Genomic DNA, 57671 nt, shown 5'->3' with positions numbered 1-57671 from the left:
GCAGAAGATGCAGGACGTCCAGATAGAGGATGCAGTCGAATGTCCGCCCCCGAAGCGACTTCTTGGCTTCTTGGAAATCACCGGGCACCATCTTTACGCCTCGCATCTCCGCGGTTCTGGCGATAACGGGATCGAGTGGCAGCGCGGCAACATCCAACCCTCGCTGCACGAGCCAGCCCTCGGTGCCGCCTGCGCCGCATCCAATCGAGAGCACTGAGCGCACGTGAGATGGAATGGCAGAGACGATGGCTTCAGAGACCCCATCGTAGTAGTCTTTCGAGTAAAGCCCGCGCCACATTCTGGTCTCAGTGACGAACAGCGGATGCGCCTTCTTCTCTTCGGCGGACAGGTCCAGCATGACGTCGATCTGCGCCAAGAGCTCCACCCGGTTTACGCCCAACTTCCCGGCGTATCTGTCGGACAAATGATGGATCGTAAAATCATCCAAATGCGAAATCGGGATCAGTTTTGTAAGGCCACACTGCGTGTATGGATCGGTAGCAGCGGAACAGAGCAGGTCGTATTTGCCCTCATGCGGGGTAACCAGAAACCCGCCGGAAGCCAACGCCTTCTGCAACTGATCGCGCGTTAAAACGTAAAATGCTGCGTGCTCGTTCGTGAATTTGGCGAGCGTATAGTTTCCTCTCGACCTTATCGAGGTGGACTCCCAGTGAAAATACCCGTGCACTTCCGGAAAGTTGACTTCGCCTTGCACATCGCGCTCGATCCGAAGAAATCCCGCGACTTCGTCGGCACACAGCACAGAAGACACCTCCAGAAATGCTCGCAAGTTCCTTTCGGTAACGAGCATGTCGTCTTCTGTGTAGATATAAAGATCGTAGTCCTTAGAACGATCTGCAAAGAGCTTTTTGTGCTGGAACGGCAGCGACCAAGGATTGCTGTTGGGCAGCCCTACTATCGTTTCCACGCCGATGTAGGGGCTCTTATCCAAATTTGACACGATGATGAGTTCGACGTCAAATGACATCGAACGATACTCGGCGACCAATCGCCTCAAGTAATTATCGTTGCGTGTTCCATAGCTGGCGATTGCGACCAGAACACGGATCTTCTCTCTGCTATTGGACATATCGACTGCCGATGTGTTTCGTTCAAGCGACTGCCTTGAGGCGTTTCATCGAGGCCGTGCGTTTTAGAAGATCGGCATGCGCTGCCACACACCGCTCCGCGGAAAAGCGCACGGTCGATTCGGCCCGCAGGTCTTCACGGATACTACGCCAGTGCTCCCCTTGAACCACGACGCGTGACATCGCTTCGACCAGCGCGCGACGATTCGCTTGCGGTGCGAAGCGTAGCCGGGACATCATCTCCCAATCCATCCCCTCAGGATCTCCGAGCGGATTTGGAACTACACAGCCACGCTTGTCGTCTTCACCAACTATTTCGACGGCGCCGCCCACTTCGCTCATAACCACCGGAATTCCAGCAAAGAGGGCTTCCATAGGCGCGAGCGGCCACCCCTCAAAGAACGAGTCAAGTGCGAATGCATCCGCCGCAGCCAGAACGTCTGAAGCAGCCATGCAATGATCCCGAAGGTGGATCTGCGCTGCGCATCCTGATTGGTCGCGTAACCTCCGGATTTGCTCGTAATAGGAGACGTCGTGAATCTGGCCAGCTACAAGCAAATGCGCGTTTGGAAACGACCGCGCCACATCCACAAACGCAGAAACAAGCCCGAACGAATTTTTTTGAAGATGATATCGCGCCATCGATACGAACAAAAACTCGTCCTGCAAGCCCAGCCAAGCGCGCGCCCGCGACCTATCGCTGCGGATAATGTATTGTTCATCAATGCCATTGGGAATGACGGCGATTCGATCCACTGGATAATCTGGAATTGCTTGCCGGTATTGCCGCGCCACCATCTTGCTTACGGCGACGATTCCGTCGATGCTTCTGCTTCGCAATCGTTCTGCGGACCACGAGTCCCGTCGAAAAAGCGAGTGCGACCCATGCAACGTCTCTACGATCGGAACACCGGCATTCGAGGCCGCCTCGATCATCCACTTTGGTGCGCCATGAGCGCTGACGACGTTTGGGGGATCCGCAGCAAACCAGTCCCGCACGTCTTCCTCAGAAATCTTGATAACCGTCACGCCCTCTCGTCGTAGCGTGTCCGCCAAGTGCTCTCCCGCTCCGGCGAAATCGATGGATGAAGTCGGATAGAGAATGGTGACATCTACGCCAAACTCCGGAAGCAAGCGGCCAAGAACCGCAACCATTCGATCCAATCCACCGACGTCGAGGGCGCCTGTCGCGATCGCGCACTTCAACCTCGGTTTGGTGTCTCGGTTCTTCTTCTGACCTTCGGGTTCTAAGAGCACGCGGCTTACGAGCCGCCCCGAACCAGCCGACCCCGGTTCAGTTCCGAGGTAGCGTTGCTCAAAGAGGCTCTCTCGCCCGGAAATGAGTGGCACGGACCAGTCTTCCACAAACGCGGCGGATTTAATAGAACGGACCAACAGATGACGCGCCAGCCGACGCAGCGGAGACGGGATCGGCCATCGACGACGTTGGCACCAGAGAATAACCTGTGATGCAGCTCTTCTAACCTTCTGGGGTCCGCCGGACCGTTGGTGTCTCGGCGGCAGTATATTTGCATCGAACTCTAGCACTTGGCCCAATCCTTTACGAAGGCCGCGCGATATCCAATTTGCTGAGTGCAAAGCACGACGAGCCCTTCCATGAAGGATGACCCGGAATGTCGCACCTAAGCGGCCCTTACAGCGGCGCCGATTGGCTCTCCGCGTCAGCAAAGATGGCAACCGAGCATACCGCGGCAATCGGACCTCCCGGATTATCGCCGCCTTATTCACCCGTGATTTAATATTAATTATCTACAACATTCAATCAAATAAAACATTTTTAATATCTTAATTAACGAAACCCAACGCCTCTCTCGGTGGACCAGAGCGTCCCAGCGTGTCTCCGAAGCCCCCTCGAGCAGCCGCGCGTAGTTTTCGCGGAATTTCCGTTGGAAGTGCGCGACCGCAATCGACGCGGCCGAGCGGATAGCACGCTCCAGCGGGAGGCACCTTAGGCTTCGGACAGAGGAAAATGGCTGATCATAAGCATAGAGGTCGACAGTTCCTAAATGCCCATCCAATGGAACCGCCCCCAATATCACCAATGATTTCAACGTGTTTGGCACTCTACTTCGTCGACCGCGGTAAAGTCTCCTTCAAAACAGACTTCGCCCACTCACGGCCTGCAGGCCCGGGAATTTTTAACAAATGCCAAATTGGCGGTAAGTAGCGAAGCCGGCGATCCAGATCTATGGAACCGCGGATCAGCTGGACACCATCCTTGAAATGGCCACGCCGCATCAACCCGATCCCACGACGGAATACTCGCTCGGCCAGTGCATGGTGAGCAACGCGTCGCAAGGCGCTCGAGCTAGCCAGACGATCCTCGTACTCGTCGAAGAACACCTCAAACGCTAGTTGACACTGTCGATAGTCGAGCATTATCTCAGCAAAGTACGGATTCGACATCGCAGTCGAGTGCTTTCGATAGATTGCCTGCACAGCATCGATGCGAGCTATCGAGCTCTTCGCAGCAAAACGAAGCCACATTTCCATGTCGCCCGCATGCGGTAGAGATGTCCGATAGCCACCGACCGCTTTTTGCATGCTGGTCCGAACGATCGCCGTGGGTGTTGGTACCAGATTGGCCGCTTTGGTGCACATCTCAGTGAGGAGATCGTGCAGCGCCCAAGAGTGACTCTCTGGTGCGTCGATGATCGGTTGTGGAAGACCTTCAAGCCAGGGAAGGCAACGGCCATACGTTAGTCCGATAGCCGGATCGGAATCCATCACTGCGGCCGCGCGCTCAAGTGCACCCGGCACCAGCATGTCGTCCGCGGACAGCAAGAGAAAATAGTCGCTGTCTGCCCACTCGATGCCTTCGTTGTACGTTGCAATGTGTCCATGGTTGCGGGCATGCGAAATCACCTCAACACGCCGGTCAGAGGCCGCCAAACGGTTTGCTACCTCCACGGACTCATCCGACGAAGCGTCATCGATCACCAGAACCCGCACGTCACGGACAGACTGATCGAGAACGCTGTGGACACAGTTCGCGAGGTAGCGAGCGTAATTGTAACAGGGTACGAGTACGTCGACCTTCGCCATGGCTTTCTTCCAATCGCTCCCAGGTAAGCCGCACCGAATGGTGCCTCGCATGTTCTCCTCGCCGATTATCCTTCGCGAGCGCTAGCGACGCGCCAGTTCCGCCTTAAGGCACTCTGCGACGCGAAGCTGCTCTGCCTCGCTCATCTGCGCATAGATCGGCAGCAGGATCGAACGGTCCTGCGCCAGCTCTGATTGGCGGAGGTCGTGGCGCTGCTTTGCCTGCGCGTAGGGAGGCTCGCGGTGTGAACACATGATGCCCCGCCGCGTGGCGATACCCTGGTCGAGCAGGTTTTGCATGACTGAGCGCTGATTGATCCAATCGGGCAAGCGCACACAATAGCTCTGCCAATTGGACCGCGCCCAGGCCGGCTCGAAAGGTAGCCGCAATGCCTCGATATTCCCGAGCACCTCGGTGTAACGGGATGCCAACCTCCTCCGGCGAGCGACGAGCTCCGGAAGTCGCTCCAGCTGTTTGCGCCCGATCGCGGCCTGCATGTCGGTCATCCGGTAATTGTAGCCGGAAACAAGGTACTCTTCGAAGATGACCTGGGAAGAGCCATGCCGCACCACGTCGGGAACGCTCATTCCGTGCTGGCGCAGGAGCCTGAACTTGCGGTCAAGCTCGGCATCCGCAGTGGTGAGCATCCCGCCTTCGCCAGTAGTGATCACTTTGCGCGGATGAAAGGAAAAACAGACGATACGTCCGTGCGGCTTGCCGATCCGGTCCCAGCTCTCTTCGATCAGGATCTGGCTGCCGGCAGCGCAGGCTGCATCTTCGATCAGAACGAGGCCATGGCGATCCGCCAGCGCGGTCAGGGCTGCTAGATCGCAGGGCATGCCCATTTGGTGAACCGCGATAATCGCGCGCGTGCGTTCGGTGATGGCTTCGGCCAGCCGGGCGCAATCGAGATTGTACGTCTCGGGATCGATATCGACAAAGACCGGAGTGGCGCCCTGATGCCGGATGACGTTTGCAGTCGCAATGAAGGAGTGGCTGACCGTGATCACCTCGTCGCCGGTGCCGATATCCAAAGCCGCCAAGGCGAGTTGCAGGGCGGTCGTGCAATTGGAGACGGCACAGGCGTATGGCGCACCAACAAGAGCGGCGAACTCGCGCTCGAACGCCGCCACCTGCGGGCCTTGCGATACCCAGCCCGACAACACGACTTCGCGCGCAGCGTCGGCCTCGTCGTCCGCAAGCAGGGGCAAGGCGATCGGAATCACGATGCCGCCGCCTGTCGTTGATGGTCCGAAACGAGCTCGCGTTCGGATCGCCACCATTTCACGAGATCGGCGAGCCCCTGCTCTAGTGAAACCGTGGTGCGGAAACCCAGCAAACGCTCTGCCTTGCCCGTCGATGCCAGCCGCCGCGGTACCGGATTGACCGAGCGTTCCGGCGCGAATTCGGGTGTCAGGCCGCGGCGTCCCATCACAGACGCAAGCACCGTAGCCAGCTCCGTCAGGCTGGTTTCAGTGCCGCTCCCCACATTAAAGACCTCATCCGTGATCTTTGCCCTGGCTGCAAGGATGTTGGCGCGCGCGATGTCGCGGACATGGACGAAATCCATGCTCTGACGGCCGTCACCAAAGATAATGGGAGGCAATCCGGCTTCCAGCCGCTCCATCCAGCGGATCAAGACCTCGGTGTACCGTCCGTGGATGTCCATCCGGCTGCCGTAGACGTTGAAATATCGAAGTGCGACGTAATCGATGCCGTACGCATCGTTGAAGGTACGCAGCAGAGCCTCGTTAAAGGCCTTAGCGGCTCCATAGAGAGTTCGGTTGTTGTACGCATTCTGGCGCTCGGTGGTGGGAAATTCCTCTGCCATGCCGTATACGGATGCCGACGACGCCGCGACGATCTTCTCAACATCGTGCTTGATGCACAACTCCAGCAGGTCGTAGGTGGCGTCCACCATGACCTCCTTGGCAAGGCGTGGTTCGGCCGCACAATGAGTGATTCGGAGCGCCGCCTGGTGAAATACAATATCAGCAGCCTTGAGCAACGCTTCCATCAGCTTGCGATCGCGTATGTCGCCATGAACCACTCTCACCGGGCCACGTCCGAGCGCGCGCCCGAGATTTTCCGGCCGGCCTCTTATCATGTTGTCGATGGCAACGATCTCGATGCAGCCCTCATCGCAGAGCAGATCAATGATGTGGGAGCCGATGAAACCTGCGCCGCCGGTGACCAGAACGCGTTTTCCCTTGAGATCAATCAAGACGCTCTCCTGTTGTGGGACCTTGTCACGAGACTCTCTGGATGCTCTGCTCGGTCGCTTGTCACTTCGCTGGGCCGCAGTGCCGCGTTCCTGAGTGTGGAGGCAACCTCGACCACCTGTTCCGGCAGCAACTCTGGATAAATGGGAAGAGAGAGGAAATCGTTCGCCAGCATCTCGGTGACGGGAAGATCACCGGCACGATAACCGAGTTCTGCATAGGCAGTCTGCAGATGCACCGGAACGGGATAGTGGATCCCGGCGCCGATGCCGGCTTCACGCAATAGCGTCAGCGCTTCGTCGCGCCACGGCAATCTGACCGCATAGACGTGATACACGTGACGGGCGTACGGGGGCGGCTGGGGACGCGGGCATGAAAGATCAGACAGCAGTGCATTGTATCGCTCAGCGAGCGAACGACGAGCTTCCGTCCAGCGCTCAATGTAGTTCAGCTTGACGTTCAGTATCGCGCTCTGAATTTCGTCCATGCGATAGTTGTATCCGGGAATGACGTGATTGTATTTCGTCTCCTGTCCCCAATCCCGCAACAGTGACACGCGGCGTGCCAATTCAGGCCGATCGGTTACGACGGCCCCGCCCTCGCCAAAGGCTCCAAGATTCTTGCCGGGGTAAAAGCTGAAGCATCCCAGATCGCCAATCGAGCCCGCGCGACGTCCGCGGTATTCCGCGCCATGCGCCTGCGCGGCGTCCTCGATGACGACCAGACCGTGACGACGCGCGATCTCCATAATGGAGTCCATGTCGGCCATCTGCCCGTGGAGATGAACCGGCAGGATCGCCTTCGTTCGCGGTGTTATCGCAGCCTCGATCGAACCGGGATGCATCGTCCATGTTACCGGGTCAACGTCGACAAACACCGGCCTGGCTCCGCTGTAGAGAATCGCTGCGGTTGTCGCGACGAAGGTCATGGATACCGTGATGACTTCGTCACCGGTTCCGACGCCCGCCGCCAGCAAGGCAAGATGAAGTGCCGAGGTTCCGCTGTTCACCGCGCGGCAATGGGCGGTCCGGCAATATTCCGCGAAGCGACCCTCAAAGGCAGTGACCTCTGGGCCGAGCACAAAGTGCCCGCTGCCGACGACTCTCGCGACCGCGGCGTCGATTTCCGGCTTGATCTGGCTATATTGGGCTTTCAGATTCAAGAAGGGTATCAAGATTCAAGTCCTCTATTGGACCAACATTATAATACATTTAACCCGTATTATTATATTTAATCAATCATTAAATCTTGCCGTTTATGTGGGAAATTTAAAATGGTTTACGAAGCGCCTCTGCTGAGCCGCGATCGCCCAAGACCGCCGTTTCAGCCGCAGACAATACCCGAGCGGGCACTCCCGCGACGACAGCGCCAGGCGGAACGTCCCTCGTCACCACCGCACCCGCGCCTACGGAGGCCCCCTCTCCGATCGTCACTCCGCACAGAATCGTGGAGTTCGAGCCGATCGAAGCTCCCCTACCGACGCGGGTGCGCTGCAGCGTCCAGTCCGACGCTTGCTGAGGACGACCATCCGCCGTCGTTGCCTTCGGGTGTTTGTCGTTCGTGAACATCACGCCATGACCGACGAACACTTCGTCCTCGATCGTGACGCCCTCGCAGATGAAGCTGTGCGACGATATCTTGCAACGTGCACCGACCTTCGCCCCCGCCTGGATTTCGACGAAAGTGCCGATTCTAGTCTCGTCGCCGACCGTGCAGCCATAAAGATTGACCAGTTCCGGATGAAAGATCCTGACATGACGGCCAAGCTGTACGTCTTTTGTAATCGGCATCTTCGTCTCCAAAATAGCCGCAAAGCTTTTACAGGGCTGAACGCGGCAGTCGCAGCCTTGGCGCAATGCGAGCAAGATCCGCCACCGCCTGATGAAGCTGATGGAGCAAGGGATGACCAGTCAGTAGCAACCCCAGCCACCAGCAAAGCGCCGCAGCACACGTTGCCAAAGCGAGCCCGGCGATGGGCGTAACCAATCCAGCTTCCATCACCGCCGCACAGCCGGCGACGCCAAATGCAGTCGCCGCCGTCACTAGTACGCTCTTCATCAACGCCTGCACCAGGTCCTTTAGCCCGAAGCGTAGGTGCAGCCCGATAAAATAAATCGTGACCGCGGCTTGAAAAGGCAACGTCAAAAGGGCGGATGCGGCGACAGCCTGCACACCGAAGAAGGATGCGCCTAGAATTACAAGAAGCGACGGCGGTAGCGAGATGAAAGAGGAGATCAACGCATCCCGGACGCTTCCAACGGCTACTAGTACCGGATAACTCAAGCACGCGGCAAAAAGTGCCATGTTCGCGATGCACAGCAGGCGCACGAGCGGCACGATATCCAGCCAAGTCGGACCGAGCCAGATCGCAATGATCGGCCGGGCCATCAACGCCACGAATACCAGGAAAGGCCATTGCGCGGCGGAAAGCAGTTGGATCGCCTCAAGGTAAACGGCCTTCAAGTCGTCACCGGCCTGGCGCCTTGCGACGATCGCCGGCATGATGACGGGGCTCAGCACTTGCGTGACAAGCCTGTCGAAAACCTGCGTCAAATTGATCGCGCGGCTGTACAGACCGACGGACGCAAAGTCGAGAATTCTGGCCAGAAATAGCTGGGGCGCTAAATTGTAGAAGACATTGATGACGCTGACCCCACTGGAATAAAGGCCAAAGCTGACGACGTCGCGGTAGGTGAAAAGCGAAGGACGTAGCGCACTAGGGTCTCGATGGCCCACCAGTAGCGCCATGGTCAGGATCACGTTTCCTGCCAGACCACCCCAGACCGGGGCCATATAGCTCAATCCTGCTATCGCAAGTCCAATGGAAACCAGAGCGACTGCCACACCAGACACTAAGTTGCATATGGCCAATGTTCCGAATTTCATGTCCCTTCGCAGCAAGGCAGAAATCGTTCCGGAGATCGGCAGTAGCAGAAAATTCAGGGCTGAGATCTCGATGGCTCCCTTGAGGCTGTCCTGCGCGAACAACTGCGACAGGCTGTCAGCGAAGACGAACAGAAGAGCCGCAATTGCGCCCGAAATACCGAACGTGATGGTGAAGGCCGAGCGGACGTCTTCGGCCGACAAATCGCGCTTCTGAATCAGATAATTTCCGCCTCCGAACTCTTGAAAGGAGGCAGCAATGACCAGTGCGATGGCGTTGACGACCGCATAGACTCCGAATTCCGGGGGCGACAACAAACGGGAAAGGACCGCAGTAGCCACAAAGAATAGGACAAGGCTGCCATAGCGCTCGGCCGCCGAAAACAAAATGGAACGCCGGACCGAATTCATCGCGAAACAGTCGCCTTTCGGCTGATAGCAGTGCCCGCCGGCATCACGATTTAGGCCGTCGCCCGGGCGCGCTCCCGCACCTGACGCGGTTGCTTGAGGAGGACTGGCTTCCCCTGCGCGGCTATCGAGCGCGACGCCGCCTCCAGCACCTCAATCACCCGCAATGCGGAGATGCCACCGGAAATCGGCTGGCTACCAGTGCGTACGCAATCGACAAAATGCTCCACCTCCGTCTGTAGTGCCTCCGTGGGCGAGATATGCGGCGCCCACATGTCACCGGCGCGATACCCAATCCGCAGTTGCTGTGCATCGACGAGAGGCGGATCGAGCGTAATTCCCCTGTCATAGACCTTGACCTTTTCCGTCGGCTCGAGATCATCGTAGACAATCATCTTCTTGCTGCCGCCGATGAACGTCTGGCGCACCTTGACAGGCGAGAGCCAGTTGACGCTGACGTGGGCCACACATGCTTTGGCAAAGAACAGTGTGATGTGGGCCATGTTTTCCGGCGAACCGACAACATGGCACGACCCCGTTGCCGAAACCGCGATCGGCTCCTCATCGAGGATATGATGGATGATCGAGATGTCGTGCACTGCCAGATCCCAGATCACATTTACGTCTTTTTGAAAGAGCCCGAGGCTCGAGCGCGTACTATCGTAGTAGTAGATGTCTCCGAGCTCTTTCTTCAGCAAGAGCTCACGAATCTTCTGCACCGCCGGCGTATAGAGAAAGGTGTGATCGACCATCAGCGTCAATCCGCGCCGGTCCGATTCGTCGATCAAGCGGGTCACCAGCTCGGCGCTTGGCGCAAGGGGCTTCTCGACCAACACGTGCTTGCCAGCCCTCAACGCCGCAATCGCCAGCTCGTAATGTGTGTGCACCGGCGTAGCGATAACGATTGCATCAATAGAGGTATCCCTCAGCAGATCCTCATAGCGAGTGGTCGTTGTGACCCCGGGGTAGACCTGCCCCATGGCGCCGAGTCTGCCTGGATCAAGGTCGCTCACACTGACAACGCGAGTGGCGGGATTGATCGAGAAATTGCGAACGAGATTGGGGCCCCAATAGCCGTATCCAACGACGCCGATTCCCAGCTGGCTATCTCGCATGCTAACCTCGATTCATTCGGTAGTTACGGCTGTATGCGTTATGTCCGCGCCGGCATATCCTGCCATATGCCTCGCGTATCGATGACGTCGAGGTGCCGTCGCTCTGCCAGCGGCACCATCTTGAATTCATCATGATCGACGAGGAGAAGCGCGATTTCGCAACTGCGCAGGGCTTCCTCGATACTCACGAATGCGACACGATGATCCGCCAGCTGCGGAGGCAGACGGCGCAAGTTCGGCTCGACAACCTTGATCCGTTCGCCGTATTTCGCCGCGAGATGCGTGGCTATCTCCATGGCCGGGCTTTCACGCAAGTCGTCGACATTGGCCTTGAAGGTCAACCCGCAACAGGCAACGCTCGCATACGGATGATCGTCGATCAGCGCCTCTGCGCGCTCGATGATCTTCTGTGTCTTGGCATTGTTCACTTCCCGACTTGTTCGCATCACACGGGCGAGGTCCGGCGCAGAATCAATGATGAACCAAGGGTCTACCGCAATACAGTGCCCGCCAACACCTGGCCCGGGCCGCAATACGTTTACGCGAGGGTGGCGGTTGGCAATGTCAATCACCTCCCAGACGTTGATGTCGAACCTGTCGCAAATCAGCGAGAGTTCATTGGCAAATGCTATGTTGGTATCGCGGAAGGCATTTTCCGTCAGCTTCACCAGCTCGGCCGCGCGCGCCGTTGTGCCGACGCAAGCGCCGCGAACGAACATTTTGTAGAACCGTTGAGCACGCCGCGTACAGGTTGGCGTAATCCCGCCGATGCATCTGTCATTATTGATAAGCTCGGTCAAAATCCGTCCCGGCAACACGCGTTCGGGACAGTAGGCCACGTAAATCGCTCCATCCTCCTTGCCGTTGACGCCTATGTGCAACTCTGGCCTGCGTTCAACGATCCGCTTTGCGATGGCTTCGGTGGTTCCAATGGGCGATGTCGATTCAAGAATGACAAGATTGCCTGGCGCGAGGAGATCTAGGATATTGTCGACGGCCGCATTCACGCTTGACAAGTCCGGACGGTTCTCGCGATCGATCGGCGTCGGTACCGCGATGATGAAAACGTCGGCCGGCTGCGGCCTTTTGGACGTCGTGAGCGCGCCACTCGACACAACCTTGGAGACGAGACCGTCCAGATCGGGCTCGGCGATATGAATTTTGCCGGACGCAACGGTGTCCACGATGCGCTCATTGGTGTCGATGCCAACGACTTGCAGACCTCGACTCGCAATAAGCGCTGCGGTCGGCAGACCGATATAGCCCAGTCCTAGGACATTGATTTTTTGGAATTCATGCATCGAGAAGGACCTTCACGATCCGCTCGCTCGCGTGCCCGTCACCAAACGGATTGTGCGAACGCGACATGGCAGCATAAGTCTCGTCATCGTCGAGCAGGCGAAATGTCTCCGCAACGATCCTCTCGTAGTTCGCACCGACCAGGCGTGCCGTTCCCGCTTCTACCCCCTCAGGACGCTCGGTCGTCTCCCGCATCACCAGGACCGGCTTCCCGAAAGTCGGTGCTTCCTCCTGTACGCCGCCTGAATCTGTCAGGACCAGATAAGATAGCGAGAGCAGGCTCACAAAATCAGTGTATTCCTGGGGAGAAATAAGTACGACGCGCGGGTGGTCCGAAAACCGAGCCGCAAACACGTCACGGACATTCGGATTCGGATGCACGGGGAGCACCACAGCGACATCCTCCCGTTGCAGGATGGTCTCCAGCGCGTTCACGATGTTAAGGACCCCGCCGCCGAAATTTTCCCTGCGATGGCAGGTCACCAGGATGATGCGCCGATTGCCGTGACGCTTTTTGATGCCATCCCAGCGGCACGACAGTCCAGGGTCGGATTCGACCATGGCTTTGGCGAGGATGAGAGCGTCCACCACCGTGTTTCCGGTAACGTGAATGCGGTCATCCGCGACGTTTTCGGAACGTAACGCGCGCGCCGCGCGCTCTGTCGGGGCAAAATGTTGATCGGCGATCGAGCCGACGATCTTGCGGTTTACCTCCTCGGGCCATGGCGCGAAGATGTCACCGCTGCGTAGCCCGGCCTCGATGTGCGAGACCGGTATACGGTGGTAATAGGACGCCAGTGCACCCGTCATGGCAGTCGCCGTGTCGCCCTGGACAATAACCCTGGTGGGCTTCAACTTTTCGAGAAGTTCGCCGATTTGTCCGAGCAGGCGGGCGGTCAGATGATCGAGAGACTGATTGGTCGTCATGACGTTCAGATCAAAATCCGGGACCACTTTGGCCAGCTTGAGGACTTGATCAAGCAGTTGCCGGTGCTGTGCGGTCGCACAGATCGTCACGGAAATGTCCTTGCTCCTCTCGGCCTTGAGCAGATTGATGACTGGAAAAAGCTTGATTGCTTCCGGCCGGGTTCCCAGAAGGATGAAAAAATGCTTGCGCACGCCTTACCCTCCGATCCGGCTGGGACCCGGCGGAACGACGCCGGGCGCACCAAGCCGGTACCGAAGGGCCTGCTTGATGAGGGCCTGCGCCAAGACGCCTGCAAACAGCGTGTTCGTCGTGGCGTATCGCCACCACATCCGTCCAGGCTCCTGATAGATGCGGTACAGCCATTCGAGCCCGAGCCGCTGCATCTGTACCGGCGCGCGCCGAACAATGCCTGCTAGAACATCGAACGCACCACCCACGCCCATGATGAAGGGTACGCCGAGATCATCGCGATGGGCGGCGAGAAAGCGCTCTTTCCGGGGTGTCGGCATGCCGATGAAAAGACAATCAGCCGCGCTGGATTGGATGTCCCGGACGACGTCATTCTCTTGCTCGGGTCTGAAGTAGCCGTCGTGCCAGCCCGCAAAGGCAAGTGAAGGATACCTCCCGCGCGCCACTTGCACAGCTTGTTGTAATACGACGGGAGTGGCTCCCAGGAAATAGGGCTTGAAGCCCTCGTGCGCACATACCGCAAGCAACTCGGCAAGGAGATCCACGCCCGCAACCCGCGACGTCGCCGGAAGCCCGAGCGCTCGGGCGCCCCAGAGAATTCCCATGCCGTCGATGCCAACGACATCGCTGTTGGCGACATCGGCCGCAAGCACGGGATCGGATCGCATATTGACGAATTTGGCGACGTTCAGCGCCACATGTTGCAACCGCTGACGGCTGCGCATGGCCCCGCGCGCCAATTCGACGGTTTCAGCCATTGTCAGGAAGTCGACGGGGCATCCCAGAAATGATGCGCGCATTGGAACCTACTCCCAGAAAATCAGACCCCATTTAAGTTTGCATTTAAGATTATTATAGAGATAATACGCAGCGGATATTTAATTGCAAGGTTTAAATGATCGAATTTGGCCACACACTGCGGAGCATGAAAGCTGCCGGGCAGATGAGGCAGGCGGCGAACGGAACATAAATTAAATAGGGAATTAAACGATGATTTCGGTCATTATTCCCCACCTCAACCAGCCTGACGCGCTGGAATCCTGTTTGCGTAGCCTGGATGCACAGACCCTGAGTCGGCACTCGTTCGAGGTCATCGTGGTGGACAACGGCTCGGCAACGCCCCCAACGGACGTCGTTGCTCGACATCCCGGCGTATCTTTGCTGCATGAGTCGGAGCCTGGCCCCGGCCCAGCGCGCAATGCCGGCGTGACGATTGCGAGAGGTGAGATGCTCGCCTTCATCGATGCGGATTGCAGGGCGCATCCGGATTGGCTTCACACCATAGTGCAATGGTCGCGCTCGTCGCCGCCTGACACGGTCCTCGGGGGAGACGTTCGCATCTGGACGGCGGAGAATGAGAGTCTTAGTGCCGTTGCAGCTTATGAGACCGTCTTCGCTTACCGCTTCCAGCTCTATATCGAGCGCCACGGTTATTCCGGCACAGGAAATATGGCAGTGCTTCGTCGCGATTTCGATCGCGTCGGCCCATTCGCTGGCGTCGATGTTGCGGAAGACATGGAGTGGGGGCAGCGTGCACTACGTGCCGGACTCCGATTTCGGTACATCCCCGACATGGTTGTCTTCCATCCAGCGCGAAGCTCCCTTCGGGAGCTCTATGCAAAATGGGATCGACACATCGCGCACTATCGCAACATGGCTGAAGGTAATCCAGCATGGCAATTGCGCTGGGTTGCGCAGGCTTTGCTAGTCCTGGCATCACTTGCGCCAGGCGCTGTTACGATACTAACCAGCGACCGTCTACATGGCGGCAGCCCCCGTCTCAAGGCTATCGCCGTTCTGTGTGCTGTCCGAGCACATCGTGCCATGACGATGCTTTCGCACCTGGGCGGGCGGCGAGCAATGGCTTGGAACCGTTAGTTCACGCCAGTTCAGCAGGTTCCACGCTAAAGACGTGGTTGTGCGTCAGTTCCGGCAAGCCGGTACGCCGACCGAATGACCACAGAATCCAACCGAGTTCGTAGCTGCGGCACTCAAGCCGAACACCCACGTTCGCGTTGTCGATCAGCGTCCCCCCCTTGTCGCGCCAGACGTTCTTGACCGCGCGCAACACCCGCGGCGCCTTGGTCTTCAATTCATGCTTGCGAACCTGCGAGCGGATGGTCAGGCCCAGTTCAGGCACGAGCATGGTCCGTCCCAGCTGGTTGTGACCAAGTATCCAGTTGAAGCCCTTGATCAGGGCCTCCTGCGCTCCTCGCCGCCCAAAGCGCTCGGCCCATTCCAGCAGCGCCGGGGCCATTCCATACTGATGGACTGAATAGACTTCGTAGAAATCAAGGATGCGGCCGGTTTGCGCGTCGAAAAACCAGGGCCATTCGCCTTGTGCCCCTTGAAGCGCTATCAGATCGCGTACACACGTATCGGCCATGACAAGCGCGGACGCATCGCCAAAGAATTCGCCATATTGGTAACAGGCGATGGAAAGATAGGTTTGGGTCGCAAATGACGCGAAACGGCGTCGAAAGCCATACGGGGCGTCGCAGAACAGTCCTGACTCGCTATGGAAACGCTCTTTCAGGAAACGGAAGAGCGGGGCGGCGAAGCACGTCCACTCCCTGTTACCTGCCCTTGCTTGAGCGACGACTCCCGTCAGCAGCATGCCCAGATCCTGCGCCCGAAACTCACTCCACCGCGACTCATCCGACAGAGTCCGCTTCAGCTCGCGCGTCACCTGCTCCGGAATCGCGAGGTCGAGCTCGGCGGCGGCCCACAAAGCCATGCCAAAGGCATATTTCCGCACCGGAAGTACGTTCAGCTTCATGACATTTCGATAGAATATCTCGGGGATATCGATACCGGTTGGACGTTCCACGACCCGCGACATCCCGAGCAGGACATTGAGGGTATAGAACACGTCACTATGCGGTATCGACTGGTTTGGGGAAGCACGTCCGTCAAGATGATAAATGTGCGACCAACGGCGCTCCTCGGGCAACCAGCAGCGTTCCAGGCCCTTGAGCGCATAGTTTACCAGCGGCGAGTTCGGCGACGGCCTGTTCGCTGCAACGGGCACCGTGAGCTTCACACCAAAATTGGGACCGATCATCATCGCACTACACCATGGTCAATCGGGTCAGTATTCCCGGATGCTTTCATCCAAACCGCGAAGCAAGGGATAGAGGAAGTACGAAATCACCGTGCGCTTTCCGAGCTTCATTTCGGCGGTGACCGCCATGCCTGGCATCAACTGAACGCGTTCCGGCGGCAGCCGAAGATGCGTGTCGCGCAAATCGATCAGTACGCGATAATAGGGAGCTGACGGGCGGCGCGCACCTTCGGCCTTCGCATCCGGCGAGAATGAGTCCTGGCTGATGACCCCAACCTCGCCAGTTGCCGTGCCGTACTTCTGGAACGGAAATGCTTCAAACTTGATTCGTACGGCCTGCCCGACCGTCAGCTGTCCGATATCCCTGCCCTCGACGTTCACCTCCGCCCGAAGCGTCTCGTCGCGTGGGACCAACACAAACAACGTCTCGGCCTCGCGGATTACCGAACCCACCGTCCGATTGGCGATTTCAAGTACCACCGCATCTGCCGGTGCGTGCAGCACGATCAATTGCCGGCGAAGCTCCGCCTTCTTGAGCTCCTCCGCGGCGCTGTTACGCTTGGGCAATGTCTCCACGAGCTCCTGATAGGCAGTACGGCGAAACTCTGCAGCGAAGACCTTTTGGTCTGCACGGGCCTTGTCCAAACGATGCATGTTGTCGACCATGGCGCCTCGAACCCGCGCCAGGTTGCTTTCAACCTCCAGCCGCGCGTCCCGGGACAGCAGGAAGTTCAGTCTTGAACCGACCTCCTTCGCCATCAACACATTTCGCATGGCCTCAATGGACTGCATGGTCTCCAGCCGCTGGGTCAGAACGAATTCCTCATCCTGGGCCGTCTTCAGATTGGCCTGAGCGGACGCAATCTGCGCGTCGTAGTTCTGGATCTGAAGATCGTAAGCCGTCCTTCTCTGGAGAAATACCTTTCGCTGCAGCGCCTGATCGGCATTCGCGGACTCCTCGAGGACGTACTCAACGCCGTCCAATTCCGCCCGGACCCGGTCGATGGAGGCGTCGAAACCCGCCAGGCGGCTGCGCAGTTGATCAAGGTCGGCCTGAGAAAATGTCGGATCGAGGATCGCAAGGACATCGCCGCGATTGACCGGATCGCCGGCCTTAACGCGAATGTCCCGAATGACCGAAGTTTCCAGCGGCTGGACGACCAGGTTGGGACGTGTGGTGATCAGTTTGCCCTGTGCCGTCACAATCATGTCGACACGCGACACGCACGCGAACGCGATCGCGGTCGCGATCAAGGCGACGACACAATAGAGCGTGATTCGTCCTCCGCGCGGTGGCGTTCCCTGCTCGATCTCGGCGGCGTCGGACTGAAATTCCGCAACTACGCGAGATGCCGTCGGCGCCGGCCTCGGCAGCCGTAGCCTTCTCCGCGAAACGGTCGAAGGGCCCGACCTGCCGGACTTCCCTTCCGCCCTGCTTTTCCCGGCGCTGGTCATGCGACCTGTCTCGTCTGCTGATTCCAGAGATGCCTGTAGATGGTGCACTTCGACAGCAGGCCGTCGTGACGATCCACATCGACGATTCGTCCTCGGTCGATGACTAAAATCTGGCTCGCATCCGACAGCATCGAAAGCCGGTGCGATACGATGATGACGGTACGTCCCTCTGCGATACGACGTAGATTGCGCCGGATGATCGCTTCGCTCTCGGAGTCCAGCGCACTGGTCGCTTCATCGAGGATCAGGATGCGCGGGTTGACGATCAAGGCGCGGGCGATCGCAAGCCGCTGCTTTTGCCCGCCCGACAGGTTCGATGCCTGCTCCTCGAGCATGGTATCGAATCCCCTCGGCAGCCGCTCAATGAACTCGTCGGCGCCGGCGAGCTGGGCCGCCTTGACAACTTCTTCGAACGTCGCGTCACGCTTCACACAAGCTATATTTTCCCGCACGGTGCCCCGGAACAGGAAATTGTCCTGGAGCACGACCCCGAGATTCCGCCGCAGGTGGGTAAGATCAATCTCGCGCGAATCATGGCCGTCGATCCGCAGTAATCCCTGCTGCACCGGATACATTCCCGCGATCAGTCGCGTCAGCGTCGTCTTGCCTGAGCCGCTCCGACCGACAATCCCAAAGACCGAACCGGGAGCGATTGAAAACGAGACGTCGTCCAGCGCCGGCGCTCCCTCGCCATAGCGGAAGGTCACGTTTTCAAACTCGATCTGGCCGACCAAATCGGGACGCAGCCCGTCGCGATGACCGTCCCGTTCCGGCTGCTTATTCATGACCTCGCCCAGCATCTTAACCGCCAGCGCGACCTCCTGATACTCGTGAACCATGGTCACCATCTGAACCAGCGGCCCCGAGACGCGTCCCGCCAGCATGTTGAAGGCGACCAGTGCGCCGATCGTCATCTCGCCACCGAAGACGTCCAGCGCGCCCAGGGCCACGATACCGAGCGTCATCATCTTCTCGAGAAAACCGGTCAGTGCCTGGGCGCCCGCCGAGATCTTTTCAACCCCGAAACGCATCGATACCGATTGCGCGCAGCGATCGTCCCATGCCCTGTTCTGGTTGGGCTCCATGGCCAAAGACTTCACCGTGCGCATTCCGTGCACCGTCTCGACCAGAAGAGCCTGGCGGCCGGCTTCGGCTTGGTAGAGCTGGTAGAGCCGTCGTCGGAACGGTCCCATCAAAATCACAATCACGCTGCCGCTGATGGCGGTAAAGGCCAGGACGACGCATGTCAGCTTAACGCTGTAGAGCGCGAGGACAGGCAGGAAGACGAACAGCGAAAGCGCGTCCAATGCGGTCAGGAACAGTCGACCGGTCAGAAACTCGCGAATCCGCCCGGCCTGCTGCATGTGCTTCACCAGCACACCGGCCGAGATATGCTCGAAGAAGGTTACGGGAAGCCCCAAAAGATGCCGGAACGTTTTGGTCGCAACCCGGATGTCGATCTTGTTCGTGGCATAAAGCAACAGGTAGCGACGCAAGAAGCTGAATATGGCATCGAAGGAGAGCGCGATGATCGCGCCAGCCGAAAGTACGTAGAGCGTCGTGAGGCTCTCGTGGACAAGAACCTTGTCGATCACCAGTTGAAAGAAGATCGGAAGCGCGAGGCCGAGCACATACAGGAAGACGGCGGCAATCGCGACGTCAGAGAACAATCGCCATTCCCGGAGCATTTCGGGTACGAACCAGCGCAATCCAAAGGCCCTCTGGCCCTGTGTTGAACGACTCTCGCGCTTGAACAGGATCGCCTTTCCGAGCCATCGGGCACAAAACCGTTCCGCATCGACGAGCAGCGGTTCGTCCCTCCGCTCAGCCAAGGGATCAAAAACGGTTATGGCATCGCGTTCCGGCCCGGCGCCGACCACAAGCACCCAGTTCTGGTTCGAGAGCTGAACAAGAGCCGGATAGGCTTCGCCGAGCCGGCATAGCGCCTTCCAATCGAGCTGCGTCGCCTGGGCGCGAAGCCCGGCCTCATGCGCCATGCGCAGCAAGAGGTCAGTCGAGATGCCGGCATCATCGACGGCATAAGCATGCCGCAGCCGGTCCGAAGGCAGATCGATACCGTGATGGGCGGCGACCCTCGACAGGCATTCAAGCGCGGTTTGAGCGGCCCAACGCGGCTCGTCCTCAGACGAGAGCGGTGCTGGTTCACACCGCCCGATTTCAACGGAAGTTGGCTGAGACATTTGGAGATCGTGAGCTGTCCGAAACAGATGACGCAGGCTCCGCTCGCGCAGTCGCCTGCGGCGCTGCAGTCGGCGGTCTTGGCCGATTGCGCTGGACGACGCCGGCATCCACCAGACCCTGAAGCGCGTTTTGCATCACCTCGACGGAGTTCGCGAACGACTCCGCCGAAAAGATCAACCTTTGGCGAAACACCTTTTTTGGCGCGTTGTTGGCGTCACGTTCCGTGGGGGAGAGACTGACCAAGTCCACCCGTACGATCGCCCCGCCAATTGTGACCTCGTCAATCCCGTCGGTATAGAGCTCCGTATGCATTCCGATTCTCCCTATGCTGCGAGCTGCGGCCTGAAGAGGACGTCAACCGCATAGCTGGTCGCGTTGAAGGTGTTGGTGGGGAAGAGGCTTCCGGATCCGTACGCATAGACGCCGTTCCCCCCGCTGGACGCGGAAGACGGGGCGGTCAATGGTCCGTTGGTTACCGAACTGGCAAACAGATTGGGATCGGCCGAGTAGGTTCCTGCGGTGTGGTAGGAGGCGATATAGGTCGTCCCCGCCGTGATCGTGACTGGTGTCGCGAAATTGACCTGCTGCCAGCCGCTCGCGGTCTCGTTGGAAAAGGTCGCGTTGGCCAGCAAGGTCCCTGTGCTGCTCCAGAGATCCGCGACGTGCGTTCCCGTGTTGGATGGCCCCTTGTAGAAGCGCAGACCGGTGATGTCGCCCGAGGTGGAAGCCTGGAACTTCATGCCGAGCTCCACGGAATTTGGATCGTTCACCGTAATTGCGCTCGGCGTTGGATTCGCGCTGAACAGGCTCACAGTGCTCGCTGACGGCGCATGAACGGTCACGCCCACATTCGCGCTTGCCGTACCGCCCCGACCATCCGAGATAGCGTAGTTGAACGAAGCCGGTCCGGTGTATCCGTTGGCTGGAGTGAATGTCACCGTATTATTCTGAGAGCTGAAACCGACGGTACCATTGACGGCACCACTGACGCCCGTGATCGTTAGAGCGTCCCCGTTCGGATCGGTATCGTTTGCAAGAAGCGCCGCCCCGGGAATGCTGAGCGGAACGTTTTCGGTCGCGTTGAAGCCACTATCGTTATTGGCGATCGGGGGCTGGTTCGTGCCGCCGCTCGAATTGCTGAACACAACGTCGACCCAGTAATTGGTGGCGTTGAACGTGCTGGTCGGAAACAGATTCCCTGTTCCATAGGTGTAGACACCATTGTTGCTCGCGGGAGCCGTGAGCGGGCCGTTTGTGTCAGCAGTGGTGAAGTAGTTGGGCGTATCGGCATAATGGCCGTTGCTGTGGAAGCTCGCGACATAGGTGGTGCCGGCCGTGATCGACACTGGGCTGCTGAACGTCACGGTTTGCCAACCGCTGCCGGTTTCGTTGGAGAAGGTTGCGCTCGCCAGAAGCGTGCCTGTGCTGGTCCACAATGAGCCGGTGTGAGTGCCAGCGTCGTTTACACTCTTGTAATACTTGATGGCGGTAATGGTGCCGGCCGCCGAGGACGTAAACCGTACGCCAAGATTGACTTGCGATGTGTCGGAGTCCGATAGCACCGATGGCGTATCGGAGCTCGAGAACAAGCTGACCGTCGACGGCGCTGTGCTCACCGCAACGTTGAACGTTTCGCTGGCGGCGAGACTGCCGAGATCGGTTGCGGTTGCCTTTACGCTGACCGTAGCGACATCGCCAGACGCCGGTGTGCCGCTGAAGGTCCGGGTGGCGGGGTTGAAACTCAGCCAGCCAGGCAGTGCCGAGCCGTTAGCAGCGGTTGCCGTGTAGGCGAGCGAATCGCCGGAATCGACATCAGTGAAGGTGCCGGCAGGCAGAGTCAGCGAGAAGGCCGAACCAACCGTTGCCGTTTGGTTGCCGGTCTGGATCGCCAGCACCGGCGCGTCATTGGCGCCGTGAACGGTGATCGTGAGTGTCGTCGATGATGTCGCACCGGCGGCGTCCCGCATCGTGTAGCTGAACACGTCGGTCAACGTGTTGGTCGCAAGCCGCAGGGACTGCACGGCCGGATCGGCTTCGTTGACGGTATAGGTGAAGGCTCCCGTGGCATTGAGCACAAGGCTGCCGTGCGCTCCATTCAGAGTCGAGCCCAGCGTGCCGGAGGTCGAGCCGAAGCTGACCGCAGTCACGGTCTTGGTGTCGCCAGCGTCTGGATCGGTGTCGTTGGTCAGTACGTTTCCCGTAGCGGACGAGCCGCCCGTGCTGTTGTTCACGCCGCCCTTCTCGGTAGCATCGCCTGTATCAGCAACCGCCGTCGGCGGCGTGTTCGGCGTCGTCGTCACGGCTATATTGAACGTCTCGCTGGCGGCGAGGCTGCCGAGATCGGTCGCGGTTGCCTTCACACTGACCGTGCCGACATCGGTAGACGTCGGTGTGCCGCTGAAGGTCCGGGTCGATGCGTTGAAGGTCAGCCAGGCAGGAAGCGTCGCGTCGGCGGCGGTGGTTGCCGTGTAGGCGACTGAGTCGCCGGAATCGACGTCAGTGAAGGTGCCGGCCGGCAGCGTCAGCGAGAAGGCCGAACCAACGGTTGCCGTTTGGTTGCCGGTCTGGACCGCCAGCACCGGCGCGTCATTGGCGCCGTGAACGGTGATCGTGAGGGTCGTGGACGAGGTCGCACCGGCGGCGTCGCGCATCGTGTAGCTGAACACGTCCGTCAACGTGTTGGTCGCAAGCCGCAGAGCCTGCACGGCGGGATCGGTTTCGTTGACGGTATAGGTGAAGGCTCCCGCGGCATTGAGCACGAGGCTGCCGTGCGCTCCATTCAGAGCCGAGCCCAGCGTGCCGGAGGTCGAGCCAAAGCTGACCGCAGTGACCGTCTTGGTGTCGCCGGCATCGGGATCGGTATCATTGGTCAGCACGTTGCCCGTGGCGGGCGAGCCGCCCGTGCTGTTGTTGACCCCGCCCTTCTCGGTGGCGTCGGCCGTGTCGGCGATGGCGGTCGGCGGCGTGTTGTTGCTATTGCTCGGCGTGAACACCACGTCGGCCCAGTAGTTGGAAGAAGCGAAAGTGCTTGTCGGAAAGATCCCAGCGGTGCTGGTACCGCCATAGGAATAGACACCGTTGCCGCCGGAAGACGTGGACGATGGCGCCACCAAACTGCCGCTCGTGAAAGCACTGCTGAAGAAATTGCTCGTGGCGACATAAGCGCCGTTGGTATGATACGAGGCGATATAGGTTGTATTGGCGCTGATCGTGACGGCGGTCGCCAAACTGACCGTCTGCCAACCGCTTGCCGTGGCGTTGGTGAAGGTCGCGCTGGCGAGCTTGGTACCGTTGGCGGTCCAGAGGTCGACGAGGTCGGAGCCCGTGTCGCTCGGGCTGCGATAGAATTTCAAGGCGGTGATCTGACCGGCCGCGGAGGAGGTAAACTTCACACCCACCTCAAGCGCCCTGCCATCGTTCAAATTGGTCTGGGCCGGTACGTTGGACGCAGTGAAGAGGCTTCCCCCGCCACTGCCGCCTCCCGTGACGTTGATATTGACCGTGGCAGGGGTCGCCTGCAGGTTGATGCTGTCATCGGTCGCGCGCGCCTCGATGAGATGCGTGCCGACGCCTGAGGCCGTCCACGTATAGCTCCAGCTCGTTGTTCCGCTAGCGGGGTGCCACGTCGTGCCGCCATCGGTTGAAACTTCGATGCCCGCCACGCGTCCACCAGCGTCCGATGCGGTGCCGGTAATCGTGACGGCCTGTCCCTGACTGAAGCTAGTCCCTCCCGCCGGAGAACTGACCACGGCCACCGGCGCAGTGTGGTCCGTGGAGATTTGGGCGGCCACCAAACCCGTCTGCAGCGTTTGCGGCATCACTCCCATGTCGGCGAACAGGTTCACCATCGATTGCTGCACAGCGGTGCTGACTGGTGCAGTGATGCCATGGAATGGAACATACTGGTTCGATAATCCCCACGACCACATGACCGTGCCGGCGCCGAAAACCAAAGCACCGCTGGTGGGATCCCGGTAGAGCGTAAGGCTGTGGGTGGCCGTCCCGGGGCCGGTTGTCAATCCGTTGTCCAGCAGCAGCGTGTTGACGTTCTTCGTCGTCGAGGACATGTCGATCAAGCCGCCCGGACGGAAGCCGTTATCGAGGTCGCTGTCCCATTCGTAGCCAAGCAGGTTGGTCAGCGTTCCTCCGTTACCGCTGGCAATGTTGGTGTTTCTCCAGAAGCGCAGCTGCGACATGCTGGCGGGAATCGTGATATTGCTGAGGGTACCGCTATCGTCGACCGTGAAGATCGTGCCGGATAGCGAATTCTCCGGAGTCCCAGGGCCGTAAACGGGATCGCGAAACAGACCAGCTCCGCCGTTGGCGGTGCCATTCGGATCAAGTTGGGTGCCGCTCCAGATGTCCTTGTATTCAATAATGTTCCGGTTAGCCGTATGGCTGGCGTCGAAACTCGGTGCAAGCTGGGTGTCCCAATAGATCTGGTTGCCGCTAAGGAAAGCGAGGTCGATACCCGCATCGGCCGCCGCCTTGACATTATTGAATTGCGATTGGGACCAATATTCGTCGTGGCCAACATCGATGTAGGCCTTCGTATTCTGCAGCAGTCCAGCATTACTCGAAGCGTCGATACCCGAAATATAGTTGAGATTGTACCCGTTCTGCTCCAACCAATAGATCGCCGCGTATTCCTCGCCAAACACGAAGTCCGTCGGCTGAGCCTCATTGGAATTGACATTCATTGCGATCGGACGGTTGTAGCTGACTTCATACGCGCGATCGCTGGTCGTACCGCTAGGGCCCTGATACAGGTTGTATCCGCCCCAGGAGTTATACGCTTCCCAAGTCGTGTCGCTGGTCTGGAGCAGAACGTCCGAGGTCGTACCGTCGTTCCGAACGATGAAAGGAACCATGTTCTGGAAGTTGCCGGTATCTGATGTCAGCTTCGCGAAGTAGACGCCGGATACGGCTGTGCTCGGGACCGCCCATGAATCTGTCACGGACCAGTTGCCGGCGTCGACAGTGTTGGTCGCAGAATTGAAGATAGGGTTTGGCTGATTGTCCGTTCCAGTGTGATGCATACTGCTGATCAGGCGCGCGCCGTTGCCACCATAGTAGCCAAGTCGGTAGATATCGAGCGTGTAGCCCGTAACCGACGAGGCGGTGTCAATCTTGAACGACACGGTCTGTCCGGCATTGGTGCTGATCTGTGTCGCGAAGCCTTCAATCTGCGAGTCGCCCGCGTTCGCGATCGAGCCGTGGATCGCCCATGTGCTCTTCGGCGTACCCGGCAGTTGATTCTCAGTGACAATTTTGTTGCCCGCGTCGCTGAAGGTCGCCGTCCCCGTTTGGGCGCCGGAGGTCGCGGTGAGTTGCAATGTAGCTCCGGTCGCTCGGCCATCAGCGGGCACCTGCCATTGCGCGACGACTGTCCCATTGGCCGGCCCATCCACGTCGCCGATGCCGCCATCCTTGATCGTGAAAGGCGTATAGACATCAGAAATGCCGTTGGCGCCGGGCGCGCTCAATAGGTCGGCAATATTGAATGTGACCGACGCTCCCGAGCGGATGCCGGCTGCCGTAAACGTTGCCGTACTGCCGGGCGCGTAGTCCGCGCGGTCCGTCATTACGGACAGCGAACTTGTCGGCAGAGAATTGACCGCGGATCCGCCATGTGCGCTCAGATCCACCAATCTCGAGTTAGACGCCGGCTGGCCCGCCATTCCCGCAGCCGCATTGGGCTGGTGCTCTGACCCGCTGACAGGCTCCGCGCGCAGTGGGGTCCAGAGCCCCTCCAATGCGGATGGACCGGAGTCGTCGCTCGAATTGATCCAATGAGTGGCGCCGGCGCTCGATATCGATGATGCCTGCGCCACCTCAGGGCCGGGCAGGATGGATGAGAACGCCGGACTCCCCGCGTTGGGACGAGCCACCAGGCTTGCTGAACTCGAGAGCAGAGCGGCCAACCTCGACTGGAACGGCCGGATACCGAGGCCCAGCGTCCCGCCGAAGCCGCCACGCGACAGCAATGCAGTAGCCGCCTTACCCGCAATTGACCTCGACAGGAGATCCGGCCCGCCGACCGGCTGGTCCGCATTCGGCGAGATCCAAAACTGATTCAATACTGGCGGTGCCCAGGCGCCGGCCACGGGCCCCAACCGGCCGCCTCGCGCGATGACATCTGACCAGCCGGAATCGCCTTCTTCCAACAAGAGCGGCCTGGTTCCTCGATCAAGGACGCTCGCCTTTTGGTTCAGCATGACGGGCCTCTCGAAATCCACAACAGAATGCGTTTCAATTAAGAATTAAATCAACCGCCATTTCAATCTATTTATTTTAACATTTAATTTAACGGTGAAACCGCAAGATTTCGTTGAGATACCTGCCATACCCGCTCTTCTGCAGCGACTCGGCCAGCGCGAGAAGTTGATCACGATTGATGAAGCCGAGTCTGAAGGCGACCTCCTCAAGACAGGCGATCTTCATTCCCTGCCGCTTTTCGAGGGTCTGCACGAACGTCCCAGCATCGATGAGCGACTCGACCGTGCCGGTATCCAGCCAGGCAAACCCCCGCCCCATGCGTTCGACATGGAGCGCGTCGGCTGAAAGGTAGCGCATTTGCAGATCGGTGATCTCAAGCTCGCCGCGCGGCGACGGTTCAACGCGACGAGCGTAGCGGACAACGCGATTATCGAAGAAGTAAAGACCGGTGATCGCCCAACTCGACGCTGGCTTGCTCGGCTTCTCCTCGATCCGTATCGGACGATCCGCCTCGTCAAATGCCACGACGCCATATCGTTCCGGATCGCGCACATGATACGCGAAGACCGTGGCGCCTTCTTCACGTCCCGCCGCCCTGGCCAGCAGTTCACTCAGACCATCGCCGAAGAAGATATTGTCGCCAAGCACCATCGCCACACGATCGCTTCCGATGAAGTCGGCACCAACAATGAAGGCGTCCGCGAGACCGGCGGGACGGGTTTGTTCCGCGTAGCTAAGACGAATGCCCCATTGGCTGCCGTCCCCCAGCAACCGTTCGAACTGACCCCGGTCTGAAGGCGTGGTAATAATCAGAATTTCGCGGATCCCTGCCAACATCAGCGTCGACAGGGGATAATAGATCATCGGCTTGTCATAGATCGGGAGCAACTGCTTGCTGACCACGCGCGTGATCGGATAGAGGCGCGTTCCGCTGCCGCCAGCCAACACGATTCCCTTCAGCATCGGTGTCTCCTTCTCCAACCAGCTGGTTAAGACAGGCTTCGAGTGAATGGCGCCAGGACGCCAGTCGAATTCCGAACACGCGCTCGGCCTTGGATGAATCCAGGCGCGAGTTTCGAGGTCGACGCGCAGCGGTCGGAAACTCTTCAGTCGTGATCGCCTCGAGCACCGGAATCCGCGCTCCACGACGGGAAAGCTCGTCGAAGATTGCCTGCGCAAAGTCGTGCCAGCTTGTCTCGCCTTGACCGGCGAGATGAAAGATGCCGGCCGCGGCCCGGCGATCGACCGTTACTGACCGTTCTGCGATCTGAAGGACGGCCTCCGCGAGGTCGTATGCGTAGGTCGGATTTCCGTGCTGGTCCCGAACAACCCTTACGATGGGCTGCGTCTCGCACAACCGGAGCATCGTTCGAACGAAGTTGCTGCCATAGGGGCTGTAAAGCCACGAGCATCTGATCACGGTCGCGAGCGGATGCGCGGCCAATACAGCAGCTTCGCCGGCAAGCTTGGACGCGCCGTAGACGTTCAACGGCGCGGGAATGTCGCTTTCGTCATACGCATCCGGTTTCGCGCCGTCGAATACATAATCGGTCGAGAGATGGATGAGTGGAATGTTCATTCGCCAAGCGACATTTGCTAGCGTCGCCGCGCCATCGCGGTTGATGCTGAACACCTTCGCTGCTTCAGATTCGGCCTGATCAACCGCCGTATAAGCGGCCGTATTGATCATTGCAGACGGCGCGATCGACGCGATGATCTTGTCGATCCCTTCGCGGTTCTCCAGATCGAGTTCTCGACGCCCGAGAGCCACCGCAGGCAGACCGCGCATTGCAGCGAGATCACGAAGACACTTTGCCAACTGCCCATTCTGCCCGGCAATGAGGATGGGTCGATCTATCATCTTCATCTCAATGTTGGGCAACGAGGAGACCCAGGCGCGAGCCGTCATAGACACCGCAGCGAGCACGCTGCCACCATGCACGATTGTTGAGATACCATCCGACCGTTTCGGCCAAGCCCTGTTCGAAGGTTCTCGTCGGTTCCCAGCCAAGTTCGCGATGCGCCTTCGTCGCGTCGATTGCATAGCGCGCATCATGTCCCGGACGATCCGGCACGAACGTAATGAGAGATCGTCTCGCTCCCGCGCCCGGGGATAACCGATCCACCACGTCACAAATCCGGATGACCACCTCCAGGTTGGATCGCTGGCCATCTCCGCCGAAATTGTACTTCTCGCCCGGTCTTCCTTCGTACAGAAGTCTTATCAAGCCAGCGGCATGATCATCGACATGAAGCCAGTCGCGAATATTTCTGCCGTCGCCATAGACCGGTAGCGGCTTCCGATCGAGCGCATTGAGGATCGTCAGCGGGATGAGCTTTTCCGGGAACTGGTACGGCCCATAATTGTTCGAACAATTCGATACGATGACCGGCAGACCGTAGGTTCGAAACCAAGCGAGGGCGAGGTGGTCCGAGGCCGCCTTGCTGGCCGAATATGGCGAACTAGGCCTGTAGGGCGTGTCCTCGCGAAACAAGTCCTCCGGCCCCAATGACCCGTAGACTTCGTCTGTCGATACGTGGATGAAGCGGAACTGCTTCCGCCGCGGAAGCGGCAGACGTTCGTAGTAGGTCCTGGCCGCCTCCAACAGCGTGTAAGTACCAACTATATTGGTGCTGACGAAGGCCTCGGGCCCGGTGATCGAACGGTCGACGTGGCTTTCGGCGGCCAAATGTATGATCGCATCCGGCTCGTAGTCGGCGAACGCGAGATCCATTGCCTCGCGGTCGCAGATGTCGGACTGCAGGAACGCATACGACCCCAGCCCCTCGATGCTCGCCAGCGAAGTCAGGTCGGCTGCGTATGTCAACTTGTCGATGTTGACCACCGCGGCACCGGTCTGCAGCGCCAAACGGCGACACACAGCAGAACCGATAAAGCCCGCTCCGCCGGTCACCAGGATACGCATTCTGCTCATCTCCACTATTCGAAAACGCAAGCAAGCTGGCTGAGCGCAGGAAGGGCCTGGTCCTTGGGCGATATCTGAGCCTCTGACGGTGTGACGGGCCACTTGATCGCTAATGCGGGATCAGCCCAATAGACGCCACTGTCATGGCTCGGCGCGTAGACTTGGTCGACCTTGTACAAGACGACCGTCTTGGGCTGCAGGGTACAGAAACCATGCGCGAATCCCTTCGGAATGAACAGCTGCTCGCTGCTTTCGCTATCCAACTGGATGGCGATGTGCTTGCCGAAGCTTGGCGATGAACGCCGGAGATCAACAGCAATATCGAGAATGGCCCCGTTCAACACCCGTATGAGCTTCGCCTGGGTGAAGGGCGGTCGCTGGAAATGCAAGCCGCGCACCGTGCCGACCCGATCCGAGCAGGACTGATTATCCTGAACGAAGTCGTGCAGGATTCCTTTCTCAGCAAAAGCCGATCGCTGAAAGGTCTCAGAGAAGTAGCCGCGGGCATCGGAAAACCGATCTGTTCGAAGGACTTTGACATCAGGGATCGCCAAGGATCGCAGTTCCAGCATTGGGCACCTCCTGCCGGCCCTCAATATTTCCCCATCGGGGTTAGTTGCGACGGACCATAAATATCCGACGGAATTTAATTATCCGCCGCCCGACCCGTCTCGAAACAATCACATTATTTTCGATGCAAATACCGGCCCGACCGTAACTCCTAGAATATCCTCTATTTTGCTAACGCCCGACCGAAAACGGCAAAGCCGCCGTCATTTTCAATTTCACTTACATTAATATATGATTTATTTAATTTGGCAAGCGGATTTTTATATGCATATAATCCCCCAGCGCCTGCGCGCCCCTTGGTCTGCGGGCGAACGGCCCCAACGTGACCCACCGTCGGACAGGTACGTGATGCTCCAGAACAATCTTCGACACACGGATAGCGTACGGCTGCCTGTGACCGGGCTGGCCCAACCCATTCAAACGGACAGCGGAGGAATCAGCGACGTCATCAATTTCGGCATCGGGCTTCTACGACGCCAATATCTCATGATCCTTGTCACTGCCGGGCTCGTAACTGCAGCCAGCCTGCTCTATCTCCGGTTAGCGTCTCCAACCTATACCGCGCAGGTTCAGATCCTGTTGGCTACTCCAAGGCCCCAATTTGTCCAACAGCAATCGCTCCTCGCCGAGCCGGCCTTCGATCTCAATCAAATCGAGACCCAGCTTCAACTCCTTCGATCAAAGGCCACTGCGGTTGCGGTCATCGACCAGTTGAAACTGGCGGACGATCCGGACTTCAATGGGTCAAGGGTGTCTCTACAGTCGCTCTGGCAGCGAATTCGGTCATGGGCCTCGACTGGATCGAAGAACGATGGCCCATCCGATACACATGGCGAACCATTAGACGCTATCGTAGACGCATTTCTCAATCGGCTTTCGGCAGGGCGTGTCGGGTACAGCAACGTCATCGAGATCAGCTTTAATTCGAGCACCGCACCCCGGGCCGCGGAGATCGTCAACGCCGTAGCCAACACCTATGTTGCGGACCAGCTCAATGGGAAATTCGATGCCAATCGCAGGGCAACAAGCTGGCTGCAGGAGAGGCTGCGCGATCTCGGCGACCAAGCCCTCGCTGCACAACGTGCCGTCGACGTCTACAAGACCCAGAACAATATCGTTTCTTTGGACGGAAAGCCCATCGACGAGCAGCAGGTCACAGAAATCAACAACCGATTGGCTGCCGCTCGCGCCCAGACCTCTGAAGCCACGGCCAAGTTGGCTCGCTACGAAACCCTCCTTGCCTCCGATCCGACAAAGCCGTCCTCGATGAACAATCTGGATGCAATCGGAGCCGATTCGACAAACAGTCAGATCATCAACGGGCTGCGTCAGCAGTATCTGGAACTCATGAGGCGTGAGGCCGAGTTGTCGGCCAGGGTGGGTCGCGATCACTTGGCAGTCGTCAATATCCGGAACCGCGCGCGGGAATTTCGCGTCTCCATTTTCGACGAAGTCAAAAGACTTGCCGAAGTCAGCCGAAGCGAGTTCGAATTCGCCAAACAGCGGCAACAAGAAATCGAAAAGCAACTGTCCAAGGCCGTTTCGCAGTCCCGTTCAGTCAATTCTGCCGAGCTGACCATCAAGGAGTTGGAAAGCCGGGCAAAGGGTTTGCGTAGCTTGTACGAGACCTTTCTGCAGCGTTACATGGGCTCCGCGCAGCAGGAGACATTTCCCGTCTCGGAAACGCGGGTACTTTTCCCCGCATCGCCGCCGCCGAGCAAGAGCAAGCCAAAGACAACGTTGGTGCTGGCGTTCGGCATCTTCGGCGGTCTCGCGATGGGCGTCGGCTTGGCGCTCCTCAGAGACATCATGGACCGCGTGTTTCGTACCTCTTCACAGGTGGAAACTGTGCTGGAATTGCCTTGCCTGTCTTTAGTCCCATTGTTACCGGCCCGCAAATCCGCGAAGCTACCAGTTCGCTCCCAGCCAACCGATGATGACGTTCAGCAACGGATAGTTCCGTCTCCAATGGCAATTCATCGGACCGTGGTCGGCATGCCGCTATCTCGATATACCGAGGCCATTCGTTCCATCAAGCTAGCCATCGACCACAATCCGGCGAAAATCTCCTCCCAGGTCATCGGCATTACCTCGGCCCTGCCGAATGAGGGGAAGACTACGATTGCAGCCTCGCTCGCGCAATTGATCGGGCACACCGGCAAGAAAGCTATCATCGTCGATTGCGACCTCAGGAATCCCTCACTTTCTGCGATCTTTGCGCCCAGGGCGGTCAACGGAATCATCGAAGTTGCAAACGGCAGCCGATCCCTGGCGGACACGATTTGGCGAGATCCCACGACGAACCTTGCATTTCTACCCGCCGTGCGGCGGGGACCTCTGCTTCACACCAGCGAGATTCTGTGCGCCGACGCAATAAGCAAGTTGTTCGACCGCCTGCGAGCTGACTATGACTACGTCATCGTCGACCTTCCTCCCCTGACCCCGTTAGTTGATGTCCGAGTCACTTCATCTCTAATAGACGGCTATATTCTAATCGTTGAGTGGGGCCGCACCAAAATCGATGTCGTGCAGCACGCACTGCACACGGCACCCAACATTCATGAATCGCTGATTGGGGCAGTTCTCAGCAAGACGGATACCAAGGCAATGGCTCGATATGACGGCCATCGGAGCTATTACTATCATGACAGCCACTATATCCGTTATGGCCTTTCCGGCTCTTGATGCTGTCTCGTAGCGGCCTGCACGTTCTCCGGCCACCGGAGTGGCCGCACCACACCATGGTGTTTACATGATTATCTGGCTTGTCCTGTTAGCCGAGTTTGTGGCGATCACCGCGGCGCTCGCAATGCCGGAAAGCCTGCAAAGCTTGGGATTGGCATCATTCATACTAGCAACAGCCGCGCTGATTGTAGCGCTCTTTCCATCGCCCGCCTCCCTCGGGCTCACCAAGCTGCTCCGGACTGGTCCCGTCGTTGTGCTCGCGGCTCCGGCCCTTTGGATGGCGTTACAGGTGGTGCCGATGCCTATGGACACGCTCGGAAATCCCATCTGGGCAACTGCTTCGGCGGCTTTAAGCGAGCCCCTCGCCGAAAAAATCACACTCGATATGGGGGCGACTATGCGCTCGCTGGCGCAGTATTGCGCTGTGCTCGCCGCGGCCCTCGTCACTGCGGTCATCACGCTTGACCGATATCGCGCAGCGCAAGTCCTGCATATACTACTGTCGATAGCCACGATTGCCACGGCCATGTGGTTCGGCAAGGAAACTGCCGGTGTCGCCGGGCCCGATGGCGCAACCGTCGCAGTGCTCGGCGTCTTGCTCTCCTGCGCCACGGCAATACGCGCGGCCGATCAAATAGCGCGGCACAGTCGGCCAGGAACAGTTGCGCCAGTTCCGTTCCTTGCACTGTCCGCCGCGACCATCGCAATGATTGTCTGCTTGGCCGCGCTGCTCATTCGGACCAACTCCACCGCCGTCGTCGCCGCCCTCCTCGGATCAGCAATCTTGCTCTCGGTTTTCGTTATTCGCAGGTGGTTCTTGGGCTTGTGGGGCACCGCTGGCGTTTTCGCAACCGCCGCAATATTCTTTATTGCCAGCGTAACGGTTATTCCGTTTAGGACGAACACCGATGTGACGATCGCCTTGTCAACGAGCAGTCAGATCGCGACAGAACGGATGCTACAGGAGGTCAGGCCGGCGGGATCCGGTGCCGGCGCTTCGACGGTCCTTTTGCCGCTTTATCGGGACATTGGAATCGGCGCCCCGCGAGAAAGGCCAACGGCTGCCGCCGCAATGGTTATAGACATGGGCTGGGCGTTCCTTTGCGGCCTTGTAGTAATAGCGATGCTCGGCGCTTGTATTTTGATCAGGCGTTCTCTGTCACGAGCTTACGACTACGTGTACCCCGCCTTGGGCGCCGGTGCTTCGATTGCACTGACGATCCTGGCCTTTGCCGACCATGGAATTCTGGGTTTGGGCGCATCGCTTTTGGTCGCTGCGCTTTTTGGGCTGGCGTTCGGTCAAAGCGTCTCCGGTGCGGGCCGTGAGGCCATATCCTTGGAATCGAAAGGGGCTTCGGACTGGATGGCCGGTCCAGCTCCGGCGTCTCGTCCAAGGCTCGCGCCAGCGTTTGCCATCCCATGGCCGCGCGCTGCTCTGGCGGTGCTTGGAATAGCGCTGATCATACAGACGATATGGATGGTCCTCCCTGGCCGGTATCTCGGTTCTTTGTCGGCAGCTGTTTCGGCCGCAGCAGCATGGCCAAACGGGATCTCGAAACCAGTTTCGGCTGCGGCAGCGCATGAAGACCTTTGGATCCGAGGGGAATCACGATCCCGTGGAGATCCGGCTCTCGCCGCGGACGAGCAAAAAACGGAACTTCCGGCAGCGTCGAATGCGTTTGCCCGCGCGCTGCGCTCGTCGCCGCTCCGCGGCGACATTTGGCTCATGCTCGCGGCGGCGCCGAAACAGAATTCAATCCAGACGGCAGCCATGCTTAAGATGTCGTACTATACTGCGCCGAACGATCTGGATCTGCTTCCATTAAGGCTGTCCGTCGCGCTCGCTACAGATGCTGTGGTACGCGAGCTTGAATTTCGGGACTTGATCAAGCGGGACGTCAGCCTCGTCGTTACGCGTCGACCTGCTATCAGACCAGCGCTTCTGGCCGCGTACCGGTCAGCCTCGGCCGAGGGGAAGATCTATCTCGAGAACTTAATTTCGGAGCTCGATCCGACCTACCTCGACAACATGCGCGCGCGGAATTCGCGACAGGGATCTCGATAGGATCCTCTGAGCAGTGCGACATATTTAAATGGCGGAAACCAGGATTTTTCTCTTGATAAATCGGATTAATTAATAATATATTAAATATTAACTCGCGGGTGTCCCGACAATGAATTTCGTGAACCGACATTTCCCCGACCGGGAAGTTACGGATCGTGTCGGTCCCGGGCCGATAGTATCCCGCCAGCACAAATGGCCTCTCCGTTACGACTCGATCGAATACGTGGCGCTCTGTGCGGATATTGCGACCGTTGTTTTTGCGAGCGTCGTTTCGACGTGGCTGAGCCAAGCTCAGAGTGGATGGGCTGCAGGCGACTTAAGCAACGCACTAGGCCTGGCCCTAGTCAGCGCAACATGTCTCGTTTGCCTCTTGAAGACGCACGGCCTTTATCGGCCAGCCGAGCTCCTCGTCCTGCGAAGTCAGATGCGCGCCGTCTGGATTGCATGGGCGTCATTGTTGTTCTTGATATGGGCCGGGTACGGTTTTGCAATTGGTTCGGGCTCTTCTCACCAAGCGGGCACACTTTTCGCTGTCCTGGGCCTGGGCTTGCTTATGGCCGAGCGGTGGGGAGTGAGAGCGCTTCTCGGGAAGGGCCTGAGCGGCAGAAAATTCGCCAGCACAAACATTGTTCTGGTCAGCGACCAGCCGCCATCGAAAAACGCCGGACTGCCTGAAACGCTGGCGATGCATGGTTATTGTGTCCGAGGCCGGTTCAGCTTGCCCCCAATCGGCTTCGGTCCTGCCTGTCGAAGGCGGCTCACGGCTCGCGTGATTGACTACATTCGCAGCTCCGAGCTCGACCAGGTGGTTGTGGAAGCGAACCCGGAACGATGGCCCGAACTTCGGGCCTTCGTTGCCGACTTGCGGGTCTTGCCGCTACCGGTTGTGTTCGTGCCGGTCGGTACGACATCCGAATTGCTTCGACACCCCACGCGAAGCCTTGGAAGTACGGTTTGTGTTGAACTCCAGCGTGGGCCGCTTACGCAGCTGGACTGTGCGACCAAACGAATCATTGATCTTTTCGGCGCCGCGCTCGCCTTGACGATACTTGCTCCGCTGCTTGTGCTGGCCGCACTTGCAATCAAGCTGGACTCGCCCGGCCCCATATTCTTTCGACAGCAACGCTGTGGTTTTAATGGCCGGATCTTCCTGATCCGCAAATTCCGGACGATGCATGTGCTCGAGGACGGGCCCGCGATCCTTCAGGCCCGTCGCCTCGACCGACGGGTGACCCGCGTCGGCAAGTGGCTGCGACGGACAAGCTTCGATGAACTGCCACAGCTGTTAAATGTGCTCGACGGCAGCATGTCGCTGGTCGGTCCGCGTCCTCATGCCTTGGCTCATGACGGAGAATTTGACAAGCTCGTGCGGAACTACGCCCTACGCCGTAGGGTCAGGCCAGGATTGACCGGATGGGCCCAAGTCCATGGCTGCCGCGGTCCAACCCCCACAGCCATCACGGTCGAAACACGCGTACAATACGATCTCTGGTACATCGACAACTGGAGCCTTCGGCTTGATCTCGTAATCCTGCTGCGAACTCCCCTCGAAGTGCTGCGGGGACGCAACGCCTATTAGGCCACAGGATCACGGCACTGCGGCGGCCATTTAACCCCAACCACCCCGTCGAACAGTGCAGATCAGGTTACGCGCGCTGACGAAGCTTCGGACTTGCATCCCCTATGCGAAAGTCCTCAATTCTCCGGCCAGACTTCATGGCAGCAACCAACCACCGCGGCCGCTTGCCGCGCCCCGACCAGGTCTCGGAGGTCTGGGGGTTCCGGTATTTCGGCAGCACACGCGGATATTTGCGTCTCGCCTTGGCAGTCGGAGACACGCCCGGTCCGCTTGAGTCCGCCAAAACAGCCACCCCGCCCCCGAGAACCGCCAAGCGCTTCTCCAGTTCGTGCTTTTCTGCCTTAATTCGGTCCGATAAGATCCCGCTAATTTCCTCATGAAGCGACCAGAGATCGTCAAGGGACATTGATTCTAATTCGAGTTTCTTAGCTGGCATGCTCGCACCCTGTAGTTGCGCCAAACTTAATATGCCCCGCATCGACATTAATCAAGATGGTGAACTAGATTTACCCAACAAAATGTATGGAACCGCACTTAATCCGCATTCCCAGATAACTGCGTCGCAGCAATCAATCAAGCCGAAACAATGGGCTATCCGCATAATCTAATTGCTGAGCGGGTAAATTCACACGTCCAGCGGGCAGCCGTGGAACCATTCAAGCGAACTGATATGATGGGATCACATCGAGCGCCGGTACAAGTCATCCGCGACGCAATATTCTCGATGAATATGGTCGGCGTAGGCTGTCCTTTGTTCTGGGCAATCTCGATATTGCAGCCTTCGGATATGCACGAGCGCCAACGAACTCAATGTCCCTCAGCCCAAACCGCCTGAACTCGATTTGAGCTTCAGGTCCCGAATGTCCGAGGGGCCAGCCGGGGAAGGATGCTCCGACTGTGCCGCCGAGAGGAACTCGATTGAGAGACTCCCCTTTCTTGCTTTGCAGCAAGTCGTTGATCTGCCTACCCCCATTTAATAAAATAACCCTAGTAATAATTATTAAATAATATACTATTTATTTACTGTAGCGTCGATTTGAAGCACTGGCTTTGGTCCATCGTTGATTTGGGCGTTCGGGCAATGATGTGCTCGTAAGCTGAGGATGACAGATGGATCAGGCGTCAGTCAAACGGTGACGAGAATGCTATGCGTCGGCAAGATCTCGAAGCCATGGACTTTGAGGAACTCTGGCTCCTTCACGAAGAGCTGACAAAGATACTTGCCGAAAAGATCACAGTCGAGAAGCGAGAACTCGAAAAACGTCTTGCGCAACTCAACCAGCCGGATCAATTCGGTGAAGCTGAACGCCGGGCCGCCAACGCTGGACCGAGCGAGCCGCCGCGCCGCAAATACCCGAAAGTCGTGCCAAAATATTTCAATCCACTCCGCCCGACGGAGACTTGGTCGGGGCGTGGCAAACAGCCGCGCTGGCTAGTTGCCGCGCTCCAATCGGGCCACACGCTCGAAGAGTTCAGGATTCGCGAAAACGACGAGTCGTCCGATCGGAATGCCGGTGGACAAGGGCATTAACTCCGCGCAACTGCCGACATGTCGTTTGCTAAAATTGTTTGGCCTTGAAGGCGTGCGAGCGTTGCTGGCTTTACACCTTTCCGACACGAACGGCGGTGGCGGCCCTCAACAGGAACTTCAAGGTGTCCGTTCTTGGCACGGACCACAATCCAGGCCGGCGCATGCCGGTTTGCGTGCAACCAGAGGTCGCCTCCCGCCGGTAGTTTCTGAGGTCCAGGACGGTCATTGCGAGGAACGGCACACGTGTGGCCGGAAGGCGCGCTTGCATTAATTGTCGCATGAACTGCAGACGAGGAATCAGCCGGGTGCGCATTGAGCGCGGGATATCGACCCCAAGCAGCGCAGCAAGGGCGAGCAGTTGGGTTTCGACCGCGTTTTTCATCAGTTCGCCCGAGAAATGAGAGGCAAGTTCCTGCCAGTCCAGCCCTTCGGAATCATTCAAGTCGCGCAACTCAACCAGATGCCGCAGATCGAGTTCGCCAAGCCAGTAGCCGTAGTCTTGAAACTGATCGTGGATGATCAACATCAGCGCTCGATAAGTGGGCGTCGGGACGTACACGCGTCCCCGCCCCAGCAGCGCGGGGACGCAATGGTTCAGGGCATGTCCGGGGCCAGCATAGAGGTACGCGGGGCCTGGAGCGGCCCGTTGCAGATCGATGGTTCCGACATCCCGCGGTCGACTTAGCTCGACATACCATCTCCGGCTTTCGGGGCGCGCTTGATCATGAATTTCATAGCCAATTGCGCCCAGAGCGGCGACCGCCCTTTCAGCTTCGTCCGGCACGACCATAATATCCAGATCACACATCAGCCGAACTCCTCGCCGCTCGACAGGTGCTGTGGCTAGCGTTGCCGCACCCTTGAGCAACACCGGCGTAACTCCCTGGCCGTTCATCGCAATGACGGCCTCTTCCAGTTGACCGGCCAACCGATCGTTGCGCAGCACGTTTCGGCGATGGATCTGGCGGACATAGGTGCACACGTCCTCTGGCAACACCGATGCAAATTGATCAACGAAGTCAATGAGCGCAGGCGTCGTCAACGTCTGGTTTGCGAGCCCGATGACGGAGGTCCACTCCACGTCGACGGGCGGCAAGCCTCGCAAGCAGTTGCATAGGCTTGTCAGTGCCGCACTATGCCTTGTCATCGCACAAGTCCATCAGCAGCTGTCGAGCCTGCGCCGATTCCGAATAGATGAGTTGGAAAGATCGTGCGCCCGCAACAATCCGCTTCAAAGCGAAAAAGCCGGACTGCGACAGCTTCCCGTCTGCGGCAAAAGCGCCCTCAATGAGCCGCTTGATCGAATCAAGCTGATCCAGGGGGGTCAGCTCGACGGGGCCGCTTGCGACCCGGTTCAGAAAGATGATCCACTTGGCAGAGAGGCTCCCATTGTGCGCATCCGGAATCGGCAAATACCGCACTTCGGCGCCATCGGACCGGCGGTGCGTCACGTCGTTCCAATCGCCATACAGTCGGGATAGCAACCGCCACGATCCCTGCTTGAGGGTGAGGGCAAATGGGATGCCGCAGATCGTTCCGTCAGCCCCAATCAGCGCAACGTCATCGCCGGCATACTGAAATCCAGCGTCTACCAATTCTAGTGCAAGAGTCGACTTGCCGGCTCCCGGTTGGCCGCACAGCAGTAAGCCCATGCCGCACTTTGCAAGAGAAGCGGCGTGGAGCGCGAAAGCCCACTGATTGCTTCGGATAAGTCGCTCGGTGATGTGAGCTTTGATTGTAGGGGCCAGAGCTGCGGCTTCACATCTATGGATGCTCCCGTCATTCCCGCGGAAGAATACCCGATCGCCGAGCATCATTGTCTCGATCGCAATATCCTCCTCCTCGCCGCTGTCGTCCGTAACACAAAATAGCGAAATCAACTGTTGCGAGAGCTCCCGATTTGCAGCCCGGACGCTGATCCTGCGCTGACCAAGAACCGTTGAGAAGGCACAATCGGCCGACATTCGCCAGTCGAGATCGAGCACCCCTCGATCGATCCAGACGTTCATCGCCTGCCACGTGAACTCGCGCGCTGCGCGCTCGCCAATGCCTAGCTGCCCGAGCTCCTGATGGACGTCTTCCAAAGAAGCACCTTGTGCCAACTTGCACCAAATGAATGCCCCTAGCTGGTCCAACTCATAGAGCTTCTGCCTTGTCTCGCTGAAAAGCACTGATCGACCGTCCACCAGCGCGAAGATTGCACCCGCGGCGGGTCTCAACACCATCTCTGCCGATGTTTTTTCCAGCATGGCTATTCCCGATAGCAACGATATCTGTTTCGCCGCCGTGTCGACGCGGTGGCGACAACATCCGGCAATGTCCTGTCCACGGCGCGTTCAAACGAGCTGCAGTTGCCGAGGAAATTCGGCTTGATTGCCGTGCTGCAGCGGTGCAAATCCACCTTCAGTGCGGATGCACATCGCCTGACTGAGATTCGTTTCGAATGACCATACGGCCCCGGGTCACGCCGCCAGCTGACCACCCTCGTTCACCCCAGATGGAGAAATATTCAACACTTGTCCTCCGAGAAAGGTCGCCGGCGCGGTCAACCGGTGAGAGTCCAGCAGATAGCGGTAAAGTTCGCGAGCAGCACTCCGCTCTCCTAGAACGCGCTCCCTCTCGCTGATGCTCGCTAGGTTCTCGCGCATTTGAGCCAACTGCTTCGCAGCCGAGGTGGAGTTGCGCTTCTTCTGGACTGATTCCCGCATCGTCTCCTCCGACCAAGAAAATGACGAAAACAGCTTACGTCATTGACAACAATTAACAACGATATTTATATGATTTCAATATAATCAATATTTATTTCATGTTTGAACCGGATGCAACCATTCAAATACCAAGAAGCGGGTCCTGCGTAGAAATAACAGCCTACCGAGAACAACATCGCAGAAATCGCCGCGATGATCTTGGCCTCCTGCGTGCAGGACAGCAAAAATAAAACTTGACGAGAGTCGCAAACCAGACCGACAGCGCAAGGCTTAATTTGCAGGATTAAATCCTAACGACGAATATCTCGCTGACGAGAGTGGAGTGAAACCGGTGATCGAATTAGCCAATTTGCCCATCACGGGCGACATGATCGTCTTCGTCGCGAGCGGCATAGCACGCCCAAAACTCACACCCGCTCAGATTGGCCCATTTTCAGTGGCGCCCCAGGAGCTTTCGAGAGACGAATAATCAACGCCCGCGCTGTCGAGCCAAAGAGCGGCGGCGTCCAAGGAATCGCTCAAGCAGCGATCCGGCCGGTTGGAAAAACGTCGTCACGAGCAACCCGCCCTGCTCGAACAAGCACTCCCAGTGTGCGATGCCCCCCAAGTAACCCACACTGAGATGACGACGCGCTCCAGCCGGCCGGTTCTCTTTCGTTCGACAACGAATAATAATTTCCTAGGGAGGCTCGCATGGGAATGATCATGGTCAAATGTCCGCAAACCGGTCGCGCGATTCCTACTGGTATTAGGTCGGACCGTGAGGCTTTCCTGCGGAGCGTTGTGTTTTATGGCAATACTCGTTGCCCGGTCTGTCGCGCCAATCACAACTGGTTCGCTCGCGAGGCCTGGGTCGATGAGCCGGTCGTGCGGCCCGGGGAATTATTCGAGGAAGCGCCGCTGTGCTGATGCGTAGCGGGCTTCGGTACAGACGCGGAGCCGAACTGACTAGCATTACACGAGTTTGGGCCGACCGCCTCATTTGACGCCCCGTGTGCGGAGTTGACCTGTTGCGGCATGGTTGCCGCACCGACTAGTCTTGGTACGGGCTGGATGCGCTCAATCATGGCGCAGCGTTCATCCAGATTCCTGTCTTGGCGGCTATTTCTGCCAGGGCTTACTGGAGGGATGCGAAATATTTTGGCCTATCGCCGTAAAGCGAACTGACGCCCTCATGAACCGTAAGTTAAGCGTCACACCGGCAGGTCGGCGCAAACTAACGCTTCCGATCGCTGATCCTGCAAGGGCCTGTTTGGGGGTATTGTAGTGAGTAGTGGGGTTTGCAGCCGCTTGGCTGTTCTGCGTCAAACGGCGATGGAGCTCGTTAGCCTGCTTGCCCAATTGCACAGGCTACGAGAGCAAGTGCGAAGGGCGGAAGGGCGAAGCCTCGGAGAAAGAGCGAGACTAGGGCCGGCGTCACGGATGCGTAGGCCCCGGTTTGGGACGAGTTGCCGCACGCGGATTCAATGATGGCGAGCGGCGCGCGTAATTTCAGCGAACTCGAAGACGATCGTTTCACGGATCGACCTTGAAGCCTCCGATAACCCTTGCACAGCTCCAAGCCGCCCGATCGCTCCCCAATGAGGCGTGCGCACAGCGGGGTTTCAAGGCAGGCCGATGCGAGTGAAGGCTCTGTGTCGGGAAAAGTGCTGCACTTGGATCCGGCGTCCCTTTCCGGCTCTGACCGAGACCATCCACGAGCGGCATGCTGCGGATCATGTCCCGCACCTGAGTTGGTTTAAGCCTGACTTTTTATCTGTTTTAGTCTTTTGAAGCAGCGCTTCATCTGAAAGACAATTTGAAAGCAAAGCCGAAAGTCGTTCGCGTCAAATCGTTTCGGTAGTCGCGCCACGGAAGGCAAATTTGATTATCCGGTATAATCATAATTAATATGACGCAAAACAGAAAATAAGGTGGGGAAAAATAATGGGAGGAGTGGATGGAGACCGTACGCCGCTTGCGCGCGATGGCGTCGCTGTGCCGACAGACTTCTGCGCATCATCCAGATCGAAGCTGGAAGCTTCTCGCCGAAGCTGAGTTCTGGGAGCACTTGGCTAATGACATGCTTCGCGAGCATTTCGAACAATGCACGGCTGGCTCCTCGCTCCGACCGATCGGACGTGATCCGAATGCCGCGGAATCGAGCGCTCGCATAACCGCGTGAATGCTCTCGCCTAGCCCAAATCCCACTCGGCCGTGTGCCGGGCGTCAGTCCTCTTCAAGGCGCCCCATGGAGAACCAAGCCCTGCCGGCGCCTTCGTCGGGCGGCGCGCAGACCTGAGCAGGGACGCCAAAGCGCGCTCGGCTGCCCGGCTCGGTCCGCTCAGACTACCGAGTTCTGTTTTCTGAGGCGGGAATGCGCTTATGCGAAACTGTCGTTCGCCGTTGGACTTGCACTTTGGCGTCCAGCGGCGTCCAGCACTTTTTCCCCAGTTCGTGCGGCGCGCGGCCGGCTCACTTGGTCCGAAAGGCTGGAGCCCCTACCAACTATTCCAGCGATATTTCCGTCGACCTTCGCTGCCGGTATTTTTCGGTTAGGTGACGGTCCAACGATCATCTGCTCCTCGTTGCTCGTGCCGGTGCCAAAAGCTCCGATCGGCAGACCATTTTGAGCGTGGCCAGCGCAGGCAGTTCTCTTGGCCTCGCCGCCGCCCGCGACTTCGACGTGGTGGGTTGAACGTCCGGGCTGTTGGTTTGACTGGTGCGGTTCAGGTTTGCACCGGTACCAACGTCTCGTGTCCCTATTCCTGGAGGCGCCGATGGACCAGGGTTGGCGCTGCTCGCATTTGTACCCATGCCGGACGGAGCTGACCCACCAGTGTTGGCGCTGCCCGTGCCCGTCCCAGTGCCGGCACCCGCGGAGCCCGCCACTGCGCCGCCTGCTTGGGCCAGGGCCAGTACAGCTACGCTCGTGATAATCGCAATGATCAGCGAGGGGAGTCGGTGCAGCATTGGACGATCTCCTTCTCAAGCGACCGGCAGCATCGGCCGAACATTTAATTGGCGATAAATGATTGAATAAAATAAAATATGGTTTATTTTTGCCTGAGGGTAAATTGAAATTGAGAAACGGATTGACGCATTAATGTCGCGGATGTGGGCACAAGCGTCGATGCAGGCAGGGTCGGGCCTTGGATCGCCCGTTCGCCGCGCAGACGTGTGGATTGCCTCGGATTGTGTTCGTAGCTGTGCGCGCACCTGCGCAACAAGGTCGGCGTGGGTTGCACCGACTGTCCTGACGATAATATCGGTTTTGACCATACCCGTTCTCGCGCAGCAGCCAAATCGGCCGGCGAGCGACGCCCATGTCATGGCGACGCACTTGCGCGGCACGACCGGCTCGGGAGGGTGGCGCGCGGCGCGGCTGAAACCATCTGCCGACACGACACCCCTGAAGCTCGCACAAGCCACAATCAGCAATACCGAGCGATCGCGGCAAGTGCTCGCCACAGAACAGGAGAGGATACGGGCCCTTGCTGCTGACCTTCGAACATGCCGACGGGAGCAGGATACCGTGCTGGGGCTGTTGCAGCATGCACGCGAGCAATGGACCAGCATTGCGGAGGCCACCGAGAATGAAACCGATGAGCTCCAGAAATCGCTCCGGGAGGAGCGCTTGCACACGCAGCGTCTGGAACGGGAACTTGTCAAGGCGCGCAACGATTTCGAAGTGCAGGCACGGCTAAGCCGCGAAATCGGCGCAGAGGGTCGCGAACCCGAACGCCGGGCACAGAGCGATCCGAGAGAGCTGCAACAGGCTGTCGAGCGGGAGAAAGATCGGGCAAACCGGCTGGAGCAGAATCTGACAGCCGCTCATCACGACCTGGAGACCCAGTCCGCAGAGGTAACCAGACAAGCCGCAGAGATCAGTGCAAAAGAGGCAGCGGAGGCTCAGGTACAGGCAAGCCTCCGACAGGAGCACGATCGTACCAAACAGCTGGAGGAGACGCTCGCGACGACGCGAATCGAGCTCGACAACCGATCCCAGCAGATCGCGAAGGCAACCGAAGAAACGGTGCAGACCAAACGAACGGCGGAGAATACCTCGGCTAAACTGAAGCTCTCATTAAAGGAGGAGCACGAAAGAGCAGATGCGCTGGCGCAAGAGCTCTCGTTGGCTCGTTCCACGCTGTTCGCCTATGAAGCGCAAGCCGCGGCAAACGATGATCGAGCCGAACAGTTGAAAAAGCGGCTCCGGCGAGAATGCAACCAATCCGGCCGAGATGAGCAAGAACTTGCCGCAGCGCGCCCGAGTATCGGACCGTGGCTACCCGCCGGGGTGTCGGGCGAAGGCGGAGCCGGCAATTCGCCAACAAGGGAACTGCTCCGAACACTGCTGCTGGGATCGCCGCAGGCGCCGCCCGCGCAATTCGCGCGAGAGCTCGTGGTCACAGCAGCTGAGCCGAAGGCGCCATCCCCGGTTCCCCGGAACGAAAACGCCGCCGAACTCGTGCGATTGATCGCTCGCGCAACCGGATTGCTTCGACAAGGCGATATTGGCGCGGCACGAGTTGTCCTGGAGCGTGCTGCTGAATTAGGGAGCGCACCGGCAAGTTTCGCCCTCGCGGAAACGTATGATCCGAGCCTGCTTGCAAAATGGGGCGCGAGCGGAACGCGCGGCGACACGTCCAAGGCGCGAGAGCTTTACGCCAGAGCAGCAGCCGGAGGGGTCAAGGAGGCAAGGGAGCGATTCGACGCACTTGGTCATTAGCAGCATCGGTGCAGACAAATGGTCGTGCGCTGTATCGACAGATCGAACTTAAACTTACGTGTCGAAGTGAAGAGCGCAGCGGACAAAACAGAGTAGACGTTCCTGGGGAGCCGGATCGATGAAGCAGCTGGTTGGAATACGCTCTTGGTTTCTCCTCATCGTGATAGCCACTCCGCTTTTGATCATGGGCTGTTGCCCAGCAATGGCCCAGCAGACTCCGCGGGCACGTGCGGATCATGCAAGGGCGGAAATTGCGGCCATGAACGATTGGACTGTCGGAATAGCCGGAGGTCTGCTGGAAGGAGCTCCCATTCGGCTTGCCGCGGAAATGGCGCGAGTGGCCGATGATGGAACGGACCTCCACGTGCTGCCCATCGTGACCCGTGGCGCAACCGAAAACGTCAATTCGCTGCTGTATTTGCGGGGCATTGATGCAGCAATCATCAATTCCGACGCACTTGACGAGTACAAGAGCCAAGTGCCGGACATCCAGCGACGGATCACCTATGTGCTCAACCTGTTTCCATCTGAACTGCACGTATTCGTCAGGCCCGAAATTCAGAGCTTGAGTGATCTGGTCGGAAAGAAGGTCAATTTCAACACCCAAGGTACCGCCGCAGCTTATTCGGGCCCGCTGATCTTCAGCCGGCTGGGGATCGAGGTCGATAAGGCATTCATCCCCCATCAGGTTGCGATGGAACAAATGCGCAGGGGTGAGCTGGCCGCCGTCGTTTTCATAACATCGAAGCCGGTGGATGCATTCATACGTGGTCGCTGGGATGCCGGCTTCAAGTTCTTGCCGGTCCCCTACGAGAGCAAGTTCGAAGATTATTATCTGCCATCTTGGCTGGAAGCAGCTGATTATCCAAACTTGATCAGGCAGGGGGAACGCGTGACAACTATTGCCGTTCCAACCGTGCTGGTCGCTTTCAATTGGCCGATCAAATCCAATCGCTTTAATCGTGTGGCGCGCTTTGTTGACCGCCTGTTCTCGCGGATCAACAAACTGCAGGAGCCCGGTTTCGATCCGAAATGGAAGTCGATCAACTTGGCGGCGACGGTCCCTGGCCTGACGCGTTCTCCCGCGGCGCAGGCCTGGCTCGATCGTCTGCCGCGTTCGAGCCAGGCGGCGCAATGACGTTCACCCTGATCGCTCTCGTCGTGACGCTCGCGATCGCAAATGACCTCGCTCGGGCCCGAGGCGCCGAAGACCCTATGGCGCCGGTTCGCGTCTCTGATCGGCCCGCAAATGGAGCCGGGGCGTGGATCGTCAGCGAGACCACCTCGCCAGTTGATTATTCATCGATCATCAAGGCGACACTACCATCTCAAGGGGACGCAGCAATGAGCCTGTCGATACGCTGTCGCGGCGGCCTGACCGAAGTGTTGCTTGATGGAGCCGGCCTGTCGGGCCGTCGCGAGGATTACACCCTATCCCTGCGCATCAATGATGATCCACCTCTTCAGGTCTCAACAATTACGTCGGTACGCGGTGTCGCGCTTGAAGGCGATGTCGTTCGCCTGTTGCAATCGATCCCAGGCCACAGCGAACTTTCCGTGCATGTGTCACGCCGAACGGGGACTAGCGCCGGTGCAGTGTTCGCTCTCGATGGTATCGAGAGCGTACGTGCAAAATTGGCGGCAACATGCAAATGGCCACGCGCGATCGCGAAGCCCAACAATTGATCATGAACCTCAGCTTGCTTGGAGAAACAACATAATGCACAAATTTCCGAAGATTATCACAGCGATGATCGCGACAATCATCTCGCTCCCGGTCGGGCTGTCTAGTTCCGCGGCACAGGAGACTCGCCTGCTCTCGGCACAGCCCAGTTTGCCTGCAGCCTCAACACATGGCGCGGCAAGAACGCACGCGAATTCATCGGCGCGGGCGGCGACGCCAAAACAATTTGAGCTGGCGCGCATCGCGCCATCGTCTGCTGCCAAGAAAGAGCACCGCTTAATCCTTCAGGTCAACACAAGCGACTCCGCGTCAATGAATCTTGCATTGAACAATGCACTCAACGTCGCGCAATACTACAAGGAGGTTGGTGAAGGAGTGAAAGTGGAGGTGATTACCTTCGGCCCCGGCCTCCATATGCTCCGCGATGACACATCGCCGGTGAAAGCGCGAATTGAGGAAATGGCTCTGAGCACGCCGGAAGTATCATTCAAAGCCTGTGGAAACACGCAAGAGAAAATGCAAAAGGCCGAAAATAAAGACATTCCGATCGTTGCCCAAGCCCAAGTGGTGAGGTCGGGCGTCGTTAGGGTGATGCAGTTGCAGGAGCAGGGATGGACCTACGTCAAGCCATGAAATGGCGACCAGACAATGCCTATCGAGCGGCTAGGTGCCGGCCTGCGGTCGCGACACCCCGATCGAGTGGGTCGCCGCAGCCGATGCAAATTGACTGGCCTCGATCGGGACAGATCTATCGCGCGCTATTGACCGGGCAGCGCCAGACCGACTGTCTGATCATGCGCACGAGAGCGACTTCGGGAGCGGGTTGAGCGAACATCGGTTCGTCTCAGTCACTTGCGAGGTCTGGTAGCAATTTTGCGGGGCAGCCCCTGCCCCGCCCATCCTACTCGGCCGCCTGCTAAGGTCGATTGTCCCGTAGCAGCATAGGGTATCGGAGATGCAGGGCGGCGCGAGCTGTGACGCACAGTGCTTCGATTTACGTCAGTTCTGATGACCTCTTTTTCGAGGGCAAGCGATTAAATTACACTGGATTTTATTTTGTTAACGCGTCAGATTTCTAAACTTAAAGTGAGTCGATTTTACGTTGGGGATGTTAAATGGCAAAACCTGCCGTTTCCCGTAATGCCTTTCGAGCGTTATTCGCTCTTTATGCGAAAGCTGATCACAAGCACAATGGCGATTATTGTGTGTTGAAGCTGCCTGGATCCGCTCAAGGCATTCCTGATCGGCTGCTACAGCAGTGGTCGCACCAGGCTGATCTACCCGGCGCTGAAGCCATCGCCAGCACACTGGAGCCGCGCACCCGCGAGATCGTGAATGGTCGTAAACGCTATGACCACGCCAGCGACTTTCTCCACGTGCTGCTGAGAGACCTAGAGCTAAGGGAACACTGAAGAGACGTCGCTGCGTCAGGCTCCGCGAGGTCTTGCAGACCTGAATGATAATGCCTTTTGCCTCCGCGCTCTATATGCACCAGTCTGCTATTCCAATGCCGGGCAGCCGGCCCATTTTGTCGATATGGTGCTCGCATGCCGAGGTCGATTTACCAGCCATTGCATGAAAGGCTGCGAACGGAGAACGGTCAAAGTCTCCGCCTCACCTTTTCAGAAATTGAAGCGATCTTGGGGAAGCCTCTGCCGAGATCGGCCTACACCTTCACTGCGTGGTGGAGCACACTGAAGAGAGCAGGTCCTCAAGCGAGAGCGTGGATATCCGCTGGTTATCGTGTCCGGGTCTCAATGAAGCACCGCATCGTCGAATTCTATCGTTCTGATGTGAACACCAATGATCGTCATGGAACGCCCTGGCTGCATTGAAGCTTCCCATGATGGCGGACCTATCAACCTCGGTGTTCGGGACAAACTGCGAGAACAAGCCGGCGCAGAATCAAGTTGCAACTTCAGGGCCGCAGCGAAAACTGCTGCGGCCCTGTTTTTGAGCGGAAGCCGCGAACCGGATGCTCCGGAACGTGGCGAGAAAACTCTAACGGGAACGCTGCGCGATGGCTTTAAGCCGCATGAGGGTTGACGATGGTGTACCCTCGCAGGGAGCGCGGGTGAATTCGCGTTGCGTGCCCACCTGAGTTGGCATCGTACGCCTTCCAGATGTCACCAGCGATGTGCTGTTCAAGGACGAAGACGTGTCCACGTCGCGCGGCAACCATTCCCGGTGCTGGCGAGGTGCGGGGAAAGCGCAGCCAATTGGCTGCGAGGTTCAGTTCCGGTACTACCCGACCAAACACTCGGATCGCCGCACCACATCCGCAGAACGATCGAGGGCAACCGGCCGGACGACCGCTAACGATCTCACTACTTAAGGCCCCTGAGCTGGCCACAGACATCCGTAGGCTAGCAACGGCACCTCGCTGCAGGCGCGGTGCCGGTCTCGTGTATCTCTGCGCCTGCACCAGCGAAGATGAAAAGTCGCATGGCATAATCACGTTGCATTCAGGTGGCAAAGCGGCGCGCAAGGGGCGCGCTTCAGATGAAATGGATGTCGCAAAAGCGAGCAATAAAGCTACGACTACTCGAGTGAACATGCAGGACTCCGGGTTAATAGCCCTGCCCCGACGCGCAGAAAGCGCCTTTTAATTTGGCGAAATTAAGTTGAAAAACTAGCATTAAATAGGATTTTATGGCCGAGTTAAATCAAGAAAGGAACGTTTCGATTTGCCTCGAGTCCTTGTGCGACCGATCCCTTGTTGTCGTGGATCGATAGATGGAAAAGGCAGTCGCCTACGCAATCTCAGCGGCCCTCGTAGGTATCGGTGTTTTGATACTGGTCGTTGGCCTGTCCTCCAGCTCGCCCGCTTTGTGGGTGATGGTCGCGCTCGTGCCGATCACGATCGGGATCGTGAGCGCTTTTGGCCCCGTGTAAGGATGGGGAAAACGGCCGATGCGTCAGATCGTCTGCATTTTCCGAATCGCGCCTCTGTGCACGCTCTCAACTGGTTTCAGATTTGCGGGTACACGCGCGTGAGCCATTTCGTCTCTATGCTTCTGCTTGCCCTCGCCCTGACGCTGACCTTGTGCTTCGGGGTGGCAGCCTGGCGCGTGTCGGCCGGCAATGACGTCGAGATCACCGCAACGATTCCGCATGGGGAATACGGATGGAGATCGAGGTCGAGGAACTGAATGCCTTGCGCTCACCCTTCGGCTACATCCTGGCGACTATGAACGTGGACCTTGACGACTCGCCATCGAGCGGAGGCTGCCCCGCGTCTCCTACCGTTCCTGCCTCGGGCTCGCCGACGGGCCTTTAGGACCGCAGGTCGTCCGTTCGCAACATAGCGATCAGGTTCGCGACCGCCAGCTCCAGGTGCGGCAGGGCATCACAGGGCTCTGCGGCATCGAGATCGTCTACGTGCCAATTCTGGACCCGGTCCGCGATGGCCAGGAAAGCGGCGTTCGACCATCGATTGATGCTCCGCCTCTTTTAATCCTATGACGATATCTGCTTGCCGGAAGTCAGGTAAGGTGCACGGCAGCGGAAGTTCATCAGCATCGTTGCCGAAAAATCCCCGACACGCGGCGAGGTCATAGCTTACCGTCAACTATTCTGACGAAGGAGGAATGGCATCAGCTTCTCAAAGATTTCTATCCGAAAGCGATCAATCTCCCAACTGAGCGCATCGCTGAATCCCGCGGCATACGCATGGATGATCGCTCGGTCCGCAGTCACTTTGGTCGTCACGCCATTTACGACCACCGAGCCTGTCAGGATCTTTCCGTCCCATTCAACAGCGCGACCATAACCCACCGACATGGCAACTCCAAACACAAGAAGGGTTGGTCTTATGCCGCACCAGGCGGTTATCTCACACCCACGTCGTCGCTTGTTTGTTCGTGCTGCCGCTCATCGTCCTCATCTCGGATAAGTTTGTGAGATTAGCGCAAACCAAAGCAAGGCACGACTGCGCACCACAGTCAGTTCCTTCCGATTCTCTCGATGAATTCCAACGCGGCTGGCGCAATGTCATCGAACTCGACAAAGCAGCGGCGCAGTTCATCTGCGATCTCTACGGTTACATCACGCGACCATCCCTCAACCGTGTTGAAGACCACGATCCGAGCAGGGTGCTTGTATTGACCTTCCATTATTTGGCGCATCAGCGTCGCTCGACCAGTGTCGTCTTCGGAGGTTTCGCTCCAGGCACGGCCGAGCCCACCTCCATAATCCTCGAGCACAAGATAGACGTCACGTGGATATGGATGAGGCACGATGGACGGAGAATGAGGCATGATCCCAAAACTCTGAAAATCGTCATTTAATTTCTATATTAAACTATATTAAATATGGAATTTCAATCTAATTTACAGCCGTCCGGCTGCGCTTTCGATCGGTCGACACTGCCTATCGAGCGACCCACTCGCCGGCACACGCGCTTTTGGAGGCGAGCAAAAAGCGAGCCGTGGGGTAACGGCGGCGGCGATGGCTGTCCCGACGGCAAGGACGACAGGGGCCGCTAACGTTTTTCGGAGGCACGGCGGTTGGTACGGGCTCGCCAATTACCGCGTTTGCCCGATTCCTCTCCCCAACTGGGCGATGCAGTCGGGCCCCAGCTTTCCCCACTGCCCCAAGGCAAGGCTCATTTTGTTCGGCTTGGAACGACTTACTGATTGCCAAGTTTTCCCGTGCCTCCCCAAGGGGCAGCTGCCTTCACCAAGGCGGCTCGATAGCCCCAGCTTCACCGCCCTGAGGCTGGGGTCCTTTTGCTGTCTGGATAGCTGCAGACTCAGGAGGGCGTTGATGCAGGGTTATAGCTCGATCCTTCTTGTCCAACGGTTGAACGACCTCGTTTGTCAACTGTCAGAGCTGGAAGATCTGCGGCTTAAAGTCCAAGAGGCGGAGCGACGCGCCTCGGCTGTACCTGCATTGCAGTCGCCTCCGAGCACTCAATCGCAGCGACGGCGAGCCGCGGGGGAGCGGACCCCCGAGGAGTGACTGGAACCCGATTTATCCTGCGTTAGCGAACGAGCGTAGAGGCTGTGCAGCTCGACTGCCCTGAAGGGAGTGAACTTCACGATCCTCGCGTGGTAGGGCTTGAGCAAGGGGCTTCGCATTCCGCATTTATCTTCGGCTTTCTCGCGCGACAACACGCGCCAGTCAATTATCCGCGCAGAGCGACTGGCCGCCGAACTGATTGAAAATATCGATCGGCTGTTTGCCCCTCTTCCTCTCGATGAGGGAAATAGGGCGCAGCGCGCTCGAGCGGTCGACCAGCGCAAGCGTGTATTGGCGGATTGGCGCAGGCCGCACGCGACAGCAATGGCGATGAGACAGCATGGCGTTCTGAAGCCTTGCCCCACGCTGATGTTCGTCAATGGCGCCAGCGAACTCGACCAAAGCACGACCAGGACTTACGTGATACCTGCGTCATGCTGCTCGATCGGGCTGGCTGCGACTTGCTGATGACCTGCGACATCACTGGGCATTCATACCGAAGCGCGCAGACCATTGTGAAACACTACCGCGCCCGGAAGGCGGCTCAGGCCGAGTCCGGCATCGACTGGCTTGAATTGCAGGTGCGGAAGGAAGGGCTGAACCTGGATCGTCATTCTGTCGGTATTCAGCGGTGCATGGCTCCGGCCAAAGCCTTCGGCTATGCGCGCTCTCGGGCGTGAGAGAGGTGCGCGTGAGCTAGTTCATGTCCGCGCTGCTAGTGGTGACTGCGTTGACGCTGACCCTATGCTTCGGCCTGGCAGCCTCGCGCCAGTCCACCGGCAGGGCAGCCGATTTCACCATTGCCTCCCAAAATTCCAGACTGGGACGCGGATGGGATGCCCCTGAAGACTAATGGCCTCGCCTCGGAAGCAGTAGCATGGCTTCCATTGACGGGGGCTCCCCACCTATCGTGAGCACCGCATCATCAACCGGCAATAAAGGATCTGGAACTATCTTACACGTAGGTTCTTCCGTTCTGATTGGCCACTGGGGGCTAACAGATGACGGATGAACAGCTAGCTCTTCAGGCTGTGAGTGACGCCCAGCGCATTTTGGAAAAATACTTAGAACCGAGGCCCCGGAATAACGAGCGCATCATCTTGGACAAGCTGGTGGAGGTGCTCGAGCGGCCAGATCTTCTGGTCGCTGTTCATCGGATGCAGCGCGGCTCGTAAGCGCGCCGTTGCTGGTCGGCTCGTGCGAATTCGAGCCAGTCCTCAGCAAGCTTTAGCCACGGCTCCGCGTCGACGGGACTGACGGGCTTGCGCCGTCCGTTCCCTGCACACGTCAGCTAACTGGTAGAAGCGAAGTACATCTTCAGACATGCAAAATGACGCGACTAGGCCCATCACCCCGCCTCAAGAGTATCGCCTCTTCCGACACTGCCTGTCGAGTATCTTACATATCATCCTGATTGGGTGACTCCTCGCCCACTGTGCTAACTGGCAACCCCGCCGGCCCGCAGACGCTTTCAAGTGCCGGCTTTGCCGGTTGCCAGCACCATATAGGCAGACGCCGCGTCACAACTCAGCAGGTGGCGTACCAGCCATCAGGAAACGGGAGCGGAGGCCATTCGCCCGCGGTGTCATTCGCGGCCTCCGGCTCGGCGTCGATTGGTCCACCTGCCGAAGGACGCCACGCAGGAGGCGCACCCGGCTCGCGATCATAGGGGTGCTGGTCGGAAGGCGCTGTGCTGCCGAAGTGCATAGACTCTATCGAGGGCATAAGTGCACCCCGCGCTCTTGATATCTCGCAATTAAATAGACAATGCATTTATTAAATATATTAAATGTTTGACTTGTTCAATCGCGAAATGATTGAATAGGTTTGTCCTACGGCGCCCGTGAGCGCGGTATTTTGAGGCCAGCGACCATGTCCTTGGCATTCCCGCACTGGCTGATGATCGCAGGGCGGGGTGACGGCTATATTGGTGTCCTCGTCAGCGGAAAGAAAGCGAACCGGGTTGATCGACCGCCAGGCGAGCCGATCGATGTGCCGGCTTTACCGCTCCTCAACTCGCATGACCCGCAGTAGCTCGCGCGCGTTCCGCTAAGAGCGAAGGTTAGCAATGGCTGTCAGAATTGAATGGGGTCCGCTTGAGGCGATAACGAACGTCCGCAACGAAGCGTGCAAGGCCCGAGACTTCATCATCCAATCCCATGATGGACACGTGCAGGGGCAGATTGTCGTGCCTGACGACGCCGATCAGTTCGTCATGGGGGCATGTGAAATCCGGCTTCTCGAGCTGCTAAAGGACGCCATCAAGGAACTGGAGCGGTGAAAGCGCCGAAGATTGCCGCCAAAGCGAGTACTAAATTCGATACGTGGTCAAAGCGCCCGGCCCGCCTGTGCGAACCGGCGGGCCCTGTCCCAGCCACGCCTACCGTCTCAGATTACCTGCGGACTGCTCGCCCCGATCGCTCACGATCTCGTAGCTCACCTTTGCACCTTCTGCCAAACCACTGAAGCCAGCCTTCTCCACCGCTGAAATGTGGACAAAGACGTCCTTCCCGCCGTCGTCGGGCTGAATGAAGCCATAGCCTTTGGTTGAGCCACTTCACAATACCTGTCGCCACGCACGTCTCTCCTAAATGACCGTCGCCACATGACAGAAGCTGATAAAAACGAAAAGCCCACCAACTTAGGATTTAGTTCAAAATGCGAGTTGGATGAATGACCGCCTGTACTGGGACAGGCGTCATGTTGCCCACATGAGGAAGGCAGCCAACGTGAACCGGCGCCCTCCCGTCAATTTCCCACGGTGGACCAGCAGGGAACGAACACCTCGATAGGGAGCTTGAGAATCTTGCCGGCTCCTCGCGAGCTAACTGAGCGGCCGCGGCCACCCAAAAGTCGGCCTGAAGCCGGAGCAATCTCACTGCTGGCGCCTACACAGCCGGGACGAACTCGTCGGCTTGGAAATGGCCCGCAGTGTGAACCGGCGAATTTTTGTCGCAATCAAATGCGACGCGCTAACGCACTGAGCGCAGATAATGGTCTGGTCGGTTGGCGCGATTCATCTCAGCGAAGGCCTTCCCCAACTCTTCCGCCGTATGCTTCGCCTTGAAATTCTCCCATGCGATCATGAACCGCCCCTTCGCTTCATCGAGTGAGCCAGCTTTCCCGAACGGCGGACCGGGAAGCGTCACGATGCACGTCCACAACCAGAACCCCGGGGAGCATTCGTTGGCGTAGCGGATGCGCCCGACTAGCTGCCGGTCCTCGTGAACCGTGTAATCATCCAGGCCTATCATCCGCAGTGTCAGAGGCATTGTGGCTTGCCGCAGGGTAGAAACGAAGATAAAGCGCGGCGGATTACATTGTGCCAATTAAACCTCGCCTGACCTGCGCGGCGAGGAACCCGTGTCCTCACTGCGCCGTTGCTGTCTCGCTAGCTTGCCCAAGCTGGCGGAGCGGCTCCGGCGTACCTCAAAAGCCAACCCTGAAGCCGGGGCCGTCTCTCCGCCATCGGTCTTTTCGGAGCATATGTTGTTGCGCGGCGCACAACGCAGGTCCTACCGCCATAACCCCAGCTTGAGTCACGACCGCGTGCAGGAAACCGTTTCGAGCCTCACACGCAATGACGCGAAACAACGCCCTCCAAGACTGAACGGCATTGACGTCCTCTCGAGTAGAGTAAGATGAGGAAACTATTTTTCGGTGCGGCCTTACTCGCGATCGCATTCGTGGGGTGTTCAACGATTATCTCGGCCGCTCTTTCTGCAGCCCGGGAGCCAAGGCCGCAACATTCTCCGAACGCTTTGCGCCCGCGCTGAAGTCCGCCTCGAGCGGCTAAATGCACTCATAGCCGTTATGAACCTGATCTGGCGGCGCCTTACTTACATGATACTGGCCGGCATGCGGTCTAAGCTCGTGAGAGCAACGACTAAAACGACCGGTGTGACCGGCGGGTCATTTTTCCACTTTGACAAGATAAATCGACCGCACGATGCGGCGAGCTGACTGAGACGATCATGCGTGATCGCGCGCCGCTTCTCATCGGCTGTTAGTTTCTCGCGTCAGTCAAATCGTGACGAGAACAATAATAATTGCGATTTCAACCAGTAACACCGCTGCTGTCATGGTGGGGACGATAAAAACGTAGCCATGCGGAGGATGATCCGCCTCACCATCGGCCAAGAAACGGCCCCTCACATCTCATGGCGTAAGCAGGGGCGGGATGCGGGAGCCGTTTCTCGGTGGCCAGACGCGTTCGTCCGGCGCCAGGCACTCTCAAATTAATTCTATTTTAAATATCGGTCAACATTTAAATTGGCATTATATTATTTATTTATTTAAAAATGGCCCTGTGCTTTAAAATCGCCCAGCTTGCCTTAGAGCGAGCGCATCCGTCGTTCCCCATCCTTTGCTGCCTCGCAAGAGAGCAGGACGTATCCCCGGACAAACGCGTGCCGGCCGCTATCGCGCATGGCACGGATTGGATCGAGCGTTACCCATGCATTGCCGCGGCCGCTCTGAAGAACCGCCAGAAGCACTTCGTCGTCGAGGGTGAGGAGGTAGTGCTTGGCGTCGATGACGTTTCCGATTTCAACGCCCTGCACTCTCTGCCAGGCAGCTTCAATTTCCCGCGTCTCCGTTGGATTTTTTCAAAGATCCGGTGGCTATGGGCAAGCAGATCCTCGCGCAGTTCGACCCGTCGAAGATACTCCCGAAGGCGCCGAATCTGCCGATGCCTGACCCCGCCCAACCCTACTGAAGCGGGCCGCGACCTGGACCAGGCTCAATTGCGCTTTCAGCACGAGGACGAGAAATTGCTTCCTCGCTTCTAGTCAAGCAAAACGGCCTCGGGACTTAATGGGGCGGTTTCTGCATCCAGGCTCGTTTGTTTTAGGTTACTGACCCCTCGATAAATCCCCGGCTCCATGCCTATGAACTCACTTCGGAGAACGACACGTATGGCGCACGAACTGCAATTTCTCTTTCTCCACGAGATCACGCAGGAGCAGCCCACTGGAGAGGTTCCGAAGCACGACCCAATCCCGCTCCTGATACTCTTTCTTGATCCTCCCAACCGTGTTTGCTGCAAAGTCTTGCGCAACCCGTTGGCTCCTTCGCTTAGGCCGCCCACATACGCCATGATGAGAACTGTCGGAGCGAAGCCCAGCAGGCACGCGACATCTATTGCTTCTGACCCTGTTGATGCTGTCTCGGTTGCCATCACCTTGAAAGCCAAAGAAAGATAACTGTCTCGGTAGCCGTCGCACGTGCCCTTGACGGCGGCGAGAAGAGTCCTCGGCTAGGATTTCTGACGTTCCGATGCTCGCGCACGAAGCTTCGTTTCTCGTGTAGCTGCCCCGCGCACGTTTCTCGTTCACTTGAGCGCGCAACAGCGCCCGCGAGCAAGCATTCGAAATCCATGTGAAGCTTAAACCGAAAGCAGTTCCCGGTCGGCTTACAAATGGAACCAAATTGACCGCCATTAAATGAGAAATTTGATTATGTTATATAATCATGATGACTCCATCGCAAAAACAAAAAATATGTTGGGGGAAAACATGGGAGGAGGTTGAAATGGAAGCTGCCCGCCGCCTGCGTGCAATGGCGCTGCTGTGCCGACAGACTGCCGCACTCCAACCTGAGAGAAGCTGGAAACTGCTTGCAGAGGCAGAGTACTGGGAGCATCTGGCGGCTGCGGCTTCAGTTCATTGAGCTTCGGTGGAGTATTCTTTAGCTTTCGCTTTTCGTCGACTTCTTACTTCAAATCATTTCTGAGGCATGTGATGTCGAGTACGCGTCAGATTTTTTCTAGTGCTGTTCTGAATGAACGGCACCAGGCGCTTCTGGAGGAGCTTAGAGAGGTGGAAAAGCTTCGAAGTAAGCTCCGACATGTAGAAGCAAGAACAAGAAGAAAGCGTACCAAAGCGAGCGGCAGAGCAAGAGCCGTTTAGAGACCGCCGGACCGCAGTAGCGAGCCCCGGTGACGACGTCGCTGCGACATGTCGGCAACCAGCCAGGCCGCGGTGCCTCACAATGCTCGAACTAACTCGGCGGCGAGACCGGCCGTCTATTCAGGATCGCGCGTTAGCTCCGACCTTCATTCGACGTTGCACTTCGGAACACAGCAACGAGTCGATCGCCTTGCCAAAGCTCAA

General features: G+C 58.2%; 48 protein-coding genes and 1 pseudogene (1 of these 49 running past the window's edge). 19 read left to right on the top strand and 30 right to left on the bottom strand.

The genetic code is table 11. The features are described 5' to 3' along the window. The 12 genes from AC0L3B_RS33255 to AC0L3B_RS33200 all read right to left on the bottom strand — a co-directional run. Positions 1–1090 carry the 5' portion of a class I SAM-dependent methyltransferase gene (locus AC0L3B_RS33255; RefSeq protein ID WP_473381753.1) on the bottom strand. Its footprint begins 365 nt before the window's first position, so the window shows 1090 of its 1455 coding nt (coding positions 1–1090); the start codon lies at positions 1088–1090; the stop codon falls past the left edge of the window. 22 nt (positions 1091–1112) lie between these two features. Then, positions 1113–2345, bottom strand: coding sequence for a glycosyltransferase family 4 protein (locus tag AC0L3B_RS33250; protein ID WP_473381761.1), 1233 nt, complete (start codon positions 2343–2345; stop codon positions 1113–1115). An 828-nt stretch (positions 2346–3173) separates the two neighbouring features. Beyond that, a complete protein-coding gene (locus AC0L3B_RS33245; RefSeq protein WP_473381752.1) occupies positions 3174–4154 on the bottom strand; it encodes a glycosyltransferase family 2 protein in 981 nt (326 codons plus the stop codon). 81 nt (positions 4155–4235) lie between these two features. Next, positions 4236–5378, bottom strand: coding sequence for a DegT/DnrJ/EryC1/StrS family aminotransferase (locus tag AC0L3B_RS33240; protein WP_473381751.1), 1143 nt, complete (start codon positions 5376–5378; stop codon positions 4236–4238). Next, entirely contained in the window at positions 5375–6376 is a 1002-nt protein-coding gene (locus AC0L3B_RS33235) for an NAD-dependent epimerase/dehydratase family protein (protein ID WP_473381750.1), read from the bottom strand. The genes AC0L3B_RS33240 and AC0L3B_RS33235 overlap by 4 nt, the downstream gene beginning before the upstream one ends. Continuing rightward, entirely contained in the window at positions 6373–7548 is a 1176-nt protein-coding gene (locus AC0L3B_RS33230) for a DegT/DnrJ/EryC1/StrS family aminotransferase (protein ID WP_473381749.1), read from the bottom strand. Before AC0L3B_RS33230 ends, AC0L3B_RS33235 begins: the two co-directional genes overlap by 4 nt. A 94-nt stretch (positions 7549–7642) precedes the next feature. Next, positions 7643–8164, bottom strand: coding sequence for an acyltransferase (locus AC0L3B_RS33225; RefSeq protein ID WP_473381748.1), 522 nt, complete (start codon positions 8162–8164; stop codon positions 7643–7645). 28 nt (positions 8165–8192) lie between these two features. Next, positions 8193–9668: an oligosaccharide flippase family protein gene (locus tag AC0L3B_RS33220; protein WP_473381747.1), complete on the bottom strand. Its 1476-nt coding sequence runs from the start codon at positions 9666–9668 to the stop codon at positions 8193–8195. Between the two features lie 50 nt (positions 9669–9718). Beyond that, positions 9719–10780 (bottom strand): Gfo/Idh/MocA family protein, encoded by a 1062-nt coding sequence (locus tag AC0L3B_RS33215; protein WP_473381746.1) that lies wholly within the window; start codon positions 10778–10780, stop codon positions 9719–9721. 38 nt (positions 10781–10818) lie between these two features. Continuing rightward, the gene (wecC, locus tag AC0L3B_RS33210) at positions 10819–12081 is read right to left on the bottom strand and encodes a UDP-N-acetyl-D-mannosamine dehydrogenase (RefSeq protein WP_473381745.1); all 1263 of its coding nucleotides are present in this window, start codon (positions 12079–12081) and stop codon (positions 10819–10821) included. Continuing rightward, positions 12074–13198 carry a non-hydrolyzing UDP-N-acetylglucosamine 2-epimerase gene (wecB, locus tag AC0L3B_RS33205; protein ID WP_247457275.1) on the bottom strand — a complete coding sequence of 375 codons (1125 nt, stop codon included), beginning with the start codon at positions 13196–13198 and terminating at the stop codon, positions 12074–12076. The genes wecC and wecB overlap by 8 nt, the downstream gene beginning before the upstream one ends. A 3-nt stretch (positions 13199–13201) precedes the next feature. Beyond that, positions 13202–13996: a WecB/TagA/CpsF family glycosyltransferase gene (locus AC0L3B_RS33200; protein WP_473381744.1), complete on the bottom strand. Its 795-nt coding sequence runs from the start codon at positions 13994–13996 to the stop codon at positions 13202–13204. A 190-nt stretch (positions 13997–14186) separates the two neighbouring features. Here AC0L3B_RS33200 and AC0L3B_RS33195 point away from each other — a divergent pair, with 190 nt between their 5' ends. Further along, positions 14187–15074: a glycosyltransferase family 2 protein gene (locus tag AC0L3B_RS33195; protein WP_473381743.1), complete on the top strand. Its 888-nt coding sequence runs from the start codon at positions 14187–14189 to the stop codon at positions 15072–15074. 1 nt (position 15075) lies between these two features. On the opposite strand, the gene AC0L3B_RS33190 is transcribed toward AC0L3B_RS33195, so the two are convergent. The 9 genes from AC0L3B_RS33190 to rfbC all read right to left on the bottom strand — a co-directional run bounded on the left by AC0L3B_RS33190 (position 15076) and on the right by rfbC (position 29635). After that, the gene (locus tag AC0L3B_RS33190) at positions 15076–16263 is read right to left on the bottom strand and encodes a hypothetical protein (RefSeq protein WP_473381742.1); all 1188 of its coding nucleotides are present in this window, start codon (positions 16261–16263) and stop codon (positions 15076–15078) included. Between the two features lie 24 nt (positions 16264–16287). After that, positions 16288–17715: an HlyD family type I secretion periplasmic adaptor subunit gene (locus AC0L3B_RS33185; protein ID WP_473381741.1), complete on the bottom strand. Its 1428-nt coding sequence runs from the start codon at positions 17713–17715 to the stop codon at positions 16288–16290. Next, the gene (locus tag AC0L3B_RS33180) at positions 17712–19916 is read right to left on the bottom strand and encodes a peptidase domain-containing ABC transporter (protein ID WP_473381740.1); all 2205 of its coding nucleotides are present in this window, start codon (positions 19914–19916) and stop codon (positions 17712–17714) included. The genes AC0L3B_RS33185 and AC0L3B_RS33180 overlap by 4 nt, the downstream gene beginning before the upstream one ends. Next, the gene (locus AC0L3B_RS33175; protein ID WP_473381739.1) at positions 19894–20229 is read right to left on the bottom strand and encodes a hypothetical protein; all 336 of its coding nucleotides are present in this window, start codon (positions 20227–20229) and stop codon (positions 19894–19896) included. The genes AC0L3B_RS33180 and AC0L3B_RS33175 overlap by 23 nt, the downstream gene beginning before the upstream one ends. A gap of 11 nt (positions 20230–20240) precedes the next feature. Beyond that, positions 20241–26135, bottom strand: a complete 5895-nt coding sequence (locus tag AC0L3B_RS33170) for a DUF4082 domain-containing protein (protein WP_473381738.1) — start codon at positions 26133–26135, stop codon at positions 20241–20243. An 88-nt stretch (positions 26136–26223) separates the two neighbouring features. Further along, positions 26224–27099: a glucose-1-phosphate thymidylyltransferase RfbA gene (rfbA, locus tag AC0L3B_RS33165; RefSeq protein ID WP_473381737.1), complete on the bottom strand. Its 876-nt coding sequence runs from the start codon at positions 27097–27099 to the stop codon at positions 26224–26226. Then, positions 27008–27997: a dTDP-4-dehydrorhamnose reductase gene (gene rfbD / locus AC0L3B_RS33160; RefSeq protein ID WP_473381736.1), complete on the bottom strand. Its 990-nt coding sequence runs from the start codon at positions 27995–27997 to the stop codon at positions 27008–27010. Before rfbD ends, rfbA begins: the two co-directional genes overlap by 92 nt. Positions 27998–28004: 7 nt before the next feature. Then, positions 28005–29063 (bottom strand): dTDP-glucose 4,6-dehydratase, encoded by a 1059-nt coding sequence (gene rfbB, locus AC0L3B_RS33155; protein ID WP_473381735.1) that lies wholly within the window; start codon positions 29061–29063, stop codon positions 28005–28007. 14 nt (positions 29064–29077) lie between these two features. Beyond that, positions 29078–29635, bottom strand: a complete 558-nt coding sequence (gene rfbC, locus AC0L3B_RS33150) for a dTDP-4-dehydrorhamnose 3,5-epimerase (RefSeq protein WP_473381734.1) — start codon at positions 29633–29635, stop codon at positions 29078–29080. Between the two features lie 346 nt (positions 29636–29981). Between rfbC and AC0L3B_RS33145 the strand changes: the two genes are divergently transcribed. The 3 genes from AC0L3B_RS33145 (at position 29982) to AC0L3B_RS33135 (ending at position 35962) form a co-directional block, all read left to right on the top strand. Then, positions 29982–32318: an AAA family ATPase gene (locus tag AC0L3B_RS33145; RefSeq protein ID WP_473381760.1), complete on the top strand. Its 2337-nt coding sequence runs from the start codon at positions 29982–29984 to the stop codon at positions 32316–32318. Between the two features lie 67 nt (positions 32319–32385). Next, the gene (locus tag AC0L3B_RS33140; RefSeq protein WP_473381733.1) at positions 32386–34383 is read left to right on the top strand and encodes a hypothetical protein; all 1998 of its coding nucleotides are present in this window, start codon (positions 32386–32388) and stop codon (positions 34381–34383) included. 109 nt (positions 34384–34492) lie between these two features. Beyond that, positions 34493–35962, top strand: coding sequence for an exopolysaccharide biosynthesis polyprenyl glycosylphosphotransferase (locus AC0L3B_RS33135; protein WP_473381732.1), 1470 nt, complete (start codon positions 34493–34495; stop codon positions 35960–35962). A gap of 67 nt (positions 35963–36029) precedes the next feature. On the opposite strand, the gene AC0L3B_RS33130 is transcribed toward AC0L3B_RS33135, so the two are convergent. Then, positions 36030–36398, bottom strand: coding sequence for an H-NS histone family protein (locus AC0L3B_RS33130; RefSeq protein ID WP_085383536.1), 369 nt, complete (start codon positions 36396–36398; stop codon positions 36030–36032). A 711-nt stretch (positions 36399–37109) separates the two neighbouring features. Here AC0L3B_RS33130 and AC0L3B_RS33125 point away from each other — a divergent pair. Beyond that, entirely contained in the window at positions 37110–37493 is a 384-nt protein-coding gene (locus AC0L3B_RS33125) for an H-NS histone family protein (protein WP_007592884.1), read from the top strand. Between the two features lie 70 nt (positions 37494–37563). Here AC0L3B_RS33125 and AC0L3B_RS33120 read toward each other — a convergent pair whose 3' ends face one another. The 3 genes from AC0L3B_RS33120 to AC0L3B_RS33110 all read right to left on the bottom strand — a co-directional run bounded on the left by AC0L3B_RS33120 (position 37564) and on the right by AC0L3B_RS33110 (position 40201). Further along, entirely contained in the window at positions 37564–38589 is a 1026-nt protein-coding gene (locus AC0L3B_RS33120) for a nucleotidyltransferase family protein (protein WP_473381731.1), read from the bottom strand. A 37-nt stretch (positions 38590–38626) separates the two neighbouring features. After that, the gene (locus AC0L3B_RS33115) at positions 38627–39742 is read right to left on the bottom strand and encodes a serine/threonine protein kinase (RefSeq protein WP_247410995.1); all 1116 of its coding nucleotides are present in this window, start codon (positions 39740–39742) and stop codon (positions 38627–38629) included. A gap of 213 nt (positions 39743–39955) precedes the next feature. Then, on the bottom strand, positions 39956–40201 hold the full coding sequence (locus AC0L3B_RS33110) for a hypothetical protein (RefSeq protein WP_085349051.1): 246 nt from the start codon (positions 40199–40201) through the stop codon (positions 39956–39958). A gap of 693 nt (positions 40202–40894) precedes the next feature. On the opposite strand from AC0L3B_RS33110, the gene AC0L3B_RS33105 reads away from it, so the two are divergent. Beyond that, positions 40895–41110, top strand: coding sequence for a hypothetical protein (locus tag AC0L3B_RS33105; RefSeq protein ID WP_473381730.1), 216 nt, complete (start codon positions 40895–40897; stop codon positions 41108–41110). Between the two features lie 2058 nt (positions 41111–43168). Here AC0L3B_RS33105 and AC0L3B_RS33100 read toward each other — a convergent pair. After that, positions 43169–43462, bottom strand: coding sequence for a hypothetical protein (locus AC0L3B_RS33100; RefSeq protein WP_143273084.1), 294 nt, complete (start codon positions 43460–43462; stop codon positions 43169–43171). On the opposite strand from AC0L3B_RS33100, the gene AC0L3B_RS33095 reads away from it, so the two are divergent. The 7 genes from AC0L3B_RS33095 to AC0L3B_RS33065 all read left to right on the top strand — a co-directional run bounded on the left by AC0L3B_RS33095 (position 43455) and on the right by AC0L3B_RS33065 (position 48642). Next, positions 43455–44912 (top strand): coiled-coil domain-containing protein, encoded by a 1458-nt coding sequence (locus AC0L3B_RS33095; protein ID WP_247372050.1) that lies wholly within the window; start codon positions 43455–43457, stop codon positions 44910–44912. The genes AC0L3B_RS33100 and AC0L3B_RS33095 overlap by 8 nt on opposite strands. 118 nt (positions 44913–45030) lie before the next feature. After that, positions 45031–46050 (top strand): TAXI family TRAP transporter solute-binding subunit, encoded by a 1020-nt coding sequence (locus AC0L3B_RS33090; RefSeq protein ID WP_247410991.1) that lies wholly within the window; start codon positions 45031–45033, stop codon positions 46048–46050. Beyond that, positions 46047–46598, top strand: coding sequence for a hypothetical protein (locus AC0L3B_RS33085; RefSeq protein WP_085349056.1), 552 nt, complete (start codon positions 46047–46049; stop codon positions 46596–46598). The genes AC0L3B_RS33090 and AC0L3B_RS33085 overlap by 4 nt, the downstream gene beginning before the upstream one ends. Positions 46599–46632: 34 nt before the next feature. Continuing rightward, positions 46633–47229, top strand: a complete 597-nt coding sequence (locus AC0L3B_RS33080; protein ID WP_085349057.1) for a DsrE family protein — start codon at positions 46633–46635, stop codon at positions 47227–47229. A gap of 482 nt (positions 47230–47711) precedes the next feature. After that, positions 47712–48008 carry a hypothetical protein gene (locus AC0L3B_RS33075; protein WP_085349058.1) on the top strand — a complete coding sequence of 99 codons (297 nt, stop codon included), beginning with the start codon at positions 47712–47714 and terminating at the stop codon, positions 48006–48008. 135 nt (positions 48009–48143) lie between these two features. Beyond that, positions 48144–48431: a DUF7662 domain-containing protein gene (locus AC0L3B_RS33070; protein ID WP_433994716.1), complete on the top strand. Its 288-nt coding sequence runs from the start codon at positions 48144–48146 to the stop codon at positions 48429–48431. Then, positions 48400–48642 carry a hypothetical protein gene (locus AC0L3B_RS33065; RefSeq protein WP_204510837.1) on the top strand — a complete coding sequence of 81 codons (243 nt, stop codon included), beginning with the start codon at positions 48400–48402 and terminating at the stop codon, positions 48640–48642. The genes AC0L3B_RS33070 and AC0L3B_RS33065 overlap by 32 nt, the downstream gene beginning before the upstream one ends. Here AC0L3B_RS33065 and AC0L3B_RS33060 read toward each other — a convergent pair. Next, the gene (locus AC0L3B_RS33060) at positions 48623–49153 is read right to left on the bottom strand and encodes a hypothetical protein (protein WP_240543176.1); all 531 of its coding nucleotides are present in this window, start codon (positions 49151–49153) and stop codon (positions 48623–48625) included. The two genes, AC0L3B_RS33065 and AC0L3B_RS33060, sit on opposite strands and share 20 nt — an antisense overlap. Before the next feature lie 179 nt (positions 49154–49332). Between AC0L3B_RS33060 and AC0L3B_RS33055 the strand changes: the two genes are divergently transcribed. Then, a complete protein-coding gene (locus tag AC0L3B_RS33055) occupies positions 49333–49491 on the top strand; it encodes a hypothetical protein (protein WP_018456767.1) in 159 nt (52 codons plus the stop codon). 672 nt (positions 49492–50163) lie between these two features. Here the strand turns inward: AC0L3B_RS33055 and AC0L3B_RS33050 are convergent. Then, positions 50164–50379 (bottom strand): hypothetical protein, encoded by a 216-nt coding sequence (locus AC0L3B_RS33050; RefSeq protein ID WP_018456770.1) that lies wholly within the window; start codon positions 50377–50379, stop codon positions 50164–50166. Between the two features lie 80 nt (positions 50380–50459). Here AC0L3B_RS33050 and AC0L3B_RS33045 point away from each other — a divergent pair, with 80 nt between their 5' ends. From AC0L3B_RS33045 to AC0L3B_RS33025, 5 genes are all read left to right on the top strand, one after another. Further along, positions 50460–50885 carry a hypothetical protein gene (locus AC0L3B_RS33045; protein WP_157642985.1) on the top strand — a complete coding sequence of 142 codons (426 nt, stop codon included), beginning with the start codon at positions 50460–50462 and terminating at the stop codon, positions 50883–50885. Between the two features lie 772 nt (positions 50886–51657). After that, positions 51658–52026, top strand: a complete 369-nt coding sequence (locus AC0L3B_RS33040) for a hypothetical protein (RefSeq protein ID WP_143273771.1) — start codon at positions 51658–51660, stop codon at positions 52024–52026. After that, positions 52026–52238, top strand: a complete 213-nt coding sequence (locus AC0L3B_RS33035; RefSeq protein WP_085409711.1) for a hypothetical protein — start codon at positions 52026–52028, stop codon at positions 52236–52238. Before AC0L3B_RS33040 ends, AC0L3B_RS33035 begins: the two co-directional genes overlap by 1 nt. A 321-nt stretch (positions 52239–52559) precedes the next feature. Next, positions 52560–52733 carry a hypothetical protein gene (locus AC0L3B_RS33030; RefSeq protein ID WP_162847236.1) on the top strand — a complete coding sequence of 58 codons (174 nt, stop codon included), beginning with the start codon at positions 52560–52562 and terminating at the stop codon, positions 52731–52733. 893 nt (positions 52734–53626) lie between these two features. Next, the gene (locus AC0L3B_RS33025; protein WP_018456774.1) at positions 53627–53839 is read left to right on the top strand and encodes a hypothetical protein; all 213 of its coding nucleotides are present in this window, start codon (positions 53627–53629) and stop codon (positions 53837–53839) included. Positions 53840–53938: 99 nt separating this feature from the next. Here the strand turns inward: AC0L3B_RS33025 and AC0L3B_RS33020 are convergent. Both AC0L3B_RS33020 and AC0L3B_RS33015 read right to left on the bottom strand, forming a co-directional pair. Further along, positions 53939–54134: pseudogene (locus AC0L3B_RS33020) on the bottom strand (cold-shock protein). Positions 54135–54530: 396 nt separating this feature from the next. Further along, positions 54531–54830, bottom strand: coding sequence for a hypothetical protein (locus tag AC0L3B_RS33015; RefSeq protein ID WP_026233247.1), 300 nt, complete (start codon positions 54828–54830; stop codon positions 54531–54533). Positions 54831–57671 lie beyond the last annotated feature (2841 nt).

The sequence above is a fragment of the Bradyrhizobium sp. Kon56 genome (assembly GCF_055807635.1).
This window is presented reverse-complemented; position numbering and strand designations above follow the sequence as displayed.

What these genes read in the sequence shown, in the direction of transcription:
- AC0L3B_RS33145 (WP_473381760.1), top strand. Translation starts at nt 29,982, where the DNA reads ATGCTCCAGAACAATCTTCGACACACGGATAGCGTACGGCTGCCTGTG.
- AC0L3B_RS33225 (WP_473381748.1), bottom strand. Translation starts at nt 8,164, where the DNA reads ATGCCGATTACAAAAGACGTACAGCTTGGCCGTCATGTCAGGATCTTT.
- AC0L3B_RS33070 (WP_433994716.1), top strand. Translation starts at nt 48,144, where the DNA reads ATGCCGAGGTCGATTTACCAGCCATTGCATGAAAGGCTGCGAACGGAG.
- AC0L3B_RS33115 (WP_247410995.1), bottom strand. Translation starts at nt 39,742, where the DNA reads ATGCTGGAAAAAACATCGGCAGAGATGGTGTTGAGACCCGCCGCGGGT.
- AC0L3B_RS33085 (WP_085349056.1), top strand. Translation starts at nt 46,047, where the DNA reads ATGACGTTCACCCTGATCGCTCTCGTCGTGACGCTCGCGATCGCAAAT.
- AC0L3B_RS33195 (WP_473381743.1), top strand. Translation starts at nt 14,187, where the DNA reads ATGATTTCGGTCATTATTCCCCACCTCAACCAGCCTGACGCGCTGGAA.
- rfbB (WP_473381735.1), bottom strand. Translation starts at nt 29,063, where the DNA reads ATGCGTATCCTGGTGACCGGCGGAGCGGGCTTTATCGGTTCTGCTGTG.
- AC0L3B_RS33130 (WP_085383536.1), bottom strand. Translation starts at nt 36,398, where the DNA reads ATGCCAGCTAAGAAACTCGAATTAGAATCAATGTCCCTTGACGATCTC.
- AC0L3B_RS33220 (WP_473381747.1), bottom strand. Translation starts at nt 9,668, where the DNA reads ATGAATTCGGTCCGGCGTTCCATTTTGTTTTCGGCGGCCGAGCGCTAT.
- AC0L3B_RS33170 (WP_473381738.1), bottom strand. Translation starts at nt 26,135, where the DNA reads ATGCTGAACCAAAAGGCGAGCGTCCTTGATCGAGGAACCAGGCCGCTC.
- wecC (WP_473381745.1), bottom strand. Translation starts at nt 12,081, where the DNA reads ATGCATGAATTCCAAAAAATCAATGTCCTAGGACTGGGCTATATCGGT.
- rfbC (WP_473381734.1), bottom strand. Translation starts at nt 29,635, where the DNA reads ATGCTGGAACTGCGATCCTTGGCGATCCCTGATGTCAAAGTCCTTCGA.
- AC0L3B_RS33180 (WP_473381740.1), bottom strand. Translation starts at nt 19,916, where the DNA reads ATGTCTCAGCCAACTTCCGTTGAAATCGGGCGGTGTGAACCAGCACCG.
- AC0L3B_RS33090 (WP_247410991.1), top strand. Translation starts at nt 45,031, where the DNA reads ATGAAGCAGCTGGTTGGAATACGCTCTTGGTTTCTCCTCATCGTGATA.
- AC0L3B_RS33065 (WP_204510837.1), top strand. Translation starts at nt 48,400, where the DNA reads ATGATCGTCATGGAACGCCCTGGCTGCATTGAAGCTTCCCATGATGGC.
- rfbD (WP_473381736.1), bottom strand. Translation starts at nt 27,997, where the DNA reads ATGATAGATCGACCCATCCTCATTGCCGGGCAGAATGGGCAGTTGGCA.
- AC0L3B_RS33245 (WP_473381752.1), bottom strand. Translation starts at nt 4,154, where the DNA reads ATGGCGAAGGTCGACGTACTCGTACCCTGTTACAATTACGCTCGCTAC.
- AC0L3B_RS33140 (WP_473381733.1), top strand. Translation starts at nt 32,386, where the DNA reads ATGATTATCTGGCTTGTCCTGTTAGCCGAGTTTGTGGCGATCACCGCG.
- AC0L3B_RS33025 (WP_018456774.1), top strand. Translation starts at nt 53,627, where the DNA reads ATGGCTGTCAGAATTGAATGGGGTCCGCTTGAGGCGATAACGAACGTC.
- AC0L3B_RS33110 (WP_085349051.1), bottom strand. Translation starts at nt 40,201, where the DNA reads ATGCGGGAATCAGTCCAGAAGAAGCGCAACTCCACCTCGGCTGCGAAG.
- AC0L3B_RS33100 (WP_143273084.1), bottom strand. Translation starts at nt 43,462, where the DNA reads ATGGTCAAAACCGATATTATCGTCAGGACAGTCGGTGCAACCCACGCC.
- AC0L3B_RS33135 (WP_473381732.1), top strand. Translation starts at nt 34,493, where the DNA reads ATGAATTTCGTGAACCGACATTTCCCCGACCGGGAAGTTACGGATCGT.
- AC0L3B_RS33015 (WP_026233247.1), bottom strand. Translation starts at nt 54,830, where the DNA reads ATGCCTCTGACACTGCGGATGATAGGCCTGGATGATTACACGGTTCAC.
- AC0L3B_RS33185 (WP_473381741.1), bottom strand. Translation starts at nt 17,715, where the DNA reads ATGACCAGCGCCGGGAAAAGCAGGGCGGAAGGGAAGTCCGGCAGGTCG.
- AC0L3B_RS33175 (WP_473381739.1), bottom strand. Translation starts at nt 20,229, where the DNA reads ATGCATACGGAGCTCTATACCGACGGGATTGACGAGGTCACAATTGGC.
- AC0L3B_RS33200 (WP_473381744.1), bottom strand. Translation starts at nt 13,996, where the DNA reads ATGCGCGCATCATTTCTGGGATGCCCCGTCGACTTCCTGACAATGGCT.
- AC0L3B_RS33055 (WP_018456767.1), top strand. Translation starts at nt 49,333, where the DNA reads ATGGAAAAGGCAGTCGCCTACGCAATCTCAGCGGCCCTCGTAGGTATC.
- AC0L3B_RS33075 (WP_085349058.1), top strand. Translation starts at nt 47,712, where the DNA reads ATGGCAAAACCTGCCGTTTCCCGTAATGCCTTTCGAGCGTTATTCGCT.
- AC0L3B_RS33060 (WP_240543176.1), bottom strand. Translation starts at nt 49,153, where the DNA reads ATGTTCACTCGAGTAGTCGTAGCTTTATTGCTCGCTTTTGCGACATCC.
- AC0L3B_RS33030 (WP_162847236.1), top strand. Translation starts at nt 52,560, where the DNA reads ATGACGGATGAACAGCTAGCTCTTCAGGCTGTGAGTGACGCCCAGCGC.
- AC0L3B_RS33105 (WP_473381730.1), top strand. Translation starts at nt 40,895, where the DNA reads ATGGGAATGATCATGGTCAAATGTCCGCAAACCGGTCGCGCGATTCCT.
- AC0L3B_RS33050 (WP_018456770.1), bottom strand. Translation starts at nt 50,379, where the DNA reads ATGTCGGTGGGTTATGGTCGCGCTGTTGAATGGGACGGAAAGATCCTG.
- AC0L3B_RS33190 (WP_473381742.1), bottom strand. Translation starts at nt 16,263, where the DNA reads ATGATGATCGGTCCCAATTTTGGTGTGAAGCTCACGGTGCCCGTTGCA.
- rfbA (WP_473381737.1), bottom strand. Translation starts at nt 27,099, where the DNA reads ATGCTGAAGGGAATCGTGTTGGCTGGCGGCAGCGGAACGCGCCTCTAT.
- AC0L3B_RS33125 (WP_007592884.1), top strand. Translation starts at nt 37,110, where the DNA reads ATGCGTCGGCAAGATCTCGAAGCCATGGACTTTGAGGAACTCTGGCTC.
- AC0L3B_RS33035 (WP_085409711.1), top strand. Translation starts at nt 52,026, where the DNA reads ATGACCTGCGACATCACTGGGCATTCATACCGAAGCGCGCAGACCATT.
- AC0L3B_RS33080 (WP_085349057.1), top strand. Translation starts at nt 46,633, where the DNA reads ATGCACAAATTTCCGAAGATTATCACAGCGATGATCGCGACAATCATC.
- AC0L3B_RS33215 (WP_473381746.1), bottom strand. Translation starts at nt 10,780, where the DNA reads ATGCGAGATAGCCAGCTGGGAATCGGCGTCGTTGGATACGGCTATTGG.